General features: G+C 65.5%; 56 protein-coding genes and 1 tRNA gene (2 of these 57 running past the window's edge). 31 read left to right on the top strand and 26 right to left on the bottom strand.

The annotated features are described in order from the left end of the window. The 5 genes from RN629_RS02515 to RN629_RS02495 form a co-directional block, all read right to left on the bottom strand. A protein-coding gene (locus tag RN629_RS02515; protein WP_407033726.1) for a patatin-like protein crosses the window boundary here: on the bottom strand, nucleotides 1-572 show its start. The gene continues 1,711 nt to the left of window position 1, outside the view; the window shows 572 of its 2,283 coding nt (coding positions 1-572); its start codon is at nucleotides 570-572; its stop codon lies beyond the left edge, outside the window. Further along, nucleotides 572-1,267, bottom strand: a complete 696-nt coding sequence (locus RN629_RS02510; RefSeq protein ID WP_407033683.1) for an endonuclease/exonuclease/phosphatase family protein — start codon at nucleotides 1,265-1,267, stop codon at nucleotides 572-574. The genes RN629_RS02515 and RN629_RS02510 overlap by 1 nt, the downstream gene beginning before the upstream one ends. Nucleotides 1,268-1,322: 55 nt before the next feature. After that, nucleotides 1,323-1,398 (bottom strand) — tRNA-Thr (locus tag RN629_RS02505). Between the two features lie 18 nt (nucleotides 1,399-1,416). Beyond that, nucleotides 1,417-2,277, bottom strand: coding sequence for a hypothetical protein (locus RN629_RS02500; RefSeq protein ID WP_407033682.1), 861 nt, complete (start codon nucleotides 2,275-2,277; stop codon nucleotides 1,417-1,419). Further along, nucleotides 2,261-3,598 carry a replication-associated recombination protein A gene (locus RN629_RS02495; RefSeq protein WP_407033681.1) on the bottom strand — a complete coding sequence of 446 codons (1,338 nt, stop codon included), beginning with the start codon at nucleotides 3,596-3,598 and terminating at the stop codon, nucleotides 2,261-2,263. Before RN629_RS02495 ends, RN629_RS02500 begins: the two co-directional genes overlap by 17 nt. A gap of 117 nt (nucleotides 3,599-3,715) precedes the next feature. Between RN629_RS02495 and RN629_RS02490 the strand changes: the two genes are divergently transcribed. Next, nucleotides 3,716-4,345, top strand: a complete 630-nt coding sequence (locus RN629_RS02490) for a PadR family transcriptional regulator (protein WP_407033680.1) — start codon at nucleotides 3,716-3,718, stop codon at nucleotides 4,343-4,345. Beyond that, nucleotides 4,342-4,656, top strand: a complete 315-nt coding sequence (locus RN629_RS02485) for a DUF2218 domain-containing protein (RefSeq protein ID WP_407033679.1) — start codon at nucleotides 4,342-4,344, stop codon at nucleotides 4,654-4,656. Before RN629_RS02490 ends, RN629_RS02485 begins: the two co-directional genes overlap by 4 nt. On the opposite strand, the gene RN629_RS02480 is transcribed toward RN629_RS02485, so the two are convergent. Continuing rightward, entirely contained in the window at nucleotides 4,636-5,781 is a 1,146-nt protein-coding gene (locus tag RN629_RS02480) for a glycosyltransferase family 4 protein (protein WP_407033678.1), read from the bottom strand. The two genes, RN629_RS02485 and RN629_RS02480, sit on opposite strands and share 21 nt — an antisense overlap. Nucleotides 5,782-5,878: 97 nt before the next feature. Between RN629_RS02480 and radA the strand changes: the two genes are divergently transcribed. From radA to mazG, 10 genes are read left to right on the top strand one after another with little or no spacing between them, the layout of a single operon-like run. Then, nucleotides 5,879-7,252, top strand: a complete 1,374-nt coding sequence (radA, locus tag RN629_RS02475; protein WP_407033677.1) for a DNA repair protein RadA — start codon at nucleotides 5,879-5,881, stop codon at nucleotides 7,250-7,252. Nucleotides 7,253-7,300: 48 nt separating this feature from the next. Next, complete coding sequence (locus RN629_RS02470; protein WP_407033676.1) at nucleotides 7,301-7,855, top strand: CvpA family protein; 555 nt, start codon at nucleotides 7,301-7,303, stop codon at nucleotides 7,853-7,855. Beyond that, entirely contained in the window at nucleotides 7,852-8,289 is a 438-nt protein-coding gene (locus tag RN629_RS02465) for an iron-sulfur cluster assembly scaffold protein (RefSeq protein ID WP_407033675.1), read from the top strand. The genes RN629_RS02470 and RN629_RS02465 overlap by 4 nt, the downstream gene beginning before the upstream one ends. Then, entirely contained in the window at nucleotides 8,289-10,037 is a 1,749-nt protein-coding gene (locus RN629_RS02460; protein WP_407033674.1) for a cation:proton antiporter domain-containing protein, read from the top strand. The genes RN629_RS02465 and RN629_RS02460 overlap by 1 nt, the downstream gene beginning before the upstream one ends. Before the next feature lie 2 nt (nucleotides 10,038-10,039). Continuing rightward, nucleotides 10,040-10,369, top strand: a complete 330-nt coding sequence (locus RN629_RS02455) for a DUF423 domain-containing protein (RefSeq protein WP_407033673.1) — start codon at nucleotides 10,040-10,042, stop codon at nucleotides 10,367-10,369. A 45-nt stretch (nucleotides 10,370-10,414) separates the two neighbouring features. Beyond that, nucleotides 10,415-11,971: a methionine--tRNA ligase gene (gene metG, locus RN629_RS02450; protein ID WP_407033672.1), complete on the top strand. Its 1,557-nt coding sequence runs from the start codon at nucleotides 10,415-10,417 to the stop codon at nucleotides 11,969-11,971. Next, nucleotides 11,971-12,747, top strand: coding sequence for a TatD family hydrolase (locus RN629_RS02445; protein ID WP_407033725.1), 777 nt, complete (start codon nucleotides 11,971-11,973; stop codon nucleotides 12,745-12,747). Before metG ends, RN629_RS02445 begins: the two co-directional genes overlap by 1 nt. Beyond that, nucleotides 12,744-13,508, top strand: coding sequence for an MBL fold metallo-hydrolase (locus tag RN629_RS02440; protein ID WP_407033671.1), 765 nt, complete (start codon nucleotides 12,744-12,746; stop codon nucleotides 13,506-13,508). The genes RN629_RS02445 and RN629_RS02440 overlap by 4 nt, the downstream gene beginning before the upstream one ends. After that, a complete protein-coding gene (locus tag RN629_RS02435) occupies nucleotides 13,505-14,077 on the top strand; it encodes a retropepsin-like aspartic protease family protein (RefSeq protein ID WP_407033670.1) in 573 nt (190 codons plus the stop codon). The genes RN629_RS02440 and RN629_RS02435 overlap by 4 nt, the downstream gene beginning before the upstream one ends. 59 nt (nucleotides 14,078-14,136) lie before the next feature. Further along, nucleotides 14,137-14,874: a nucleoside triphosphate pyrophosphohydrolase gene (gene mazG, locus RN629_RS02430; protein WP_407033669.1), complete on the top strand. Its 738-nt coding sequence runs from the start codon at nucleotides 14,137-14,139 to the stop codon at nucleotides 14,872-14,874. Here the strand turns inward: mazG and hflX are convergent. From hflX to dusB, 7 genes are all read right to left on the bottom strand, one after another. Beyond that, complete coding sequence (gene hflX, locus RN629_RS02425) at nucleotides 14,855-16,147, bottom strand: GTPase HflX (protein WP_407033668.1); 1,293 nt, start codon at nucleotides 16,145-16,147, stop codon at nucleotides 14,855-14,857. The genes mazG and hflX overlap by 20 nt on opposite strands. After that, entirely contained in the window at nucleotides 16,144-16,638 is a 495-nt protein-coding gene (hfq, locus tag RN629_RS02420) for an RNA chaperone Hfq (RefSeq protein WP_407033667.1), read from the bottom strand. Before hfq ends, hflX begins: the two co-directional genes overlap by 4 nt. A gap of 141 nt (nucleotides 16,639-16,779) precedes the next feature. Next, entirely contained in the window at nucleotides 16,780-18,156 is a 1,377-nt protein-coding gene (ntrX, locus tag RN629_RS02415) for a nitrogen assimilation response regulator NtrX (RefSeq protein ID WP_407033666.1), read from the bottom strand. A gap of 6 nt (nucleotides 18,157-18,162) precedes the next feature. Next, entirely contained in the window at nucleotides 18,163-20,409 is a 2,247-nt protein-coding gene (locus RN629_RS02410) for a sensor histidine kinase NtrY-like (protein WP_407033665.1), read from the bottom strand. Between the two features lie 53 nt (nucleotides 20,410-20,462). Beyond that, a complete protein-coding gene (gene ntrC, locus RN629_RS02405; RefSeq protein WP_407033664.1) occupies nucleotides 20,463-21,917 on the bottom strand; it encodes a nitrogen regulation protein NR(I) in 1,455 nt (484 codons plus the stop codon). Next, nucleotides 21,914-22,981, bottom strand: a complete 1,068-nt coding sequence (locus RN629_RS02400) for a two-component system sensor histidine kinase NtrB (RefSeq protein ID WP_407033663.1) — start codon at nucleotides 22,979-22,981, stop codon at nucleotides 21,914-21,916. Before RN629_RS02400 ends, ntrC begins: the two co-directional genes overlap by 4 nt. Then, nucleotides 22,965-23,966: a tRNA dihydrouridine synthase DusB gene (dusB, locus tag RN629_RS02395; RefSeq protein WP_407033662.1), complete on the bottom strand. Its 1,002-nt coding sequence runs from the start codon at nucleotides 23,964-23,966 to the stop codon at nucleotides 22,965-22,967. The genes RN629_RS02400 and dusB overlap by 17 nt, the downstream gene beginning before the upstream one ends. A 92-nt stretch (nucleotides 23,967-24,058) precedes the next feature. Between dusB and RN629_RS02390 the strand changes: the two genes are divergently transcribed. Genes RN629_RS02390 through RN629_RS02380 form a run of 3 tightly spaced genes read left to right on the top strand, consistent with a single transcriptional unit; the run spans nucleotide 24,059 to nucleotide 26,018 of the window. Then, complete coding sequence (locus RN629_RS02390; protein WP_407033661.1) at nucleotides 24,059-25,219, top strand: bifunctional 2-C-methyl-D-erythritol 4-phosphate cytidylyltransferase/2-C-methyl-D-erythritol 2,4-cyclodiphosphate synthase; 1,161 nt, start codon at nucleotides 24,059-24,061, stop codon at nucleotides 25,217-25,219. A gap of 5 nt (nucleotides 25,220-25,224) precedes the next feature. Further along, nucleotides 25,225-25,746 carry a hypothetical protein gene (locus tag RN629_RS02385; protein ID WP_407033660.1) on the top strand — a complete coding sequence of 174 codons (522 nt, stop codon included), beginning with the start codon at nucleotides 25,225-25,227 and terminating at the stop codon, nucleotides 25,744-25,746. Further along, on the top strand, nucleotides 25,746-26,018 hold the full coding sequence (locus tag RN629_RS02380) for a CinA family protein (protein ID WP_407033659.1): 273 nt from the start codon (nucleotides 25,746-25,748) through the stop codon (nucleotides 26,016-26,018). Before RN629_RS02385 ends, RN629_RS02380 begins: the two co-directional genes overlap by 1 nt. Here the strand turns inward: RN629_RS02380 and RN629_RS02375 are convergent. Together RN629_RS02375 and lipA are read right to left on the bottom strand one after the other, a co-directional pair. Beyond that, nucleotides 25,979-26,437, bottom strand: coding sequence for a type II toxin-antitoxin system RatA family toxin (locus RN629_RS02375; protein WP_407033658.1), 459 nt, complete (start codon nucleotides 26,435-26,437; stop codon nucleotides 25,979-25,981). The genes RN629_RS02380 and RN629_RS02375 overlap by 40 nt on opposite strands. Beyond that, complete coding sequence (lipA, locus tag RN629_RS02370) at nucleotides 26,437-27,360, bottom strand: lipoyl synthase (protein WP_407033724.1); 924 nt, start codon at nucleotides 27,358-27,360, stop codon at nucleotides 26,437-26,439. The genes RN629_RS02375 and lipA overlap by 1 nt, the downstream gene beginning before the upstream one ends. A gap of 173 nt (nucleotides 27,361-27,533) precedes the next feature. Here lipA and RN629_RS02365 point away from each other — a divergent pair, with 173 nt between their 5' ends. Continuing rightward, complete coding sequence (locus RN629_RS02365) at nucleotides 27,534-28,184, top strand: carbonic anhydrase (protein WP_407033657.1); 651 nt, start codon at nucleotides 27,534-27,536, stop codon at nucleotides 28,182-28,184. Nucleotides 28,185-28,274: 90 nt separating this feature from the next. On the opposite strand, the gene aspS is transcribed toward RN629_RS02365, so the two are convergent. Next, on the bottom strand, nucleotides 28,275-30,086 hold the full coding sequence (gene aspS, locus RN629_RS02360; protein ID WP_407033656.1) for an aspartate--tRNA ligase: 1,812 nt from the start codon (nucleotides 30,084-30,086) through the stop codon (nucleotides 28,275-28,277). A gap of 171 nt (nucleotides 30,087-30,257) precedes the next feature. On the opposite strand from aspS, the gene rnd reads away from it, so the two are divergent. Together rnd and RN629_RS02350 are read left to right on the top strand one after the other, a co-directional pair. Then, entirely contained in the window at nucleotides 30,258-31,436 is a 1,179-nt protein-coding gene (rnd, locus tag RN629_RS02355) for a ribonuclease D (RefSeq protein WP_407033655.1), read from the top strand. Further along, the gene (locus RN629_RS02350; RefSeq protein WP_407033654.1) at nucleotides 31,436-31,741 is read left to right on the top strand and encodes an I78 family peptidase inhibitor; all 306 of its coding nucleotides are present in this window, start codon (nucleotides 31,436-31,438) and stop codon (nucleotides 31,739-31,741) included. The genes rnd and RN629_RS02350 overlap by 1 nt, the downstream gene beginning before the upstream one ends. On the opposite strand, the gene RN629_RS02345 is transcribed toward RN629_RS02350, so the two are convergent. From RN629_RS02345 to RN629_RS02330, 4 genes are read right to left on the bottom strand one after another with little or no spacing between them, the layout of a single operon-like run. After that, complete coding sequence (locus tag RN629_RS02345) at nucleotides 31,728-33,200, bottom strand: Ppx/GppA phosphatase family protein (RefSeq protein WP_407033653.1); 1,473 nt, start codon at nucleotides 33,198-33,200, stop codon at nucleotides 31,728-31,730. The genes RN629_RS02350 and RN629_RS02345 overlap by 14 nt on opposite strands. A gap of 17 nt (nucleotides 33,201-33,217) precedes the next feature. After that, nucleotides 33,218-35,383: an RNA degradosome polyphosphate kinase gene (locus RN629_RS02340; RefSeq protein ID WP_407033652.1), complete on the bottom strand. Its 2,166-nt coding sequence runs from the start codon at nucleotides 35,381-35,383 to the stop codon at nucleotides 33,218-33,220. 15 nt (nucleotides 35,384-35,398) lie between these two features. Continuing rightward, nucleotides 35,399-36,007: a P-loop NTPase family protein gene (locus RN629_RS02335; protein WP_407033651.1), complete on the bottom strand. Its 609-nt coding sequence runs from the start codon at nucleotides 36,005-36,007 to the stop codon at nucleotides 35,399-35,401. Then, entirely contained in the window at nucleotides 36,004-37,263 is a 1,260-nt protein-coding gene (locus tag RN629_RS02330) for a heavy-metal-associated domain-containing protein (RefSeq protein WP_407033650.1), read from the bottom strand. Before RN629_RS02330 ends, RN629_RS02335 begins: the two co-directional genes overlap by 4 nt. A gap of 59 nt (nucleotides 37,264-37,322) precedes the next feature. On the opposite strand from RN629_RS02330, the gene purM reads away from it, so the two are divergent. From purM to RN629_RS02315, 3 genes are read left to right on the top strand one after another with little or no spacing between them, the layout of a single operon-like run. Then, entirely contained in the window at nucleotides 37,323-38,456 is a 1,134-nt protein-coding gene (gene purM, locus RN629_RS02325) for a phosphoribosylformylglycinamidine cyclo-ligase (protein WP_407033649.1), read from the top strand. Continuing rightward, nucleotides 38,446-39,027, top strand: coding sequence for a phosphoribosylglycinamide formyltransferase (gene purN / locus RN629_RS02320; RefSeq protein WP_407033648.1), 582 nt, complete (start codon nucleotides 38,446-38,448; stop codon nucleotides 39,025-39,027). The genes purM and purN overlap by 11 nt, the downstream gene beginning before the upstream one ends. A gap of 7 nt (nucleotides 39,028-39,034) precedes the next feature. Continuing rightward, complete coding sequence (locus RN629_RS02315; RefSeq protein WP_407033647.1) at nucleotides 39,035-39,613, top strand: hypothetical protein; 579 nt, start codon at nucleotides 39,035-39,037, stop codon at nucleotides 39,611-39,613. A gap of 110 nt (nucleotides 39,614-39,723) precedes the next feature. Here RN629_RS02315 and ndk read toward each other — a convergent pair whose 3' ends face one another. From ndk to RN629_RS02300, 3 genes are all read right to left on the bottom strand, one after another. Next, nucleotides 39,724-40,146, bottom strand: coding sequence for a nucleoside-diphosphate kinase (gene ndk, locus RN629_RS02310; RefSeq protein WP_322963798.1), 423 nt, complete (start codon nucleotides 40,144-40,146; stop codon nucleotides 39,724-39,726). Nucleotides 40,147-40,246: 100 nt separating this feature from the next. Continuing rightward, nucleotides 40,247-40,687, bottom strand: a complete 441-nt coding sequence (locus RN629_RS02305; RefSeq protein WP_407033646.1) for a DNA polymerase III subunit chi — start codon at nucleotides 40,685-40,687, stop codon at nucleotides 40,247-40,249. A 17-nt stretch (nucleotides 40,688-40,704) separates the two neighbouring features. Further along, a complete protein-coding gene (locus RN629_RS02300; RefSeq protein ID WP_407033645.1) occupies nucleotides 40,705-42,171 on the bottom strand; it encodes a leucyl aminopeptidase in 1,467 nt (488 codons plus the stop codon). A 181-nt stretch (nucleotides 42,172-42,352) separates the two neighbouring features. Between RN629_RS02300 and RN629_RS02295 the strand changes: the two genes are divergently transcribed. The 4 genes from RN629_RS02295 to rsmA are packed head-to-tail and all read left to right on the top strand — an operon-like array spanning nucleotide 42,353 to nucleotide 47,869. Then, nucleotides 42,353-44,593 carry an LPS-assembly protein LptD gene (locus tag RN629_RS02295; RefSeq protein WP_407033723.1) on the top strand — a complete coding sequence of 747 codons (2,241 nt, stop codon included), beginning with the start codon at nucleotides 42,353-42,355 and terminating at the stop codon, nucleotides 44,591-44,593. 58 nt (nucleotides 44,594-44,651) lie between these two features. Then, nucleotides 44,652-46,034: a peptidylprolyl isomerase gene (locus RN629_RS02290; protein ID WP_407033644.1), complete on the top strand. Its 1,383-nt coding sequence runs from the start codon at nucleotides 44,652-44,654 to the stop codon at nucleotides 46,032-46,034. 13 nt (nucleotides 46,035-46,047) lie between these two features. Beyond that, nucleotides 46,048-47,043, top strand: coding sequence for a 4-hydroxythreonine-4-phosphate dehydrogenase PdxA (gene pdxA / locus RN629_RS02285; protein ID WP_407033643.1), 996 nt, complete (start codon nucleotides 46,048-46,050; stop codon nucleotides 47,041-47,043). Between the two features lies 1 nt (nucleotide 47,044). Next, nucleotides 47,045-47,869 carry a 16S rRNA (adenine(1518)-N(6)/adenine(1519)-N(6))-dimethyltransferase RsmA gene (rsmA, locus tag RN629_RS02280; RefSeq protein WP_407033642.1) on the top strand — a complete coding sequence of 275 codons (825 nt, stop codon included), beginning with the start codon at nucleotides 47,045-47,047 and terminating at the stop codon, nucleotides 47,867-47,869. 32 nt (nucleotides 47,870-47,901) lie between these two features. Here rsmA and RN629_RS02275 read toward each other — a convergent pair whose 3' ends face one another. Genes RN629_RS02275 through guaB form a run of 3 tightly spaced genes read right to left on the bottom strand, consistent with a single transcriptional unit; the run spans nucleotide 47,902 to nucleotide 51,102 of the window. Continuing rightward, nucleotides 47,902-48,405 (bottom strand): tetratricopeptide repeat protein, encoded by a 504-nt coding sequence (locus RN629_RS02275; protein ID WP_407033641.1) that lies wholly within the window; start codon nucleotides 48,403-48,405, stop codon nucleotides 47,902-47,904. Nucleotides 48,406-48,438: 33 nt separating this feature from the next. Continuing rightward, a complete protein-coding gene (locus tag RN629_RS02270) occupies nucleotides 48,439-49,626 on the bottom strand; it encodes an RsmB/NOP family class I SAM-dependent RNA methyltransferase (protein ID WP_407033640.1) in 1,188 nt (395 codons plus the stop codon). Nucleotides 49,627-49,644: 18 nt separating this feature from the next. Continuing rightward, nucleotides 49,645-51,102 carry an IMP dehydrogenase gene (gene guaB / locus RN629_RS02265; protein WP_407033639.1) on the bottom strand — a complete coding sequence of 486 codons (1,458 nt, stop codon included), beginning with the start codon at nucleotides 51,100-51,102 and terminating at the stop codon, nucleotides 49,645-49,647. 127 nt (nucleotides 51,103-51,229) lie between these two features. Here guaB and RN629_RS02260 point away from each other — a divergent pair, with 127 nt between their 5' ends. The 6 genes from RN629_RS02260 to rapZ form a co-directional block, all read left to right on the top strand. After that, nucleotides 51,230-52,213, top strand: a complete 984-nt coding sequence (locus RN629_RS02260; RefSeq protein ID WP_407033638.1) for an SPFH domain-containing protein — start codon at nucleotides 51,230-51,232, stop codon at nucleotides 52,211-52,213. Beyond that, nucleotides 52,210-52,665 (top strand): NfeD family protein, encoded by a 456-nt coding sequence (locus RN629_RS02255; RefSeq protein WP_407033637.1) that lies wholly within the window; start codon nucleotides 52,210-52,212, stop codon nucleotides 52,663-52,665. Before RN629_RS02260 ends, RN629_RS02255 begins: the two co-directional genes overlap by 4 nt. 70 nt (nucleotides 52,666-52,735) lie before the next feature. Continuing rightward, a complete protein-coding gene (locus RN629_RS02250) occupies nucleotides 52,736-53,443 on the top strand; it encodes a response regulator (RefSeq protein ID WP_407033636.1) in 708 nt (235 codons plus the stop codon). Then, entirely contained in the window at nucleotides 53,412-54,977 is a 1,566-nt protein-coding gene (locus RN629_RS02245; RefSeq protein WP_407033635.1) for a sensor histidine kinase, read from the top strand. Before RN629_RS02250 ends, RN629_RS02245 begins: the two co-directional genes overlap by 32 nt. Continuing rightward, on the top strand, nucleotides 54,974-55,411 hold the full coding sequence (locus RN629_RS02240; protein WP_407033634.1) for an HPr kinase/phosphorylase: 438 nt from the start codon (nucleotides 54,974-54,976) through the stop codon (nucleotides 55,409-55,411). Before RN629_RS02245 ends, RN629_RS02240 begins: the two co-directional genes overlap by 4 nt. Next, nucleotides 55,411-56,124 carry the 5' portion of an RNase adapter RapZ gene (gene rapZ, locus RN629_RS02235; RefSeq protein WP_407033633.1) on the top strand. The gene runs 198 nt beyond the window's last position, so the window shows 714 of its 912 coding nt (coding positions 1-714); the start codon lies at nucleotides 55,411-55,413; its stop codon lies beyond the right edge, outside the window. Before RN629_RS02240 ends, rapZ begins: the two co-directional genes overlap by 1 nt.

Genomic DNA, 56,124 nt, shown 5'->3' with positions numbered 1-56,124 from the left:
GCCGCCATCCGATCGAACGCCTCGAGCAGCTTGGTCGTGAAATCATCGGCGTCGAAGGGTGGCTCAAACCATCGGGATCGGACCAGATGGCTGATCTTGCCGCGCACTTCCTCGCGCGTGTCCTCGTCCAGCGCGGCGACATTCTCCCCGCTCCGTCCCGCGGCCATCCAGGCGATCGGCAACGCCCAGACCTTGGAGAGGCGGGAGGTGGGCGCCGCATCGGGTGCGATCAGCGATTCGATATCGGCTTCGTCCAGCCACAAATCGGTCAGCGGATCGAGCGATTGGCCGGTCGACAGCGCCTGCGCCAGGAAGATGCCGTTGATCCCGCCCGCGCTGGCCCCTGCGATGATGTCCGTCAGCACCCGGACACGAACGCCGCCACGCGTCGCCATCTCATCCAGCAGGTCGTGATAGACGGCATCGACCGCCGAAGCGGGTGGCGTACCCTCATGCGAGGCGCGGCTGGCGCGGACGATGCGCCAGATCTCCTTGGTGATCCCGTGCATGTAGACGGCCAGGCTGATGCCGCCATAACAGACCAGCGCGATCCGCAACTCCTTCTCGCGCATCACCGATTTCCGATCGTTGCCCAGATGGGCAGATGGTCCGACGCCTTGCGCGACTCGGCGGTTGCATGGACACCGCACGCCCCGATTTTCAGCTCTGGCGAGACCATGATCCGGTCCAGCCGCCCCATCGGCCGTCTGGCGTGGAAGGACGGCCCGGTATCGGCGATGGTGTAATCGCCGGAAAAGTCGCGCAGGCAGCCGGCGGCGCGGGTCCATTCGTTGAGGTCGCCCATCAGCACCGTCGGATGGCGGTGGGTACAACTGGCCAGGTGCGCCAGGATGGTCGCGGCCTGCCGCCGCCGCCACAGGCCGGACAGGTCGAGATGCATCCCGACGACGCGAATGACGCCCGCCGAGGTGCGCAGATCGGCCATCACCGCGCCGCGTGGCTCCAACGAGGGGAGGTGGATCGCCTCGAAATCCAGCACATCGATCGTCTTGCGCACCAGCAGCGTGTTGCCGTGCCAACCGAGCGATCGCGCCTTCATGCCGTACACGATCGGCTTCCATTCGCTGTGCTCGTCCAGCATATGGAGCGGGATCACCCCCTCTCGCTCGCCGAACCGGCGATCGGCTTCCTGGAGCGCAACGATATCGGCGTCGACCTCGCGCAGGACATCGAGAATCCGGTCCGGGTTACGGCGTCGGTCGGCGCCGATGCCCTTGCGGATGTTGTAGCTCGCGACCTTGATCATTTCGCGACTGTAACGCCGCGCGACGCGATTGGTGCCGAAAAGCATATCGAAGGGGTGGTGCCGGTTGAGGGGCTCGAACCCCCGACCCCCTGATTACAAATCAGGTGCACTACCAACTGTGCTAAACCGGCATTCGCGCTTTCCATGCGTCAAGATACGCCGAAGGTCCAGCCCTCCGTCGCCGCAATGTGTGGCGTCATGCCGGCTGGCCGCCACAGATCCGCGCGCGTTGCCGCGTTGCGCAGCCACGCCGCCGCCAGGATCGCATCGGTGCTGTGATCGTCATAGACGGGCAGGGGGACATGACACCGGCTGCCGAGCCGGGCCAGCGCATCGTCGAGCGTCGCCGCGTCCCGGATCTTGCTACGCCCTGCGGGCCGGCCGCCGTCCCGCGCGGCGATCGCGGTGTAGATTTCCACCACGACAGCACCCTGGGACCGCACCGGGTCGAACGGCCAGATCATCATACGGCCATCGAGCCGATGCAGCAGCCGCATCCCGGCAAAGCTCGCCTTCGCCACCTGCGCCGCGCCGATGGCATCATAAATGGTCGAAGGCTTGCGCGCGCCATCACGCGAGACCTCGCACCGTCGCCAATGCAGGAAGTCGGCCTTCCGTCCGTCCACGGCACCAAGGTAGAAATGGCGCCCGCGTCGCGCCTCCAGAAAGCTGCGCGCGCCCAGATCGGGATCGTCGCATGCCTGCTCGACATAGCGCCACAGCGCCTGTGCGCTGGGGGTATCCGGCTCGCCGGGCAAATGCGCGCCGCGTTCGACAAAGGGTGCCGAGAAGCTGAAGTCGAAGCCGATCAGCAGAGCCTCTGCCGCATGGTCGAGCAGCCAGTCGAGCACGGCCTGGCGCGACCAAGCCCGTCCGGGCGGCGCGACGATCCCCGGCGCGGCGTCGCCCCGATCGCAGCGCGCCATCCGAATACCCTTATGGGCCACGCCATGTGCCCCCGACCAGTCGATCGCGACGAACCCGGTGAAGCGATCAGCCGCGACCGTCATCCCGGCCCGCCTGCAACACCTGCCGCCGTTCGTCCCACCACGCCATGCGCTCGGCGATGCGCTTTTCCAGGCCGCGTCCGGACGGATCATAGAAACGCTGCGGCGGCAGTTCGTCCGGCCAGTAATTGGCGCCCGAAAAGCCGCCATCGCTATCATGATCATATTGATAGTCCGCGCCATAGCCGATCTGCTTCATCAGCTTGGTCGGCGCGTTCAGGATATTGGCGGGTGGCATCAGCGACCCGGTCTCCTTGGCCATCCGCCAGGCCTGTTTCTGGGCCAAATAGGCGGCGTTGGATTTGGGGGCCGTCGCGCAGTAGAGACAGGCCTGCACGATCGCCAATTCGCCCTCGGGTGAGCCGAGGAACTCATAGGCATCCTTGGCGGCCAGACACTGGCTGAGCGCCTGCGGATCGGCAAGCCCGATATCCTCGATCGCGGCACGGGTCAGCCGCCGCAGGACGTAAAGCGGCTCCTCGCCCGCCGTCAGCATCCGCGCAAGATAGTAGAGGGCGGCCTGCGGGTCGGATCCGCGAATGGATTTATGCAGCGCGGAGATGAGGTTGTAATGCCCCTCGCGATCCTTGTCATAGACCGCGACGCGCCGCTGGAGAAACGAGGACAGACCGGCCGCGTCGAGGGGTTCGGGCAGTTCGACGGAGAACAACGTTTCGGCCTGATTGAGCAGGAACCGGCCGTCTCCATCGGCGCTGGCGAGCAGGGCTTCTCGCGCCGCCGGTTGCAGGGGAAGGGGACGGTCCATCTCCACCTCCGCACGCTGGAGCAATTGCTCCAGCGCCGTCTGGCCCAGCCGATGCAGGATCAGCACCTGTGCCCGGCTGAGCAACGCCGCGTTCAATTCGAAAGACGGGTTCTCGGTCGTCGCGCCGACCAAGGTGACGGTGCCATCCTCGACAAAGGGCAGGAATCCGTCCTGCTGCGCGCGGTTGAAACGATGGATCTCGTCCACGAACAACAGGGTGCGCTGCCCCAGCCGCCCATGATCGCGCGCCTCGGCAAAGACCTTCTTCAGATCGGCGACGCCCGAGAATACGGCGGACACGGCGGCGAAGCGCAGCCCGACGGCGGCGGCCAGCAATCGGGCAATCGTCGTCTTGCCCGTTCCCGGAGGCCCCCACAGGATCATCGAGGACAGCCGCCCCGCCGCGACCATGCGTCCGATTGCGCCTTCCGGACCCGTCAGATGATCCTGCCCCACGACATCGGCCAACTGCTCGGGCCGAAGGCGATCCGCCAAGGGGGCATCGATCGGCGTGGAGGGGGCGGGAGCGGGGTCCATTCCCGCAAACAGGTCGGCCATGCCCGACATGTAGGGGGTCGAGCGCCGATCGTCATCCCGACTCTTAAGATCTATCGTGAGCTATCTTGACTCCCAGGCCCTGCGATATATCTTGACCATATCGATCAGGAGATAGTGATGCGACATCATCAAAGTCATGCGCACGGGCACGGCTTTTACGCCATGCGCCGCCATTTCGCCGCGGCAGCCCACGAAGGATGGTTCCAGGGCCCGCGCGGTGGACGTCACGGGCCCTTTGGCGGCAACTGGTTTGGCGCAGGCGAGCGACCCGGCGGCGGGCGGCGGGGGCGGATGTTCGACGGCAGCGAGCTTCGTCTCGTTCTGCTGAAGCTGATCGCCGACGAACCCCGTCATGGCTATGACTTGATCCGCGCGATCGAAACACTGACTGGGGGTGCCTATGTGCCCAGCCCCGGCGTCATCTATCCGACGATCACGCTGCTCGACGAAATGGGCTTCATTGAGGAACAGCAATCGGACGGCGCGAAGAAGCGTTTCGCCGTGACCGAGACGGGCCGAAGCCATCTTGCGGACAAGGCGGAGCAGGTCGAAGCGCTCATGGCCCGGCTCCGGGCGCTCGGCGAGCATCGCGAACGCGTCGACTCCGCCCCGATCCGACGGGCGATGGGCAGTTTGCGGGTCGCGCTGGGCGAACGCCTCGGGCGGGACGATGTGTCGCAGGATGCGTTGTACCAGATTGCCGGTTGGATCGACGAACTGGCCCAGAAAGTGGAGCGTTTGAAATGAGTATGTCCAGAACTCGGGTCGCGACTCCTTCGGCCAGTCGCTATCTGCAACAGTTGGCCAAGCACTGGAGCCACAAGATGGAGGTGGCCTTCACCCCCGAGGACGCGACGATCACCTTCCCCGACGGCTCCCGGCTGGAGATGCAGGCGGACAATACGGCTTTGCACCTCCTCCTGACCGTTCCCGACGATAGCGACGCAGCCAGGATGCAGGACATCGTGGCGCGGCATATTGATCGCTACGCCTTTCGCGAGGCGCCGCTGACCTTCGACTGGCAGACGCCGGGCGGATCAGCCGTGATCGGCGCGTAACAGGCGATAGCTTTCCAGCACCGCCTCGTTCACCTTGTCCCATCGATAATCGGCGACGCGGGTCCGTCCCGCTTCGCTGAACCTGCGGCGCAGATCGGCGTCGGTGGCGATCCGCGCGATCGCCTCGGCATAGCCGGCGATATCGCGTGGCTCGACCAGATAGCCGGTCTCGCCATCGACCACCAGGTCCATCGCCCCCGTCGCGTTGGCGGCCACGACGGGGACGCCGGCGGCCATCGCCTCGGTGGTGACGTTGCCAAACGTCTCCGTGACGCTGGGGTTGAAGAAAACATCCATAGAGGCGACCGCGCGGCCCAGATCATTGCCGGTCTGATAGCCCGCGAACACCGCGCCCGGCGTCACCCGCTCGAACCAGTCTTGCGCGGGGCCCTTGCCGATCACCAACACCCGGTGCGCGACGCCACGGCGGCGCAATTCGGCCAGAACCTCGGCAAAGACATCGAGGCCCTTTTCCTTCACGAGCCGGCCGAGGAAGCCGACCGCCACCTCGTGATCGCCGATGCCCAATGACCGCCGCCATTCCAGGCTCCGGCGAGAGGGCTGGAAGCGATCATGATCGATGCCGCGCGACCAGATGTCCATCGGCGGCGTCACTCCCCAGCCACGCAACAGCGCGATCATGCTGGGACTGGGCGCGACGATGCGATCGAACTTGTTGTAGAAGCGGGTCAGCAGCTTGATGATCGCAGGCTCGACAAAGCCCAGGCCATAATAGCGCGGATAGGTCTCGAACCGGGTATGGACCGAGGCGAGCGAGGCAATGCCGTGCTCGCGCGCCCAGCGCACCGCCGCATGGCCGAGAAATTCCGGGGCGGAGACGTGCACGATATTGGGGGCGAACGCCTCCAGATCGCGCCGGACCTTGGCAGGTAGGCCACGCCCCAGCTTATAGTCGGAACGAAAGGGCAGCGGAATGGCGGGAACATCGACCAGATCGCCGACGGGTGGGAAGGCGGGGGTCGAGGAAGTCGGCGAATAGACGCGCACCGCCACGCCCCGGTCGAGCAGATGACCGACAAGCAGATTGAGCGTCTGGTTCGCGCCGTCGCGCGTGTAATTATAGTTGCCGCTGAACAGGGCAACGCGAAACTGGTCTGGGGTCATGGAAGCCGCCCCATAGCCGGGTCCGATGCCGCTGACCACCATTCGCGAACGACGAGACGATGTTCCATTTTCGTTCCTATGGCGCTAGAAGCGCGTCATGGCCAAGATCCAAAAGCGTTTCGTCTGCCAATCCTGCGGCTCGGTCTCGTCGCGCTGGCAGGGGCAATGCCCCGATTGTTCGGAATGGAACACCATCCTGGAGGAAGCGCCGTCCCAGGCCACGCCCTTCTCCGCCAAGCATAATCTTCAGGGCGGCGGACGCGCGATCCAGCTGGTCGGGCTTGATGCCGACATCGCGCTGCCCGAACGGATGCAGACGGGGATCGCCGAACTGGACCGCGCGCTGGGCGGTGGGTTCGTCGAGGGTTCGGCGACGCTGATCGGCGGCGATCCCGGCATCGGCAAGTCGACGCTGTTGCTCCAGGCGGCGGCGCGACTGGCGATGGCGGGGCGGTCGGTCGCCTATGTCTCGGGCGAAGAAGCGGCGGACCAGGTCCGGCTACGAGCCCGGCGGCTGGGGCTGGGCCAGGCGCCGGTGAGACTGGCGGCGGCGACGTCGGTCCGCGACATCCTGACGACGCTGTCGATCGGGACCCCGCCGGCGCTGCTGGTGATCGATTCGATCCAGACCATGCATTCCGACCTGATCGAGGGCGCGCCGGGCACGGTCAGCCAGGTGCGCGCATCGGGGCAGGAACTGATCCGCTTCGCCAAGGAGCGTGGCACCGCGCTGGTCTTGGTCGGCCATGTCACCAAGGACGGCTCGATCGCTGGCCCACGCGTGCTGGAGCATATGGTCGACACCGTGTTGGCGTTCGAGGGGGAGCGCAGCCACCAATATCGTATCCTGCGCGCGATCAAGAACCGCTTTGGCGGAACGGACGAGATCGGCGTGTTCGCGATGCAGACCGAAGGGCTGACCGAGGTCGGCAATCCCTCTTCGCTGTTCCTGACCAATCGCGAAGAGGGGATGACCGGCGCGACGGTGTTCCCGGCGCTGGAGGGCACGCGGCCGGTGCTGGTGGAAATCCAGGCGCTGACGGTCCGGCTGGCATCGGGGGCCACGCCCCGGCGTGCGGTCGTCGGTTGGGATACCGGGCGCTTGGCGATGATCCTGGCGGTGCTGGAGGCGCGGTGCGGGCTGAGCTTTTCGTCGGCCGAAGTCTATCTGAACATCGCTGGCGGCTACCGGGTACAGGACCCGGCCGCCGATCTGGCCGTGGCGGCCGCACTGGTCTCAGCCCTGTCCGAGCGCCCGGTGCCCGCCGAAGCGATCGTATTTGGCGAAATCGCCTTGTCGGGTGAAATCCGCACCGTGGCACATGGTCCCTTGCGGCTGAAGGAGGCGGCCAAGCTGGGGTTTGAGAAGGCGATCGTGCCACGCGCTATGGCCGGAGATGACGGTGGCATGGGCATGACCGGCTTCCGCACGCTGGCCGAGTTCGTTGACCATATGCTGGGGCGCGGGTAGCGACGGACTATCGCCGCCCATGCCGGGCGGAAAGATTGGACACAGGCGTTGACGGCCCTTGATATCCTCGTCCTGATCGCGGTCTTCGGCGCGGCGATTCAGGGTTTCCTTCGCGGTTTCGTGACCGAGGTGCTGGCGCTGTTCGCCTGGGTGGCGATCGTGGCGGCGCTCAAGCTGTTCCATATTCCGCTGGCCCAGGGTTTGATGGGCGTGGTCGGCACTGTTTCGGGCGCCGCCGTGCTGGCCTTCGCGCTGATCGTCGGCGTCACCTATTTTGGCGGCAGGATGGTTGCGCGCGCCATTGGTTCGCGGACCCGGACGTCGGTTCTGGGACCGATCGACCGGGCGCTGGGTTTTGGCTTTGGCGCGCTGAAGGGGCTGATCCTCGCGAGCCTCGTCTTCCTCGTGGTCGCGCTGATGGTCGATACCGTCGGCGGCGGACCGGCGCGCCGTCCCGAATGGATGGTCAAGAGCCGCACGTACAGGCTGCTGAACGCGACCAGCGCGGGAATCGCCGATTTCGTCGATCGCCGCCGCCGCGGCCTGCCCGTATTCGGCGCACCGACCGCGCCCGCCCTATCCCACAGCGAGACCACGCCATGACCGCGCCGCTCTACAATGCCGAGATATTGCGCCTGACCACGGCCATCCCGCACGACCAGCGTCTGGTCGAGCCGATGGCGAGCGTCGAGAAGCGGTCCCCCATTTGCGGCAGCCGGGTGGTCGTGGACGTCAATCTGGACGAAATTGGGCGGGTGGTCGAAATCGGAATGCTGGTTCGCGCCTGCGCGCTGGGCCAGGCCTCGGCGGCGCTGCTGGCGCAGCACATCATCGGGCGGACGCCGGATGAACTGGCGGACGCGCGTGACGGGTTGGCCGACTGGCTGGCGGGCGGGGAGGGGGCTGGGCCCGACTGGCCGGGCCTTGCGGTCTTCACCCCGGCCTTACCCTATAGCGCGCGTCACCCCTCGATCCGGCTCGCCTTTGAGGCGGCGGCGCAGGCCGCCGTTGAAGCACGCGCCGGGATGGCCGTCTGATGCATGGCGAAGCCTCATTGCTGCGCGACGGCGCGATCCTGTTCGGTGTCGGGCTTGCCTTCGTCCTGATCTTCCGGCGATTGGGATTGGGCGCGACGCTGGGCTATCTGATCGCGGGGGCGGTCGTCGGGCCGCATGTGCTGGGCCTCGTCGGCGATGCCGAAGCCAAGTTGGGCATCGCCGAGATCGGGATTACGTTTCTGTTGTTCATCGTCGGGCTGGAGCTGAATCCGGCCCGGCTCTGGCGGATGAAGCATGAGATTTTCGGGCTGGGATTGATCCAGGTCGTGGCCTGCGGGCTGGCGATTTCGGGCATCGTCTTCCTCGCCCATTTCTCGCTCGAAGCCGCGCTTGCGCTGGGGCTGCCGCTCGCGCTTTCCTCCACCGCGCAGGTATTGCCGATGCTTCAGTCGTCAGGCCGTCTGCGCACGCCCTTTGGCGAACGCGCCTTTTCGATCCTGTTGTTCCAGGACCTGTCGATCGTGCCGCTCATCACGATCGTTGCCGCCATGTCGCGCAACCCGGCGGATCATGCCGGACCGCCGGGTTGGATCATGGCGCTGGAGACGGTGGGCGCGATCGTCGGGCTGATCCTGGCGGGGCGATTCCTGCTCCGTCCGCTGTTCCGCCTGATCGGCAATATGGGCGAACGTGAGATGTTCGTCTTTGCCGGGCTGTTCACTGTCGTCGCCAGTGCGGCGGTGATGGAATTGCTCGGCCTGTCGACCGCGCTCGGCGCGTTCATCGCGGGCGTGATGCTGGCCGACAGCCCCTATCGCCATGAACTGGAAGCCGATGTCGAACCCTTTCGTTCGATCCTGCTCGGCCTGTTCTTCCTGGCGGTCGGGATGATGCTCGACCTGCCAGCCATTGCCGAAAGGCCGCTTTTCGTCGCGATCATGGCGCTGGCGTTGATCGCGACCAAGACGGGCGTGGTCGCGTTGATCGGGCTGGCCTTCCGGATGAAATGGCGCGCCGCGCTCGCTTTGGGGCTGCTGATGAGCCAGGGCGGCGAATTCGGTTTCGTATTGTTCGCCCAGGCGCAGCGCGGCTATCTGATCGCGCCCGAGGCGGCGAGCCTGTTCGGGGCGATCATCACCCTGTCGATGGCGACCACGCCGTTCCTGATGCGCCTGACCCGCGGCATTCGCGAAGAGCCGGTCATTACCCGTGGCGGCGAACGGGAAGGGCCGATGACCGATGGTGCCAATGCCCTTATCGTCGGCTATGGCCGATTCGGCCAGACGGTGGCCCAGATGCTGATCGCAAGCGATGTCCCGGTCACGCTGATCGATCGTGATATCGGGATGATCGACATTGCCGCAGAGTTCGGCGCCAAAGTCTATTATGGCGACGGCACCCGGCTCGATCTGCTGAGGCAGGCCGGTGCAGCGGAGGCGGAATTGATCCTATTCTGCCTGGACGACGACCAGATCACGCTGGAGTTCCTGGAAAGCGTCCATGCGGCCTTCCCGAACGCGACAATCCTGGTTCGCGCCTATGACCGGCGCGCGCTGCTCCGCATCAAGGCCGGGCCCGCGGCCCATATCGTGCGCGAAGTCCTGGAATCGGCGATCAAGATGGCGCGGCTGGCCATGGGCAGTCTCAAGATTGACCATGCCGAAATCGATCGCGTGGAATGCATGTACCGCGCCCGCGACAAGGAAAGACTGGCCGCGCAGCTCGAGAGTGGCAATCTGCATGCCGCGCTCGACCGGGTCATTACCCAGGACGAACGAAGGGGCTGACGATGGGATTATTGGCTATGCTCGCGGCGCTTTCCGCCGCCATCGCGATCGCCGCAGGGGCGTTCGGTGCCCATCGGGCGGAAGGGGCGGCCGTCGAATGGCTGCGCACCGGCGGTCATTACCAACTGATCCATGCGGTGGCGGCGCTCGTCGCGCTCCGTTGGGAGATGCGAGGGGTCGCCTGGGCCTTCGTGATCGGCGCTGGGCTTTTCGCGGGCACGCTCTACGCCATGGCCTTTGGCGCACCGCGCTGGCTGGGTGCGATCACGCCGATCGGCGGTACGATCCTGATCATCGGCTGGTTGTGGTTCGCCTGGAAATTGCGCGGCTGAACGGCCGGGCTTCACCTGCGCGGAGTGATGTTCTAGGGGTCGGCCATGGCCGATCCTTTCTACATCACCACCGCAATCCACTATCCCAATGGCCGCCCGCATATCGGCCACGCCTATGAGATGGTCGCCGCCGACGTCATCGCGCGGTTTCAGCGCCAGGCGGGGCGCGACGTCTTGTTTCAGACCGGTACCGACGAACATGGCCTGAAAATGGCGCAGGCGGCGCGCGCGCGCGGTGTTTCGACACGCACATTCGCCGATGAAATGTCCAGCCATTTCCACGTGATGGCAAATAGTCTTGACATATCCTATGATCGGTTTATCCGGACGGTCGATGTGGATCATTATGCTGCCAGCCAGGCGATCTGGCAGGCGATGCGTGACAATGACGATCTGTATCTCGATCGCTACGAAGGCTGGTACTCGGTCCGGGACGAAGCCTTTTACGACGAGAGCGAGTTGACCGTCGCGGAAGACGGCACGAAACTGTCGCCACAGGGCACGCCCGTGGAATGGACCGCGGAGGAAACCTGGTTCTTCCGCCTGTCGAAATATCAGCAGCCGTTGCTTGACCTGTATCGCGACAATCCCGATTTCATTCGCCCGGAAAGCCGCCGCAACGAGGTGATGCGCTTTGTCGAGGGCGGCCTGTCCGACCTGTCGGTCTCGCGCACCAGCTTCGATTGGGGCGTGCCGGTGCCCGACAGTCCCGGGCATGTCATGTATGTCTGGGTCGATGCGCTGACCAACTATCTGACCGGCACCGGCTATCCCGATCCGTCGAGCGATCTGGCGCGTTTCTGGCCCGCCAATCTGCACCTGATCGGCAAGGACATCATCCGCTTCCATACCGTTTATTGGCCAGCCTTCCTGATGTCGGCCAAGCTGCCCTTGCCGCAATCGGTATTCGGCCATGGTTTCCTGCTGCATCGCGGGGAGAAGATGTCCAAGTCGCTGGGCAATGTCGTCGATCCGATGGGCCTGATCGCGGCTTTTGGCGTCGATGCCCTGCGCTATTTCTTCCTGCGTGAGGTGAGCTTCGGCCAGGACGGTTCCTATTCGGCCGAGGCGATCGTGACCCGCGTGAATGCGGAACTCGCCAACAGCTTTGGCAATCTCGCACAGCGGACCTTGTCGTTCATCGCCAAGAATCTCGACGGTGCGTTGCCGGAAGACGGGCGGACCGACCCGGCCGACGCGGCTCTGATCGAGGAAGTGGTGGTGGCCTGTGCCGGGCTGAAGGCCGGCTTCGAAGACCTGCTGCTCAGCCAGGGGATCGAGGCTTGGATGCGCGGTGTCTATGCCTGCAACCAGTATATTGACATTCAGGCACCCTGGTCGTTGCGCAAGACCGATGCGGAACGAATGCATGCCGTGCTGGGAACACTGGTTCGTGCGATCCGGATGCTCGCCATCGCCATCCTGCCGGTGATTCCGCGCGGTGCGGCGCAAGTGCTGGATACGCTGGGGGCCGAGGAGCGCGATCACCAGGCGATCGACGACGATGGCTGGTACGCCCGTCGGCGAGCGGATGGTGCGCCACTGGCGCCCCCCGTCCCGGCCTTTCCCCGCCTGGAAATGCCTGTCGAGGATCAGGAATGATGCTCGCCGACAGCCATTGCCACCTGAACTATAAGGGGCTTGCCGAGGATCAGCCCGCCATTCTGGCGCGGGCACGGGAGCGTGGCGTGACCGCCATGCTCAACATCTCGACCCGTGAGAATGAGTGGGATGCCGTCATCGCCACGGCCGAGCGGGAAGCGGATGTCTGGGCGACGATCGGTATTCATCCGAATGAGGCGGACGCCCATCCGCATATTGACACCGCCAAGCTGGTCGAGCGTGCGGCGCATCCCCGCGTGGTCGGTATCGGCGAAAGTGGGCTCGACTATTATTACGGGCTCAGCGACCGTGATCGCCAGCAAACCAGCTTTCGAGCGCATATCGCCGCATGCCGGGAGACCCGGCTGCCCTTGGTCGTGCATACCCGCGATGCCGAGGCGGATACCGCGGCGATCCTGGCCGAGGAGATGGGGAAGGGGGCCTATCCCGGTGTGATCCACTGCTTCACCGCCAGTGAAGACTTTGCCGACAAGGCATTGGAATTAGGGTTTTATATATCCATTTCGGGTATCGTCACGTTCAAGAACGCGCAGGATCTGCAGGCCACGGCGCGGCGCTTGCCGCTTGACCGTCTGCTGGTCGAAACCGACGCGCCGTTCCTGGCACCGGTGCCCCACCGCGGAAAACGGGGGGAGCCGTCCTTCGTCGCCGATACCGCGAGATTCCTGGCCGAACTGCGCGGTGAGACGGTCGAGCAATTGACCAATGCGACGGCCGAGAACTTCCATCGCCTTTTCGCGAAGACGCGCGCGTGAAGATCCATATCCTCGGTTGCGGCACGTCATCGGGTGTGCCGCGGATCGGGGCGGACTGGGGCGCATGCGATCCGAAAGAGCCGCGCAATCGCCGACGGCGCACGGCGGCCTTGGTCGAACATGGCGCGACCCGCATTCTGATCGATACCGGGCCCGACATGTGCGAACAGTTGCTATCGGCGGATGTCGGCACGGTTGATGCGGTCATCTGGACCCACGACCATGCCGATCACTGTCACGGCATCGACGACCTACGACAAATCTATCACGCGCTGGGCCGGCCGGTGACGGGCTACGCCCGGGCGGCGACGATGGAAGCGCTTGAGAAACGCTTCGGCTATGTGTTCCAGGGGAAGATCGGCTATCCACCCACCGCGACCATCGCGCCGCTCGAAGATGGCCTGGTCATCGGCGACATCCGCGTTCGCGTCGTCGACCAGCCCCATGGTCATATCCAATCCGCCGGATTGCGCTTCGAGTGCGATGGGCGCAGCATCGGCTATGCCACGGATTTTCATGCCATGACGCCAGACATGGAGGCGCTCTACAGCGACCTCGATCTCTGGGTGGTCGACGCGCTTCGGCGCAAACCGCATCCCGCGCATGCCGACCTGCCGAGTGTCCTGGGTTGGATCAGCCAGCTCAGGCCGCGACGAAGCGTCCTGATCCATATGGATCAGTCCATGGACTATCGGACGTTGCGTCGCGAACTGCCGGGGGACGTGGAACCCGCCTATGATGGCATGGACATTACGGTGTGACGACCGATCAGGCGATGGATGTCGTCTATTACGGGCTGGTCCTGTTGCTGCCGCTCAGCGCACTTGCCGCGCGGCGCATTCCGATGAAGCAGACCTTGATAATCGCATCGATCTGGGTTGCGATTTTCGCCGGTGGATATCTTTTCGTGGCGCAGCGCGACCGGTTAATGCGCTTGATGCCCGGTTCGACATCGACGGTCGGCACCGCGCGGATCATGATCGGGGCGGACGGCCATTACCGGGCGTCCGTACGGCTCAATGGCGTGGAGCGCCCGATGTTGATCGACAGCGGTGCGGCGACGACCGCGCTGTCGATCGCAACGGCACGCGCCGCCAGAATTCCGATCAATGACAATGGCTTTCCGCGCCTGATCGAAACCGCCAACGGCACCGTGACGGCGCAGCCTGTGACGATCGAGAGGATGGCGATTGGCGATATCGTCCTGCATGATGTCGACGCGGTCGTGTCACCATCCTTCGGCGAACAGGATGTAATCGGGATGAACGTTCTCAACCGGATGAACACATGGCGCGTCGAGGGTGGAACGCTCATTCTAGACACGCGATGACGTTCCAATGCAGCAATATTTTACATAATATATATTATCGATCTTGAGGATATCGAAGGATGGGCCGTCTTTTGACCATCATGCAACGCCTGCGCGATCCGCAGCATGGCTGTGAATGGGATGTTGCGCAGACCTTTGACAGCATTGCGCCCTATACGATCGAGGAAGCATATGAAGTCGCCGACGCCATCGCGCGCCGCGACATGGCGGAGATCAAGGACGAACTGGGCGATCTTTTGCTCCAGGTGGTCTTCCACGCCCAGATCGCCGAGGACATCGGCGCCTTTGACTTCAAGGATGTCGTGACGTCGATCAGTGACAAGATGGAACGCCGCCACCCGCATATCTTTGGCGATGCCGGTCATAGCGGCCATCACCTATGGGAGCAGATCAAAGCGGACGAGCGGCGAGCGAAGGCGGCCAACGGCGCGCTGGATGGTGTCGCACTGGGCCTGCCCGCGCTGTTGCGTGCGGAAAAGCTCCAGAAGCGCGCGGCGCGGACGGGCTTCGACTGGCCGGACGAGGAAGGTCCACGCGCCAAGATCGACGAGGAACTGCGAGAAATTGAGGACGCCGGTCCGGATACCCTGGCCGAGGAATTTGGCGATCTTCTATTCGCCGTGGTCAATTGGGCGCGCCACCGGGGCATCGATCCCGAGGCGGCATTGCGCACCGCCAATGGGAAGTTCGAACGCCGCTTCGCCGCCATGGAGGCCGAGGCGGGCGAAGCATTCGCCGCACTCGACCTCGATAGCAAGGAGGCCCTATGGCAGCGGGTCAAGCACCGCGACGGATGAAACGGTCGTGGTCATTCGGCGACAAGCGGACCTCGTAGACGGCCTCATTGTCTTCGATCGACTGATCCAGCACCTCGCCATGGGCATGGAGCCAGGCGGCTCCTGCCCCATCGGCAGGATCCAGCGCGATCCGGTAACGCCGATGGCCCGAGGTCAGGGCGGCGGCGACCTGCTCGACCAGATCGTCAATCCCCTCACCCGTCATCGCCGACAGCGCGACGATGTTGGGTCGTCGTTCCGCCTCAATCAGCACATCTTCGCGCAAATCGCCTTCGACCAGATCGATCTTGTTCCACGCCTCGAAGCGCGGTGTCTCCGGGGCGACCCCGATCTCGGTCAGTACCGCTTCGACGTCCGCGCGCTGCGCCTCGCTGTCGGGATGCGCGATGTCGCGGACATGGATCAACAAGTCGGCCGACACCACCTCTTCCAGCGTAGCCTTGAAAGCCGCGACCAGTTGGGTTGGCAGGTCGGAGACGAATCCCACTGTGTCCGACAGGATCGCCTTGTCGATCCCCGGGAGCTGGATTTGCCGCAAGGTCGGGTCCAGCGTGGCGAAGAGAAGATCTTTCGCCATGACATCAGCACCCGTCAAGCGATTGAAAAGCGTTGATTTCCCGGCATTGGTATAGCCCACCAGGGCGATGACCGGCCAGGGCGCGCGCTGGCGCCGATCGCGGTGAAGTCCCCGCGTGCGACTGACCTGATCCAACTCCCGCCGCAACCGCGCCATGCGATCCCGGATCATCCGGCGGTCGGCTTCGATCTGAGTCTCGCCGGGACCACCCAGGAACCCGAAGCCACCACGCTGGCGTTCGAGATGGGTCCAGCTTCGGACCAATCGGCCCGCCTGATAATCGAGATGGGCGAGTTCGACCTGCAATCGCCCTTCGGCGGTAGCGGCGCGTTCGCCGAAAATCTCAAGGATCAGTCCGGTCCGGTCGATCACCTTGGCTTCCAGCGCGGTTTCGAGGTTGCGCTGCTGTACCGGGGTCAGCGCGCCGTCGAACACGACGAGTTGCGCGTCTTCCATCCGCACCTGCTGCGCAACCTGCTCGACCTGTCCACTGCCGATCAGCGTGGCCGGCTTGGGCGCGCGGACGCGCAACGCCATCCGCTCCACCACATCCAGGCCGATCGCCATGGCAAGGCCGGCGGTTTCCTCGAGCCGGGCCTCGGCGTCACGCGCCGCGTCACCCTGGTCGGGCAAGACCACGAGGGTTCGCGCACCCCGCGCGAACTCCCCGCGATCACGATCGAATCCGTTGCTCAATCCTCGGTCGATCCTGCCTGCTCCTCGGCCAGGTTCAGCGGCCGGGCGGGCTGAATGGTCGAAACGGCGTGTTTATAGACGAGCTGCGCCATGCCTTCGCGCTGGAGCAGCATGCAGAACAGGTCGAAGCCCGCAATCTGTCCCTGCAGCATCACGCCGTTGATCAGGAACATCGTCACGGGATCTTCCGATTTGCGCACCGCATTCAGGAAGATTTCCTGGAGCAGCAGCGGCTGCTTCTTCTGATGCTCGTTCATGCCTTCGACGATTGCTGCCACGTCGAGCGGGCCGGACGGCATGATGGTGGAGATGGCGTGCTTGTAGATCAGCTGGGACTGGCCGTCACGGCGCAGCAGCACGGAGAAATTGTCGAACCAGGTAACAATACCCTGAAGTTTGACGCCCTTGACGAGGAACATCGTCACCGGGGCCTTGGAACGGCGCAGGGCGTTGAGGAACAGATCCTGCAGCGAACCCGATTTATCGGCCATGGTCTAGACCTTGTTCTTGGCGGATCAGTGCCCGCGGGATGCGCCGTTTTCCGGCGTCGGAACCGCACCCGTGCGCCGGGTGCCGCGATTATCTATGGTCTCGATCGGCATTCGTCCAGAGGCGACCGCCGCTCGCTTCCATCATTCCTCCCGCGTTTCGCTGATCCCGAGCAGCTTGAGCTTCCGGTGGAGCGCGGAACGCTCCATGCCGATGAAGCTGGCGGTGCGCGAGATATTGCCGGAAAAGCGACGGATCTGAACCCGCAGATATTCGCGCTCGAAGCTTTCGCGCGCTTCCCGCAAGGGGGCGCCCATGATCGCGGTCGCGCCGCCGGCCCCCATGTCCGCCCCCTCGCCCAGCACCTCGGCGGGCAGCAGGTCCAGGTCGATCCGGCCGATCCGGTCGCCGGGGGCCAGGATGATCGTCCGCTCGACGACGTTGCGCAACTGGCGGACATTGCCCGGCCAGTCATAGGATTGCATCGCGACCATCGCATCCGGGGCGATCTCCGGCGTTCGCACACGCCGCTCGGCCGCGTAATGCGCCATGAAATGCTCGACGAGCGGAGGGATATCCTCGCGCCGGTCGGCCAGTGACGGGATGGTCACCGGCACGACGTTGAGCCGGTAATACAGGTCCTCGCGGAACCGGCCCTCCGCAATCTCCTGCGTCAGGTCGCGCGCAGTTGCGGAGACGACGCGGACATCGACCTTCACGACGCGGGTGCCACCGACGCGGGTGAAACTCTGGTCGGTCAGGACCCGCAGGATACGGGCCTGCGTCGCGATCGGCATATCGGCAATCTCGTCGAGGAACAGCGTGCCGCCATGCGCCTGTTCGAGCAGCCCGGTGCGGACGAGGTCCCCCCCCTCCTCTACCCCGAACAACTCCTCCTCGACCCGTTCGGGCGTCATGCGCGCCGCGCTGACCACCACGAAGGGGGCATCGGTGCGGTTGCTCCAGCCATGGAGCAGGCGCGCCGCGACCTCCTTGCCGACCCCGGCCGCGCCCATGATGAGAACCCGGCTTCCGGTCGCGGCCACGCGTTTCAAGGTGGCGCGAATGCCGTTGATCGCGCTGGAGGAGCCGGTCAGATCGGTTTCCCGTCCGGCACTGGCGCGAAGCGACGCATTCTCGCGCCGCAGCCGTTCGGTCTCGGTCGCGCGCGCCACCATGAGCAGCAACCGCTCGGCCTCGAAGGGCTTTTCGATAAAGTCCGCCGCCCCCTTGCGGATCGCGGCCACCGCCGTGTCGAGATTGCCATGGCCCGAAATCACCAGGACGGGGATTGAGGGATCGCGCCGCTTGATCTCGTCGAGCAATTCCAGCCCGTCGAGCTTCGATCCCTGGAGCCACACGTCGAGCAGCACGAGGGACGGCCGACGGACCGCCACCGCTTCCAGCGCGGAATCGCTGTCAGCGGCGACGCGGGCCTCATAGCCCTCATCCTCCAGCACGCCCGCGACCAGTTCGCGGATATCGAGTTCGTCGTCCACGACGAGGATGTCCAAAGCCATGATCTTTTAAGTCCGGGTACGAGTCAAAGCGGTCAATTGGCCCTCCCCGGCCAGTTCGGGTTCTGCCCCGCCCTGGTCGAGTGCGGCCAAGGCCCCCGCATCGAACATCATCGACACGATGGTGCCCTGTGGAAGATTGTCGGAAAAGCCGATGGTTCCGGCGTGCTCCTCAATGATCTTGGTGACGATGGCCAGCCCCAGGCCGGTGCCGCGCGCGCGCGTCGTCATATAGGGCTCGACGATCCGATCCCGTTCGGGCGGCAGGCCGACGCCATTGTCGTCGACCGTGATCGATACCATGTGCCCCTGCTGCCCGACACGCATCGTGATCTCGCCGCCCTTCAACCCTTCGGGGCGGGATTCAATGGCCTCTACGGCGTTCTTGACGATGTTGGTCAGCGCCTGGCTCATCTGTCGCCGGTCGCATACCATCATCGGCGCGGGATCGCCCTGCTCGATCGTAAAGCGGATATCGGGATGGCCGACCTCGTGCAGGAACATCACCTGCGCGCAGATGTCGGCAATCGCCTCTTCACGGAACACCGGCTTGGGCATACGCGCGAAGGAGGAAAACTCGTCCACCATGCGCCGCAGGTCCCCGACCTGACGCACGATCGTCTCGGTCAGACGGCCAAAGGTCTCATCCGCCGGTTCCACCACCTTGCCATAGCGGCGCTGGAGGCGCTCGGCGGCCAGCTGGATCGGCGTAAGCGGGTTCTTGATCTCATGCGCGATGCGCCGCGCAACGTCGGACCAGGCCGCGCGACGCTGATCGAGAAGTTGCTGCGTGATGTCGTCGAAGGTCAGGATCGGACCATCCGCCGTCTGTGCGATCCGCACGGCCAGCGTCCGCATGTCGCCGTGAAGCGGCAGTTGCACCGTGGCCTCGCGCCGTCCCTGGTCGAGCAGGGAGTCGAGTTCGGGGGCGACATCGGCGAGCGGACGCCCGATCAGCCGTCCCTGTTCGGTACCCAACAGCAACTCGGCCGAGTTGTTCGCGATCCGCACCGTGCGGTCTGCACCGACCGCGAGAACGCCTGCCGACACGCCCGCCATCACCGCCTCGATCAGCGCGCGGCGATTGTTCAACTGGGCATTGGCGGTCACGAGTTCGGTATTCTGCCGTTCCAACTGGCCGGTCATCTGGTTGAAGGCGTTGGCGAGCGTGCCAAGCTCGTCGCGCGTGCGCGGATCGGGAACGCGCACCGTCAGATCACCCCCGGCGATCCGCCGCGCCGCATCGACCAGTTCACCGACCGGTCGCACCAGGCGATCGGCCACCGCCAGCGCGATCCACACCGCGATGCCGACGATCAGCAGGGCGACCGAGAGCAGCGCAAGGTTGAATTTCAACTGGAGCGAGCGCGCCCGCCCCTGCAATGCGCGATAGCCGTCGACCACATCCTCCGCGGCAAAATGCTGCTGGCTGAGGAAGGCGGCATTCACACTGGTGCCGACATAGAGCATGATACCGTTGCCTTGCGGCAAGGGGGTGACGACCCAGACACGCTGCTCGTTGATCCCGACCTCGGGCCGGTTGGACGCGGTCGCCTGGCCGATCATCTCGGGCGTCACCAGCGCGCGAAACGTCTTGTCCGAAGGCTGGTTGAAGAAATCATAGAATTTGAATCCGCCCTTCTTGTCATGGGAAAAAAGAACGGCCTCCTCCAGGTCGCGGACGATCGTCTGCTGCACCAGATAGTCGTGGAAATCCCGCCGGTTTTCGCGCAGCACCGGCAGGTTGCGGCCCAGATCCTGCGACATGGCCCGGCCGCCCAGCACCCAGCGATTGATGATCTGCTGCTGCGACTCGCGGACGATGGTCATCGCATCGCCAAAGGCCTTGCGCGCGCGATCGGAAATCCAGAACTCGGCCGACGACTGGAACATCATCGACGCCGTCACGACGGTCAGCAGGATGGGCACGCTGGCCGTGAGCGAGAAGATCGCAACCAGATGAACATGCAGGCGGCCACCGCCGCCGACCACGGACTCGGCCGCGCGGCGCATCGCGACCCGGCGCCCCAACAGCATCAGCAGCAGAATGCCCGGCACCAGATTGAGCGCTAGCAACCCGGCGATCACCGGAGGGGCGATCAACCCCTTCGCGTCATGCTGTCCCGCGATGAACCAATAGGTGCCAGCCGCAATCGCGATCGCGGCGACGACCACCGCGACCTCGACCGCCACCGTCACCGCGAACCGGGATCGCAGTGGTCTGATCGCAGTGGCAGGCTGATCGATCGCCAACATCGTTGCAATCGTACAACGTGGAGCGTGTCCCGCAAGCCACAATTCGTGAAAAGCTAATGGACCGATTCCGGGCCGCCCTGGTCGCCGGGAACCGCGATCCGAAGGTCGTCCAGCCTTTTCCGCAGGGTGTTGCGGTTGATGCCCATGGCCCGCGCCGTTCGCAATTGGTTGCCGCCATGCCGGGCCAGCATCGCCTCGATCAGCGGACGCTCGACCTCGCCGATGATCCGGTCGTACAGGGTGCCATCGTCCAGCGCGGTCGGCCGCTCGATCGCCAGTCGCGCCAGGTAACCGCGTATGGCCGAGGCCAGATCGCCGTCGGTCGCGGCCCCACGTTCGCCGGCGCTGGTTGCGGGCGCTTCGCCTATCATCGCCCGAACCGCCTCGGCGTCGATCACCTCGTCGCGTGCGAGCACCGCCAGGCGACGCATGAGGTTTTCCAATTCGCGGACATTGCCCGGCCAGTGATGCCCGATCAGCACGTCCAGCGCCTGGGTGTCGATCTTGCGCCTGGGCAGGCCCTGCGCAGCGGCATTCTCCAGAAAGTGACGCGCCAGCAGCGGAATATCCTGCCGCCGTTCGCGGAGCGCGGGCAACGCGATGGGAACGACGTTCAAGCGGTAGAACAGATCTTCGCGAAACTGCCCCTGGGCCACCTGCTGGCCGAGATCGCGATTGGTCGCCGCGACGATTCGAACATCGGTGCGGATCGTCCGCGCGCCCCCAACGGTGGTGAATTCGCCCGATTGCAGGACGCGCAGCAGCCGGGTCTGCGCCTCCATCGGCATATCGCCGATCTCGTCCAGGAACAGCGTCCCTCCCGCCGCCTGCTCGAAGCGTCCGGCGTTGCGCTGCGCCGCGCCGGTAAAGGCACCGCGTTCATGGCCGAACAGTTCCGCTTCGATCAGTTCGCGCGGGATCGCCGCCATGTTGATCGCGACGAACGGCGCGTGCTGGCGACGACCCAGATCATGGATCGCCCGGGCGACCAGTTCCTTGCCCGTGCCCGACTCGCCAGAGATCAGGACGGTCAGGTCGGTCGCGACGACCCGCGCGATGACCCGATAGACGCCCTGCATCGCGGGCGACCGACCGATCAGCGGCAGCGAGCGATCATCCTCGCCCAGAATGTCGTCGACCAGAACGCCACCCCGCGCCAGTGCGCCCGCGACAGCCTGTGTCAGGGCATCCAGATCGAACGGCTTGGGCAGATATTCATACGCACCGACCTCGGCCGCGCGAACGGCCGTGGTCAGCGTGTTCTGGGCCGACAGAATGATGATGGGCAGCGCCGGGAACCGCGCCGCGACGCCGCGGATATGATCGATGCCGTCACCATCGGGCAGGATGACATCGGTGACCAGAATGTCGGGAGCACCTGCTGCCAGAACACGATCGAGCCGCGCGAGTGTCTCGACCGCCGTCACCTCATGCCCGGCGCGCCGCAAGGCCTGTCCCACCACCGTGCGGATCGCGGCATCGTCATCGACGACCAGAACATGGCTCATGCACGGGCCCTTGGCAGCAGGAGGCGCAGCACGGTCATTTCGGGATAGCCCTCCCTGGAATATTGGATGATGCCGCTCATGTCGCGGACCAGCTTGTCGACCAGCGCGAGGCCAAGTCCCTGCCCTTCTCTTCGCCCGGACACGAACGGGTCGAACAGATGGTCGACGATGTCGGATGGCGCGCCCGGACCGTTGTCGATCACGCAGATCTCGATCGGCAGCGGCAAGCGCTCGGCCTGCCCTTCTATGCTGACCGACATGCCATGCCGATAGGCGGTGGTCAGCAGGATACGCGGATTGCGCTCCTGCTGAACAGCGAGGCGCGCATTCTTCAGCAGGTTGATGATGATCTGGAGCAGCGCGTCCCGATTGATGCGTGCGGGAGGAAGCGACGGGTCGAACCGCTCTTCGATCGTGATCCCGCGCGCGAAGCCGGCCAGCGCCACGCCGCGCGCATGGGTCAGCAGCGGGTAGATATTCTCCGCCGCGAGCGGCAAGGGACGCGTGTCGCTGAAATCCTGCATCCGGTCGATCAGCGCAGCGATCCGATCCACCTCGGTCGTGATAAGCGTGGTCAGTTCGCCGCCGTTGAGCAATTGCGCCGCTCCGCGAATGCCTGACAAGGGGTTCTTGATCTCATGCGCCAGCATCGCCGCGGCGCCGATCGCCACGCGCGCGCCGGCACTGCGCTCCGGTCCATGGGCCAGGCGCCGCGAGGGCCCCGCGCTGTGCAACGTGATCGCCCGCCAGCCGGCATGATCGGGAATTTCCGCCTCGACAAAATCGACCCGGATCTTTGGACCATGCGGCGTGGTAATGACCGTATCATAGACGGCAAAGCCATGACCGTCGCGGCGATGCGGCGCGTCTGGCAGCGGCAGGATCGCCGCGAGCGGCTGCCCGAGCATCAGCCGTTCGGACAGGTTCAGCAGTTGCTCCGCCAGGCCATTGGCATGGGCGATCCGGCTGTCCGGATCGACGACGATGACCGCGACCGGCAAGGCGGCGAACAGGGCGGCGAAACCGGGTCGGCCGTGCCGCTGGGGTTCAGGCGGCGGCGGCAAGCTCGATCTGCGGCATGTAGAAATCGTGGAGCATGGTCTTGACCCGGCTCGCGCTCGGCTCCTGGTTCACCTTGTTGCGGAACTCGGCCGATCCGTGCAGCCCGCGCGTGTACCAGCCAATATGCTTGCGCGCCATGTTAACGCCGGTTTCGGTGCCATAATGGTCGAGCATATCATCATAATGTTCGGAAACAGCGCGATATTGTTCATCGAGCAAGGGATCGTCGCGACGCTCGCCGGTCGCGAACCACTGCATCACCTGTCCGAGCAGCCAGGGACGGCCATAGGCACCGCGCCCGATCATCACGCCGTCCGCGCCCGACTGGTCGAGCGCTGCTTCGGCATCGTCGATCGAACAGATGTCGCCATTGGCGATCACGGGAATGCCCACCGCATCCTTGACGGTGCGGATGAAGGCCCAATCCGCATGACCCTTGTACATCTGGTTGCGGGTGCGGCCATGCACGGTGAGCATCTTCACGCCGATGTCCTCGGCAATCCGGGCCAGTTCCGGCGCATTCAGGCTGTCATGGCACCAGCCCATCCGCATCTTCAGCGTCACCGGCACATCGACCGCCTGAACGGTCGCGCGGATGATCTCCGATGCCAGCTTCAGGTCCCGCATCAGCGCCGAGCCCGCATCGCCGTTGACGACCTTGCGCACCGGACAGCCCATGTTGATGTCGATGATGGCGGCGCCGCGATCGGCGTTCAGCTTCGCCGCCTCCCCCATTTCATAGGGGGTACAGCCGACCAGTTGCATCGACACCGGCTCTTCCAGCGGATGCCAGGCGGCCTTCTGGATCGATTGCCGGGTCTCGCGGATCGCGGCCTGGCTGGCGATCATCTCGGTCACGTTGAGGCCCGAGCCATAGCGACGCACCAGCGTACGGAATGGCATGTCGGTGACGCCGGTCATCGGCGCCAGAACAACGGGGCTGTCGATCGTGACCGGACCGACCTGAATGGGGGCGAGACGACGCATAAAACTGCCTGAAAATTAAGCAGCTCCTCTATGCCAGACGGACATGAAAGGCAAGATTGGCGCGGCAGGGCAAAGCCGCTAGGGCTGGAGCCATGAGCCAGAGCAGAAAGATCGCCGCCCTGATCGTCGCGGCGGGTGGCGGCACGCGGATGGGCAGCGGGTTGCCCAAGCAGTTTCGCGATCTGGGCGGACGCCCGATGCTGGCCTGGAGCCACGCCGCCCTGACCGGGCATCCTGCGATTGGAACCGTCCTGACGATGGTGGCGCAAGAGGATCTCGCCCATGCCCGCTCGCTGTTGCCCGAAGGGCGTTTTGCCGCTGGCGGTGTCAGCCGTCGCGAATCGGTGGCGCTCGGCCTTCGCCAATTGGCGCTGGAAGGGGTGCAGCAGGTCCTGATCCATGATGCGGCGCGCCCGTTTCTCTCGGCCGGGGTGATCGACCGGGTGTTGGCCGGCCTGGCATCGGCGGACGGTGCGATGCCGGTCCTGCCCGTGGCCGACACGCTTGCCCGCGACCAGGCCGGTTCGCTGGGTGAGATCGTCCCGCGCGATGCCATGGTGCGCGTGCAAACGCCGCAGGGCTTTCATCTGCAAGCGGTCATCGCCGCCCATGCCGCCTGGCCTGCCGAGGTCGAGGCTACCGACGATGCGCAGATGGTCCGACGGCTTGGCGGGCGCGTCGCTTTGGTGCAGGGCGATGCGATGCTCGACAAGATCACCTATCCCGACGACATGGCCGTGGCGGATGCTCGCCTGACCTGGGAAAGCCGGACCGCCATGGGTTTCGACGTCCATCGGCTTGAGGATGGTGAGGAATTGTGGCTCGGCGGGGTCCTGGTGCCGTACCATCAGGGTCTGTCGGGCCATAGCGACGCCGATGTCGCGCTCCATGCGCTGACCGACGCGCTGCTGGGTACCATCGCCGCGGGCGATATCGGTACGCATTTCCCGCCCAGCGATCCACAATGGCGGGGCGCGGAATCGGGCCAGTTCCTGCAACACGCCGCCAGGCTGATCGCCGAAAAGGGTGGCCGGATCGATTTCGTCGACCTGACGATTATCTGCGAAGCGCCGAGGATCGGTCCGCACCGGGCCGCCATGGTCGAGCGTATCGCCGAACTGCTGATAATCGATCGAGACCGGGTCAGCCTGAAGGCCACGACGACCGAGCGGCTTGGTTTCACCGGACGCGGCGAGGGTATCGCGGCGCAGGCGGTGGCGACGATCCGGCTGCCGGGAGCGATCACGGGATGATGCGGATGGGGATGATCCTCGCGTTCGTCGCGATGACGGTGCCGGACGTAGCGATGGCGGAGCAACGGGCATGCATCGCCGCGCCCGAGGCCGAGGCCATGACCCTGGTCGCGATGCCCGATATCCTGCGGGAAACCGGCCGGGTCTGCGCCGCGCGACTGCCCGCCAACAGCCTGATCCGGGGCAATGGCGCGTTGATCGCGAAATATGAAAGCGCGGCGGAAATGGCTTGGCCCGCGGCGCGCGCGGCGATCGTGAAACTGTCCGATCCCGCGATCGATACGCTGCTCCAGTCCGACTATGCCCGCCCTCTGCTGACCTCGCTGCTCGTCCCCTTCATCGTCGGGCGGATCGGGCTTGAGGATTGCGGGGTGATCGACCGGCTGGTGACGCAGCTCGCCCCGCTTCCCCCACGGAACATGGCGTCGGTCGTGGTGACCGCGTTGCAATATCTCAAAAGCGAAAGGGCGCGGGGCCGGCAGGTGGCCGTCCCCGACCTTCCGCTTTGCCCGAACGGAACTCGCTGATGGACACTCTTCTGCCCGAGGAACTGATCGCGCTGGCCGATCGCGTCGTGCGCGAAAATCGTGCGCTGGGGCGCCGCGTGGCCCTGGCCGAAAGCTGTACCGGCGGGCTGGTTTCGGCCGCCCTGACCGAAATTCCCGTCGTCTTCGCCCAGGCCGTTCGCGATGGCGATCCTGAGGACATGAAAGCCGAACGCCATGAATTTGGCGATATCGGCCGGGGGGGTATCCGGCTTCAGGCCGCGCTGTTGGCGCTCGGGTTGCTGTTGCCGTAAAGTCTGGCAGCACGCTCCTCGAACGCGCCGATCATGCGGCGGAGCGCGGTGCCGAACACCTGCCCCGCCAGCATTTCGAACATCCGGTTCTTGAAGGCGAAGTCGACCGTGAAGTCGACCGCGCATCCCTGCTCCTCCGGCCGGAACCGCCAGCTATTGCGCAGATATTTGAGCGGCCCGTCGAGATATTCGACGTCGATCGACTCCGGCCGCTGCTTGGTCACCCGGCTGGTGAAGGTCTCACGCAGCCCCTTGAAGCCGACGATCATGTCCGCGACCGTCTCTCCCTCCGTATCCGATCGAACGCGCATCGCGGATACCCAGGGCAGGAACTCCGGGTAGCGCGCGACATCGGCGACCAGATCGAACATCTGCTGCGGCGTATAGGGCAGATGCCGGGTCTCGGAATGCTTGGGCATCAGCGGGCGCTGGCCAGCTTCGCCTCGCGCGCGGCCCGCAACCGTTCGAAATCGTCACCGGCATGATAGCTGGACCGCGTCAGCGGCGAGCTGGCAACGAGCAGGAAGCCCTTGGCGCGCGCAATCGCGGCATAGGCATCGAACGCCTTGGGCGTGACGAACTCGGCGACCTTGGCATGGCGCGGCGTCGGCTGGAGATACTGGCCCATGGTCAGGAAATCGATGTCGGCCGAGCGCATGTCGTCCATTACCTGATGGACCTCCAGCCGCTCTTCGCCCAGGCCGAGCATCACGCCGGATTTGGTGAAGATCGAGGGATCATGCCGCTTCACGCTTTCCAGCAGGCGCAGAGACGCATAATAACGCGCGCCCGGACGGATAGTCGGATAGAGACGCGGGACGGTTTCCAGATTGTGATTATAGACATCCGGGCGCGCCTCGACGATCGACTCGATCGCGGCCTGCGCCTTGTTGCGAAAATCCGGCGTCAGGATTTCGATCGTTGTCTGCGGGGTCGTCCGGCGCAGCGCCTGGATCACCTTCACGAACTGCGATGCGCCGCCATCGGGCAGGTCGTCCCGATCGACGGAGGTCACGACGATATGGTGCAAGCCCATCTGCGCGGCGGCGTCGGCGACGTTCTGCGGCTCCATCGCGTCGACTTTCCGCGGCATCCCGGTCTTCACGTTGCAAAAGGCACAGGCGCGCGTGCAGGTGTCGCCCAGGATCATCACGGTCGCGTGCTTCTTCGACCAGCATTCTCCGATGTTCGGACAAGCGGCCTCTTCGCAGACGGTCGTCAGGCTCTTGGCGCGCATCAGTTCGCGGGTCGCGGCAAATCCGGCGCTGGTGGGAGCCTTGACGCGGATCCAGTCGGGCTTGCGTGCGCGGGCGGGCGCGGCCAACGGTGTCAACTCGTTCATGCTCGCGAAATAGCGCTGCACCTCGTCCGACACAATGCCCGATCATCCGGCCAAAACGCCCTCGCCGCAGTCCGTCGCCATGGCATCCGGGACATGTTTTGATATGGAACCGAAACGGCGGGGTCGGGTTCGCCTGCTATACCGACCGTCTCCTCAACTGGATAAAAAGAGCAATGACCGACTTTAACGATCTTGTGGATGGCTATCAGCGCTTTCGGACCTCCGACTGGCGCCGCCAGCGCGACCGCTGGGCCGAGTTGAAGGACGGCCAGAGCCCGAAGGTGATGGTGATCGCCTGTTCGGACAGCCGGGTCGATCCGGCGCAGATCTTCGACACGCTGCCCGGCGAGATTTTCGTGGTGCGCAACGTCGCCAATCTGGTCCCTCCGTTCGAGACCGGCGGTGGTCATCACGGTGTCTCCGCCGCGCTGGAATTCGCGGTGACGCAGCTGGAAGTGACCGATGTCGTCGTGATGGGTCATGGTGCATGCGGCGGCTGCAAGGCGGCCCTGACCCAGGGCTTTGCCGATGCCGCGCCAGGCGAAGGCGGCTTCATTTCCGACTGGGTCCATCTGCTCGACGCAGCGCGTGAAAAGGTGATCGCCGAGCATGGCGATGGTCCGGAAGCGGTCCACGAAATGGAGTTGGAGGCGGTTCGCACCTCGATCGCCAACCTCCGTTCCTTCCCCTTCGTGACCAAGCGCGAGGATGCGGGGACGCTGGCATTGCGCGGCGCCTATTTCGCGATTGCGGACGGCATCCTGCACCTGATGGATGAGAACGGTGCGTTCAAGCCCGCTGTTCCTGCACTCGCCGAAGCCTGAGCGCCAAGCGGGTCGATCAGACCCATCCATCGAAAAAAAGGGCGGGCGCCGACGCGGCACCCGCCCTTTCTCATGCCCGCTGAACCGGGATCAATGGGTCGCGGCGACGGCCGGTTCACCATCCTTTTTCGGCTCGGCCGTCGTGCGCAGGTGGAGTTCGCGCATCTGCTTCACATCGGGCAGGCTCGGCGCGCCCATCAACAGGTCTTCGGCACGCTGGTTCATCGGGAACAGCGAGATTTCACGCAGATTCTGCGCGCCACAGATCAACATGACGATCCGGTCGACGCCAGCGGCCATGCCGCCGTGCGGCGGAGCGCCATATTGGAAGGCGCGGTAGAGTCCGCCGAAGCGCTCCTCCACGTCCGTCTGCGACAACCCGACGAGTTCGAACGCCTTGACCATCAGTTCGGGGTTCTGGTTGCGGATCGAGCCCGACGCGATCTCATAGCCATTGCAGACGAGATCATATTGATAGGCCTTGATCGCCAGCGGATCGCCAGATTCCAGCGCGTCCATGCCCCCCTGAGGCATCGAGAAGGGGTTGTGCGCAAACTCGACCTTTTTCTCGTCCTCGTCCCATTCGTAGAAGGGGAAATCGACGATCCAGCACAGGCGGAATGCACCTCCCTCGATCAGCCCCAATTGTTCGGCGACACGGGTGCGCGCGAGCCCGGCGAGCTTAGCGGCCTGCTCGACCTTGCCCGCCGCGAAGAACAGGCCGTCATCCGGGCCGAGGCCGAGAGCGGCGTACAGCGCCTCCATGCCCTCGGTGCCGTGGTTCTTGGCGATCGGGCCACCATACTCGCCGCCCTTGCGGGTGACATAGCCCAGACCCGCATGCCCCTCGGCGCGGGCCCACTCGTTCATCTCGTCGAAGAATTTGCGGCTCTTGTCCGCCGTCTTCGGCGCGGGAATGGCGCGTACCACGCCCCCCGAGCCGACGATCTTCTCGAACAGGCCGAAGCCCGAGGTGGTGAAATGCTCCGAGACATCGGTGATGAGGAGCGGGTTGCGCAGATCGGGCTTGTCGTTGCCGTATTTCAGCATCGATTCCGAATAGGGAATGCGCGGGAACTGGCCGATCGGGGTGACGGTCCGGCCATCGGCGAACTTTTCGAAGATGCCGCCGATCACCGGCTCCATCGCCCCCCACACTTCTTCCTGGGTGACAAAGCTCATCTCGAGGTCGAGCTGGTAGAATTCGCCCGGCAGACGGTCCGCGCGCGGGTCTTCGTCACGGAAGCAGGGCGCGATCTGGAAATAACGGTCGAACCCGGCGACCATCAGCAACTGCTTATATTGCTGCGGGGCCTGGGGCAGCGCGTAGAACTTACCCGGATGGATGCGGCTCGGCACCAGGAAGTCGCGCGCGCCCTCGGGCGACGACGCGGTCAGGATCGGCGTCGAATATTCGGTGAAGCCCGCCGTCTCCATGCGGCGACGCATGTCGGAGATCACCTGGGTCCGGCGCACGATGTTCGCGTGCAGCGTTTCACGGCGCAGATCGAGGAAGCGATAGCGCAGACGGATATCTTCCGGATATTCCTGCTCGCCCGCCACCGGCATCGGCAGTTCTTCGGCCGCCGAGAGAATGGTCGCCCCGCGTGCGAACACCTCGATCTCGCCGGTCGCGAGGTTGGCGTTGACCGTGCCCGCCGAGCGCGCCTTCACCACACCGTCGATCGTCACCACCGACTCGACCCGCACGCTCTCCAGAATGGCCAGCGCGGGCGTATCGCTGTCGGCGACGATCTGGGTAATGCCATAATGATCGCGCAGATCGACGAACAGCACGCCGCCATGATCGCGCTTGCGATGGACCCAGCCGGACAGGCGGACCGTCTGGCCCACGGCTTCGGCCGTCAGCGCGGCGCAGTGATGAGTACGATAGGCGTGCATGGCGGGCATTCTCTGAACGTCTGGGGAAAGTGTCGCCGCTTCCCCGTCCACCCCGGCTTTGTCAATCCCCCTGTGCCTGGCAGGGCTGCGACGACGGGCGATTGCGCCGCGGATCGGGACCGATGCGTCTTCCTCTTTGTCAAGCCGCGCATGGGCCGCTATGAGCGTTCAATGCACGTCCATTCGTTGATTACCGACAGCGCCACGCTCGCCAATCTCTGTGCCCGGCTCTCCGAAGCCCCCTTCATCACGGTCGATACCGAGTTCATGCGAGAAAGCACCTACTGGCCCGAGCTTTGCCTCATCCAGATCGCCGACACGCAGGAAGCGGCCGCGATCGATCCCAAGGCGCCGGGCCTGGACATGACGCCGCTGCTCGACCTGCTGGTCAACAATGACGCGGTGCTGAAGGTCTTTCATGCCGGCGGGCAGGATATCGAGATCATCTATAATCTGACTGGCAAGACTCCCCATCCGCTGTTCGATACCCAGATCGCGGCGATGGCGCTGGGTCAGGGCGAACAGATCGGCTATTCCAATCTGGTCGACAGCTGGCTCGGCATCCAGGTCGACAAGGGCGCGCGCTTCACCGACTGGTCGCGGCGTCCGCTCGACCAGCGCCAAGTCGATTATGCGATCGGCGACGTAACCCATTTATCCGCCATCTTTCCGCAAATGCTGGAACGTTTGCGAAAGACGGGGCGCGGGGCGTGGCTGGACCAGGAAATGGAGCGGCTGGCCGATCCGGCGCATTATGCTAACGACCCCGATTGCGCCTGGAAGCGCGTCCGCGTCTCGGGCCGCAAGCCCGATATGCTCGGCCGCCTGAAGGCGCTCGCGCGTTGGCGCGAACTGGAGGCGCAGGCCAAGGACCTTCCGCGTGGCCGGATCGTCAAGGACGAGACGCTGGCCGACCTCGCCGGACATCCGCCGCGCAAGCAGGCCGATCTTGCCAAGGTGCGCGGGCTGTCGGCGACCTGGGCGAGCAATGACATCGGTGGGCGGTTGATGGAGACGCTCGAGGCGGCGACGCCGCTCGACGCCGACGAACTGCCCGCGCGCGACGATCGCAAGCCCGGCCTGGGCCGCGAGGGATCGTTGGTCGCCGATCTGCTCAAGCTGCTGCTCAAGATCCGCGCGCGCGATATCGATGTCGCGCCGCGCCTGCTCGCCCGGTCGGACGATCTCGAAATGCTGGCGGCGGGTGTCCGCTCCGGGCTGTCGGTGCTGGAAGGTTGGCGGTTCGAGCAATTCGGCCGGGATGCGCTGGATCTGGTGGAAGGCCGTCTGGGCTTTGTCGTTAAGGCCGGGAGGCTGAAGATGGTGAGGACAGAAGACGAGGTGGCCTGATGCGCGTTGGCCTGCTGATTCCGATGATGGCGCTCGCCGCCTGTACCACGGCCGGGCCGAAGCCGGTTGATGTGGCGGAGCAACCGGTCCCGGAACTCCGCGATCAATGCCGGCTGGACCAGGTGGCCGATCTGGTCGGCAAGACCTGGGCAGAGTCGATGCGCGCCGCCGTTCTGAAGCGGGCGGCGGCCGGCACGCTGCGCGTCAATGCGCCCGGCATGGCGGTAACAATGGACTATCGCAGCGACCGCCTGAACATCGCAACCGATACGAAAGGTCGGATCGTCCGCGTTACGTGCGGATAAGCCGCTGGGGCACCCGTCCCAATGCGCTTGCCAGGGCGCTGTGCCGACGCTCCACCGCTTCGCCGTAAAAGCCGCGATCGGCGTCGTTCATCTCCAGGCCGAGCGTGGTGCCGTCCAGCGTCACCCCGGTCCGCTCGAGCGGTCCGGCCAGGCCCCCGCTCAGGCGCTGGCCCAGACGGATCGAAAGGCCCCAGTTCGTCGCCAGCTTGAGCTGCGCGGGACTTGCCAGTTCCGCGAGCGGCGCGGGTATGTCGAGCCCGCCGCCGAGGCTGGTATGCAGCGCCTGCGCCAACATCGCACGGCCCTCGGCATCGATCCCCACCCAATTGCCGTGCAGGGCGATCTCCACTCCCCGTTCGGCGCGGAACTCGGGATTGGCATGCCAGCCCACATCGGCCAGCAGGCAGGCGGCATGGCGCAACCGTGCATCCGCCACCGATTCGCCCGCGAAGAGCGGCGCGATCCAGCTTTCCAGCAAGTCGCCATGCTCGGGAAAGCGTCCCAACAGGCGGCCTTCTTCGCGCGCGGCGACGATCAGCGGGTCGAGCGCCCGCGTCTTCGCGTCGAGGCCACCATAGAGTAGCCCCTCGCGCAGGCCATATGCAGACACGACGGTCGTACTGCTGCCCAGATGCCTGAGCAGCACCCCCAGAAGGGCGGTCGCATCGCCAAGCGTGGCGGCGCGACTGCTCGACAGGCCCTTCACTTCGCGCAATCGCTGTTTGCTGAGGTGCGGAATAGTTCGCGACAGGCGCAGGATATCGACCGGCGTCAACTCATATTGATGAATGATCGGCAGCGGATAGCCCGACAGGGTCATGTCCAGCCTGGCCAGCGCGCGCCACGATCCACCGACCAGATAGAAGGGAAGCCCACGGCCCCGCCCTTCCCAGCCCGCCTCTTCGATCAGCCGGCCGATATGCCGCTCGAATGACTTGCTTCCCTTCTCGCGGAGCGCCGGGATGCGCAGCACGCCCAGCGGAAAGGAAACGCGTTCCTCGACCCCGCCGTCCCGCACGCGGACCAGTTCCAGGCTGCCGCCGCCAAGGTCGCCGACGATCCCATCCGCGTCGGGAATGGCGGACAGGACGCCCTCGCCCGCCGCCGTGGCTTCCTGTTCGCCTGACAGGATTTCGACCTCTAGTCCCAACGACTCGGCACAATCGATCAGTTCCTGACCATTGGCGGCATCGCGCACGGCCGCCGTGGCCACGGTCCGCAGCGCCGTGACGCCCATCTCATGCGCCAGGCTGGCAAAGCGGGCCAGCGCGACCCGCGCCTTCGTCAGCGCGGTGGGATCGATCGCGCCCGTCGCGGCCAGACCGCGCCCCAGTCCGGCCATCACCTTCTCATTGAACAGGATCGCGGGCAGACGCGCCGGTCCCTGATAAACGACCAGGCGAACCGAATTGGAACCGATATCGATGATCGCCGTCCGCGGCGCGCGGGGTACTGCCATCGTTCAGCGCCCCCGCATCAACGCTGCCGCCGAAGCGACAGGGTCGGCACGGCCTTGCTGGTGTCGAGCGCGGCACCGCGCCCCGAAAGCGAGGGGTTCGTCATGAAATACCGATGCAGGTTGAACGGCCGATCGCCCGGCTGGTCGCGGACATAGGCGCCATCGGGCTCCAATTCCCAGCTCTGTTCATTGTCGAGCAGATTGGCGACCATCACCTGATCCAGGATTTGGTCGTGGACGGTGGGGTTGAGGATCGGCAGCATATATTCGACCCGACGGTCGAAATTGCGTTGCATCCAGTCCGCCGAGGAAATGAACAGCTTGGCCGAGTCGTGCGGCAGCGCCTTGCCGTCGCCGAACGCCCAGATGCGGCTGTGCTCGAGGAAGCGGCCGACGACCGACTTGACGCGGATATTCTCCGACATGCCGGGCACGCCGGGCCGCAGGCAGCAGATGCCGCGCACGATCAGGTCGATCTCGACGCCCGCGCCGCTCGCCTCGTACAGCTTCTCGATCACCTGCGGATCGACCAGCGAATTCATCTTCGCCCACATGCTGCCCGGACGCCCGGCCCTGGCATGGGCGATCTCCGCATCGATCAGCGCCATCAGGTTGCGGCGCAGATCGCGGGGCGCCAGGCTGATCCGGTTCATCGCCACCGGCTCGACATAGCCGGTGATATAGTTGAACATCTGCGCCGCATCACGGCCCAGCGCGGGATCGGCGGTAAAGAAGCTCAGATCGGTATAGATGCGCGCGGTGATCGGGTGATAATTGCCCGTACCGAAGTGGCAGTAGGTGCGGAAATCGCCGCCCTCGCGCCGCACCACCATCGAGACCTTGGCATGGGTCTTCCAGTCGATGAAGCCATAGACGACCTGCACGCCCGCGCGCTCCAGGGCCGATGCCCAGAGAAGATTCTGTTCTTCGTCGAAGCGTGCCTTCAACTCCACGATGGCGGTGACCGACTTGCCCGCCTCCGCCGCGGCGATGAGCGCGTTGATGACGGCGGACTGCTTGCCCGCCCGGTACAGCGTCTGCTTGATCGCCACGACATCGGGGTCCGCCGCCGCCTGCTTCAGAAAGGCGATCACCACCTCAAAGGTTTCATAGGGGTGATGGACGACGATATCCTTGGCCTTGATCGCCGCGAAGCAATCGCCGGCAAATTCCCGGATCCGCTCGGGAAAACGTGGCGTATAGGGCGGGAATTTCAGGTCTGGCCGGTTCTCGTCCACCAGCATGTCGAGGTCGCCGATCCCCAGCAGGTTGCCGCTTTCCGTGATGATCGCCTCCGCGCCGCCCAGTTCGCCGCGCAGTACGTCCGCCAACTCGTCCGGCATCCCCGTTTCGAGTTCGAGCCGGATCACCCGGCCGCGCCGCCGGCGCTTGATGGCGTTGGCGAAATAGCGGACCAGATCCTCCGCTTCCTCCTCGATCTCGATATCGCTGTCACGCAGCACGCGGAAGGTTGCCGCACCGTTGACGACATAGCCGGGGAAGAGCAGGCCCGAGAAACGCCGCAGGATCGTCTCGATCGAGACATAGCGCGCGCCCTCACCCGGCAGGCGGACGAAGCGCGGCATCGTCGCGGGGATCATGACCAGCTCGCGGATCGGCGCCTTGTCCGATATCCGCGTCAGGTCGAAGATCATGGACAGCCCCTTGTTCGGAATGAACGGAAAGGGGTGCGCCGGGTCCAGCGCCTGGGGCGTCAGGATCGGGAAGATCTGGTCACGGACATGGTTTTCCAGCCAGAGCGATGCCTCGTCATCGATCGCGTCGCGACGCAGCACGAAAATGCCCGCCTCGTCGAGCAGGTTTCGCAGATCGCCCCAGACCTCCTGCTGGCTGGCCATCAGGCGATCCGCCTCGGCGACGATGCCGCTCAGTTGCTGCCCCGGCGTCAGGCCGTCCGCCGAACGCTGCTCGACATCCTGGGCCTGCTGGCCCTTCAAGCCTGCGACCCGGACCATGAAGAACTCATCCAGGTTCGAGCTTGAGATCGACAGGAAGCGCAGCCGCTCCAGCAGCGGATGGGCGGTGTTGCACGCCTCCTCCAGCACCCGGCGGTTGAAGGCCAGCCAGGACAGCTCGCGATTGAAATAGCGTCCATTGGGTTCGGGCACGAACTGATCGTGATCCGGTTCGGACAATTGCGCGATATGGGCTGGACGGGTCATCGGCTCTCGCTGGGCTCAGGAATCGGCGATCAGGCCGCCTTGGAGGAGGGTGGATCGTGCAAGGGCAATCGACAAGCGCGCACGCCGTTCCATCGCCCCCTGATCGAGCATATCCACTGCGCGGATGACAGCAAGGTGACTGCGCTCGATCCGTGCGGTCAGCCATTCGATCAAATCCGGCCGCGCATCCAGTCCCCGGCGTTGAAACAATTGCTCGAACAGCGCGGCGACCAGTTCGTCGTCAGGCGGGCCGATCTCCGCCAGACTGCTATTGGCCAGCCGCGAGCGGAGGTCGGGCAGCTTGACCGACCAGCGTGGCGGCGATGCGTCGGCGACGATGACGAGCGGACGGCGCTCTGCCTGCGCGGCGTTCCACGCATGGAAAATCTGCACTTCCGGCACGCGTTCGGCATCGTCGATGATCGTGCCGCCGCTGCGTGCCGCGAAGATGCGCGCCAACAGCGACCGCCCCGATTTGCGCGGGCCGGTCAGGATAGCGGCCATGGTCGGCCAACTCTCCCATTGTTCGAGGATACGCGCCGCCATCTGGTTCGAGGCGGTCAGCAAGAAAGCATCCGATCGTGGGTCCGCTGGCCATTGCAGCGGAAGCGCCATCTGGTTCATCCGTTCGTCACATTATCCGATGGAGGCGTGGCCGCGGGCGTCTGGGGGCCCCGTCGCACGCGCAAGGTGGTGCCCGAGCCGGACACCTGGAACCCGCGCTGTTCGAGCGCACGGCGAAGCTTGTCGGGATCGCCGTCGAAGGTCACGGTCATCAACGAAACGCCGCCCAGCGCCAGGCTGGTGGTCGCGGCGCGGACGACGCCCGGTATGCCGCGCACCAGGCTTTCGGCATTCGCCACGGCGCTGGCGGTCGGCGCATCATATTGCAGCGTCACCGCAATTCCCGCGCGGGTCGAGGCGATCGCGGCATCCAGACCGGTAATCGGTTCCTCGCCAGGCGAATCGTCGGGTGCGACGACGACCGGCGGTGGGGCTGGTGGCTTCAGCGTCCCGTCTATGCTGAGCAATCCGCTCGACAGGGCACGCTGATAAAGCGAGTCCAGCCGGCTCACGCCCGTGTCGAGCAGTTGCGGAATGCCATCGGGCGATCCCACGCGCAGCGTCACCGATCCGATGAACTGGTTGTCCGGGCCGTGCCGCGCCTCGAACACGCCGATCACCGGCCCACCGGGCCATTGGCGATACAGGTGCACGACCGGGATCAGGATGTCGGACGCGCCATATTGGTCCAGCAGCAACCGCCACCAGCCGCGCGAGCGCCGCCCGATCTGCCCGGCATTCATCAGGAGCGGATCGGCGCCGGTGCCGGAAGGGCGCACATAATCGATCGTGCTGTTGCCGGTGCGGAACCGGGCCCAGGCCTGTTGCCAGGGGGTCCTGCTCTCGAACATCTGCGACGCACCGCCCGAGGTCTGAAGCGGCATGACGAGCATCGGCGGCGAGCGATCGGCATAGGCGGACACGCCCAGCACCGAGGCGGCGCGAACCCGGTCGAACAACACGCCGAGCCGCGCAACATACCGGGTCGGCCCGACCTGTTCATTCTCGACCACGATGCCCGACACCAGCGAGTCGAGCAGCCCGTCCGAAGCGCCTGTCCCGCTGCGCCCTAGCCGCTGGGCCAGCATCGCCCAACCCTTTCGCTGGGCCAGTCGCCAGCCGCCGAGCCGCGCCTCCTCGGCCGTTTTTCCCGAGACATCCACCGCAACGCCCGACACTTCATAGGAACTGCCATCGTCGATCGGCATGACACCACGAGCCTGCCCCTCGATCTGGGCCAGGACCGCGCCACCGCCGATTCCCAGCCCGGTCAGGGCGGCGATACCGAGCAGCAGATGGGGCAAACGCAAACGCATCGCGGCCTTTTGGCGAAGCAGGCGTGGAAATCCAAGCGCGATATAGCTAACGGGCGAACATGACCGACAACAGCACGCCGTCCAACAGCTCGTCGCCCTCCCCCTCGGGCGCTTCCTACACCTATGCCGATGCGGGCGTTTCGATCGCCGCAGGCAATGCGCTGGTCCGCGCGATTGGCCCGCTGGCCAAGGCCACCCGTCGTCCCGGCGCCGATGCCGATCTGGGCGGCTTTGGCGGATTCTTCGACCTGAAGGCGGCCGGGTTCGTCGATCCGTTGCTGGTCGCGGCCAATGACGGCGTCGGCACCAAGCTGAAGCTGGCGATCGAGCATGATCGCCATGACGGCGTGGGGATCGATCTGGTCGCGATGTGCGCCAACGATCTCGTCGTACAGGGCGCGGAGCCCCTGTTCTTCCTGGATTATTATGCGACGGCAAAGCTGGAGGGCGACGTTCCGGAGCGGGTGATCGCCTCGATTGCCGAAGGATGCCGTATCGCGGGTTGCGCGCTGATCGGCGGCGAAACGGCGGAGATGCCCGGCATGTATGCCGCGGGCGACTATGACCTTGCGGGCTTCTGTGTCGGCGCGGTCGAACGCTCGCAGGTGCTGACCGGCGCGACGATCGGCGCGGGCGATATCATTCTCGGCCTCGCCTCCTCGGGCGTTCATTCCAACGGCTTCTCGCTCGTCCGTCGCCTTGCCGCCGACAAGGGGTGGAAGCTCGATCGGCCCGCGCTGTTCGACCAGGACCAGTTGCTGATCGATGCACTGATGGCGCCGACCCGCATCTATGTTCGCGCACTCCTTCCCCTGATTCGCGCCGGATCGATCAAGGGTCTCGCCCACATCACGGGTGGGGGTCTGCTCGAAAATATTCCGCGTGTCCTGCCGGTCGGAGCCCATGCGGTGGTCGACGCCGATGGCTGGGAACAACCGCGCCTGATGGCCTTCCTGCAGGCCCAGGGTGGCATCGAGCCGGAGGAGATGGCGCGCACGTTCAACTGCGGCGTCGGCATGGCGGTCATCGTCGACGCCGATCAGGCCCAGGCGGTCACCGACGCGCTGACCGAGGCGGGCGAAACCGTCGTGACCATCGGTCGGATCGCGGCCGGCGAACGCGGCTGCACCGTCCATGGCTCGGCGGGAAGCTGGAGCGCACGGGCAGACTGGACGGCGACCCATGCCGCCTGAGACTGGCCAGGTCCCGGTGGGCATCCTGATCTCCGGGCGCGGGTCGAACATGCAGGCGCTGGTCGCCGCCTCCCGGCAGGAGGGCGCGCCCTATCGCGTCGCCCTGGTCGCCTCCGACAAGCCCGAGGCTGCCGGTCTCGCCTGGGCTGCCGCGCACGGCATCCCGACCTTCGCGGTGTCGCCCAAGGGGATCGGCAAGGCCGCCTATGAGGCCGAGATCGACCAGGCGATGCGCGAGGCCGGCGTCGCGGTGATCGCGCTGGCAGGCTATATGCGCCTCTTGTCTCCGGACTTCGTCGCCAGCTGGAGCGGACGGATCATCAACATCCATCCATCGCTGCTACCGCTCTACAAGGGGCTCGACACCCATGCCCGCGCGATCGCCGCGGGCGAGGCGCAAGCCGGCTGCTCTGTGCATGTCGTGACCGAGCAACTGGATGACGGCGAGGTGCTGGGCCAGGCCCGCGTCGCGATCCTGCCCGGCGACGACGCCGATGCGCTGGCTGCGCGCGTGTTGGTGGAGGAACATCGGCTTTATCCGCAGGTGCTGGCTGAATTCGTGACGCGATGAGCGACCAGTGAGCGATCCCTCTCCCCGTCCACGGCGTCGGTTGCTGACGCTGGCCGAATTCGTCGCGCTGGCCGGGCTGATCGTCGCGGGGTTGACGCTATACCTGAACTGGTCGCAGCGCAGGAACGATGCCGCCGACAAGGCGGTTGCGATCAGCGTCCAGCGACAGGAGCGCGGACGCCTCGACCTGCTGGCTACGGTCGAACGGCATGGCGACAGGATCGCGCTGCGCGATCCGCGTCATGATCTTCAGGATGTCAGCATCATCTTTCCCAAGGCCTCGGGCATCGACCGGCAGACGCCACTTGCCGAGCCGGTGATCGAGGCGGGACCGATCGCCGGACCGATCCTGTCGCTGACCGACAAGGGCGCGGACGATCGCGAGGGGCGGCTGCCGGTGCTTATCACGGCCCGCTATTGGGATGGGGACACGGCGCGTTCGGCGACCGGCCTCTATGAGATCATCTGGCGGACCGAGGGGCGGCTGCTACGCGGTCGGATACTCAAGCTGGAGGGGCTGCGCTTGCGCGATCGCGTGGGAACAGCGGCGAAACTCGATGCCGCCTGGGCCAGCGCCCGCCCCTGACGACGCGGCCGGATAATAGTTCATGTGGTCACGACCAGACGGTCGGGCGCCCGTGACGGGCGAAACCATGGGCGCATGGCCAGGCTTCGTCCGTCACGGCCGCGACGCCCTTAGCCGACGATTTCTTCCGGCTTGAAGAAATAGGCGATCTCGATCGCGGCATTCTCGTCCGAATCCGATCCGTGAACGGTGTTGGCCTCGATCGACTCGGCCAGTTCCTTGCGGATCGTGCCCGGCTCGGCATTGGCGGGGTTGGTCGCGCCCATGATGTCACGGTTGCGCTGCATGGCGTTCTCGCCTTCCAGCACCTGCACGACGACCGGGCCCGAGATCATGAACTCGACCAGATCGTTGAAGAAGGGGCGCTCCTTGTGGACCGCGTAGAAGCCCTCGGCCTGCTCGCGGGTCATCTGGATGCGCTTCGAGGCGACGACGCGCAGGCCGGCGTCCTCCAGCATCTTGGTGACCGCGCCGGTCAGGTTGCGGCGGGTCGCGTCGGGCTTGATGATCGAAAAGGTACGGTTCGCGGCCATGATGGTCACGCAGCTCCTGAAATGATGTTGGCTGGAAGTGGCGTCGCCCTAGTCGCGGTGGAGCGCCAATGCAACGCCTTATGCGCCGCGCGGCTGGCTGTCAGGCGGCCTGTTCCCAGCGTCCCTGTCCGTTCTGCTTCCAGTAACGTCGCTCGACACCCTCGCGATCGGCCAGCGACCGCCAGGCGGCACGCGCCTCCGCGATCCGTTCCCCGTCGAAAAAGTGGAAGACCCGGTCGAAGTCCAGCGCCTCGTCCCGCCACTGGCCGTCCGCCAGCGCGACATGGCGGGCACCATTCGCCGCCCGAATTTCGCCCGCGATCAGGATCGGTTGCGCGGGGTCATCGCCCTCGCCCGCCTGTGCGTGGGGAAGGAAGCCGTCGGGCGGGATCATCCAGAGCGAACGATCCAGGCTGGCACGCTGGTCGGCGTCGCTGCTGACGACCAGCAACCGACCGCCGCCCGTCATCACCCGGTCGGCGATCACGGGAAGCAGCCGGTCGAGCGGCGCCAAGGTCAGATGATAAAAGTCGACCTGCATCGCGCCGCCCTGTTCGATCAGGCCTCGAACCGATCGGCGACGAACTGGTCGAGCAGCCGCACGCCATAGCCCGTCGCGCCCTTGTCATGGTTCACACCCGGCTTGTCCGACCAGACCATGCCCGCAATGTCGAGATGCGCCCAGGCGACGCCCTCGTGGATGAAGCGCTTGAGGAACTGTGCCGCCGTGATCGAGCCGCCGCCGCGCGGGCCGACATTCTTCATGTCGGCGATCTGGCTGTCGATCAGCTTGTCATATGAATCGGCCAGCGGGAAGCGCCACAGCTTCTCTTCGGTGGTCTTGCCCGCCGCCAGCAGCGCGTCGGCCAGCGAATCGTCGTTGGAGAACAGGCCGCCATGCTCGTTGCCCAGGCTGATGATCATCGCACCGGTCAGGGTGGCGAGGTCGACGATGGTCGTGGGCGAATGCGTCTTCTGCACCCAGGTCAGGGCATCGCACAGGACCAGACGACCCTCGGCATCGGTGTTGATGACCTCGATCGTCTGCCCCGACATCGAGGTGACGACGTCACCCGGACGCTGCGCATTGCCGTCGGGCATATTCTCGACCAGCCCCATGACGCCGACGACATTCGCCTTGGCCTTGCGCGTGGCGATCGCCTTCATGGCACCCGCGACGGCCCCGGCGCCACCCATGTCCCACTTCATGTCTTCCATGCCCGCGGCAGGCTTGATCGAGATGCCACCGGTATCGAAGGTCACGCCCTTGCCGACCAGCGCCAGCGTTTCGGCATCGGCCGCGCCGCCATTCCATTTCAGAACCAGCAGCCGCCCATCGCGCACCGACCCCTGGCTCACGCCCAGCAGCGCCCCCATGCCGAGATCGCGCATCTGGGTTTCATCCAGCACGGAAACTTCGAGGCCCAGTCCCTCGACATCCTTCAGCACGCGCTCGACGAAGCTTTCGGGATAGAGCTTGTTGGGCGGTTCGGAGACGAGCGTGCGCGTGAGTTCCAGGCCACCATTGACCGCATGGATGCGGGCGAAGGCCTCTTCGGCCCCGGCGGGTGCATTGACGAGGGTGATGCGGGTCAGCATCGGCTTCGCTGTTTCGGGCAGCTTGGTGCGATACACATCATGCCGCCATCCGCGCTGGACCGCCGCGCCGGCAAAGGCGCTGATCGCCTCGACCGACGGGGCGTTGCCGGACGGCGCGAGCATGACCGTCGCCGACGCCGCGTTGGTGAGCAGCGCGGCGGTCAGCGCGCCGCCCGCCTTGCGCCAATCGCTGGCCGCGCCGGCACCGACGCCGAGAAGGATCGTGCGGCGAACCGTGCCATCGACGGGCACGAACAGTTCCACGATCGCACCGGCCTCGCCCTTGAATCGCGCCGCGTCGGTCGCGGCCTTGGCTAGCGCGACCATGGCCTCTCCACCGACGTCTTCCACACGGACCGCATCCTTGGCCAGCGGAACGACAAGGACATCACCGGCATCGGCAGTGGAGGAAAAGGCGATCTGCATGGGAAACCCCTGATGAACAAATAACTGATAGCACCATCTAGGCCTTGGCGGCCGCGTGGCAAGCGCGCGATTGCAGCGAACGGCGCGTGATGCGATAGGCAGGTGGTGCACGGCATCGCCCTGCCGGGGGAGGCTTCGTTATCATGTCGGCAAGGACGGACCTGGGATTATCGTGTTGCGAATGACGCTACTGACCGGCAGCGCCCTGCCTTTCGCCGTTGGCCTGGGCGTTGCCCTGGCTGCGCCAGCCATGGCGCAGGACCTTCAGGATCGCACCGGACCGCTCCCCTCCGCCGTGGAAGCGGCCCCCACCGAAGCGGACCAGGTGCGGTTCAGCGCGGACCAGCTGGAGTATGACATCAATGCCGATGTCGTGACCGCCAATGGCGAGGTTCGCATGATCCGCCAGGGCGAGCGCCTGCGCGCCGACAAGGTGACGTGGAACCGCAAGACGGGGAAGGTCTTGGCCACCGGCAATATCGCGATCACCAATCCCGAAGGCGATATCGCTTATGGCGACCAGATCGAGTTGACCGACTCGTTGAAGGACGGGGTGGTCGACAACATGCTGGTGGTGCTGGAGCAGGGCGGCCGGATGGCGGCGGTGCGCGGCGTCCGGCAGCAGGACGGCACGGTCAATCTGGACCGCGCCGCCTATACGCCCTGCGCGGTGGAGACCTCCCGCGGCTGTCCCAAGGAACCCTCCTGGAAGATTACCGCCGTCCGCGTCACGTACCGCCCCGATCGCGAACGGGTCTATTTCAATGGCGCGCGTCTCAACCTGTTCGGCCTGCCGACCATTCCGCTGCCGCGCATGTCCGCGCCGGTCGGTTCGGGGGGCGACAGTGGTTTCCTGACGCCCGACATCCGGCTCGACCGGGTGAACGGTGTAGAGATCGCCGTCCCTTATTATTGGCGCATCGCCCCCAACAGGGGCGTGACCGTCACGCCCCACGTCTTCACCGCGGTGCTTCCGATGATGGAGGCGCAGTATGAGGCGTTGAACACGCTCGGGGCATTTCGGGTCACCGGCTATGCGACCGCCAGCCGGCGCAGCGATGACCTCAACACGCTGAATCCGACCGATACGACCCAGGCATTTCGCGGCTATCTGGACGGCGTGGGCCGGTATCAGTTCTCGCCCGAATGGAGCCTGTCGGGTTCGCTGCGGATGACCACAGACCGCACCTTCCTGCGACGCTACGACATTTCGCGCGACGACCGGCTGCGCACCACCGCCAGCCTGGAGCGGATCGACGCCGACAGCTATTTCGCGCTCAACGGCTGGTATGTGCAGACCTTGCGGGTCAATGATCCGCAGGGGCAGCAACCGATCGCGCTACCCGAACTCGACTATCGCCGGCGCTTCAACGACGGGCTCCTGGGCGGCCGGTTCGAGATGCAGCTGAACACGCTGGCGATCAGCCGCACGGCGGGGCAGGACACGCAGCGCGCCTTTGCCAGCATGCGCTGGGACCTGCGCCGCCTGACCAATTGGGGGCAGGAAGTCACCTTCACCGCTTATGGCCGCGGCGACGTCTACAACGCGCACAATATCGCCTCGAGCCCATCGATCTATCAAGGGCTGGAGGGGTTCCAGGGCCGCGCGATCGGGGCGGTCGCGGTCGACGTGAAATGGCCGTTCGTCGGGGAGTTGTGGGGCGGCAGCCAGCGCTTCACCCCGCGCGTCCAGATCGTTGCCAGCCCGCGGATCCGCAACCTCGCAATCCCCAACGAGGATGCGCGATCGGTCGATCTGGAGGATTCCAACCTTTTCGCGCTCAACCGCTTTCCCGGCTATGATCGGTTCGAGGATTCGACCCGGATCACCTATGGCGCGCAATGGGCGCTGACGCTGCCGGGTTTCACCTTCGACACGCTGGTCGGGCAGAGCTTTCGGCTGAACGACCGGCCGACCATCCTCTATCCGGGCACCGGCCTGTCCGATCGCTGGTCGGATATCGTCGGGCGGACGGAAATCCGGTTCCGCGATCTCGTGTCGCTCACCCACCGCTTCCGCCTCGACAAGGACAGCCTGGCGGTGCGGCGGAACGAGATCGACGCCACGGTCGGATCGCGCGCGACCTATTTCCAGGCGGGCTATCTGCGGCTCAAGCGCAATATCTTCACCTCGATCGAGGATTTGCAGGATCGCGAGGAACTGCGGCTCGCGGGGCGTGTCCAGTTCGCGCGCTTCTGGTCCGCCTTCGGATCCACCGTGGTCGACCTGACCGACAGGTCGGAGGATGCGCTGTCGCTGTCCGACGGATTCGATCCGATCCGGCACCGGCTGGGCGTGCAATACGAGGATGACTGCCTGCGGCTGGGCTTCACCTGGCGGCGCGATTATGTGAACACCGGCGACGCCCGCGCGGGCAACAGCTTCCTGTTGACGCTGGCATTCACCAATCTCGGCCGCTAAGCCCCTATTCAGCATGGCCGACCCATATCGCGAAGGTTACGCGCCCCATGCAGGCGCGATGAGGATCACAGACACGGTGAAGAACGACATTCGTACCAAAGGCCGTTTTCTTCGTGGAGCGGGTGTGACGATGCTGGCCGCCATGGCGGCGGGCGCACTGGCGCAGACCGTGCCGGACCAGGCGGTGCCCGACACGGGTGGCCTGAACATCCCGTCCAACCTGCAGCTGTTCGGCAAGCTGGACCCCAATGTCCGCAAGCCGACCGCGATCGTGAACGACACGGTGCTGACCGGCACCGACCTGGATCAGCGCATGGCGCTGGCCATGGCGCTCAACAACGTCACCAAGCTGTCGCCCGAGGATCGGGACCGGCTGCGGATGCAGATCCTGCGCCAGCTGATCGACGAGACGTTGCAGATCCAGGAGGCGAAGACCGCCGACATCGTCGTCACCCCGGCCGAGATCAACCAGGCCTATGCCCGCTTCTCGCAGCAGTTCGGCAAGAACCCCGCGAGCATGACGACCTATCTGCGCTCGGTCGGATCGTCCGAAAAGTCGATGCGCCGCCAGATCGAGGGCGAACTGGCCTGGAGTCGTTATCTGCGCAAGCGGGTGGAGCCCTTCGTCAATGTCGGCGACGAGGAGGTGAAGGCCATTCAGGCCCGCCTCGAGGCCGCCAAGGGCACCGAGGAATTCAACCTCAAGGAAATCTTCCTGTCGGCCAATGAGGCGACCTCGCAGCAGGTGTTCGCCAATGCCCGCCAGATCATCGGCGAAATCCAGAAGGGGCAGCAGCCCTTCGAATATTTCGCGCGCAGCTTCTCCGAAGCCTCGACCCGCGCGGTCAATGGCGACCTGGGCTGGGTCCGCGCGGCGCAGCTGCCGCCCGAACTCGCTTCTGCGGCGCAATCGATGCAGGTCGGTCAGGTCGCCGGTCCGATCCAGGTTCCGGGCGGCTTCTCGATCCTGTATCTCACGGACAAGCGGCAGGTGCTGACCGCCGATCCGCGCGACTCGCGCCTGTCGCTCAAGCAGCTGACGGTGAAATTCCCGGCGGGCACGACACAGGCCCAGGCCAGTGCCCGGGCCGCCGATTTCGCCAAGGCGACCCAGGCGATCCGCGGCTGCGGCGACGTGCAGCGTGTCGCGACGACGTTGAATGCCGAAGTGGTCGACAATGATCAGGTGACGATCCGTCAGCTCCCGGCGCCGCTCCAGGAAATCCTGCTGAAGATGCAGATCGGCCAGGCGACGCCGCCCTTTGGTTCGCCCGAGCAGGGTGTCCGTTCGCTTGTGCTGTGCGACCGCGAGGAACCGCATTCGGGCAATCTGCCGACGACCGACCAGATCCAGAATCAGGTCGAGCAGCAACGCGTGAACCTGCGTGCGAACCAGAAGATGCGTGACCTTCGCCGCGACGCGGTGATCGAATATCGTTGAGGGAGACGCACGCATGATCCGGCCTCTGGCGATTTCGATGGGTGATCCGGCGGGTATCGGGCCGGAGATTATCGCCAAGGCCTGGGCCGCGCGGCATTCCGCCAAGCTGCCCCCCTTTCTGGCGGTCGGGGACTCCCGCGCCATCGCCAGGGTGTGGGACGGTCCCACCGTCCGGGTATCCGACATGGCCACCGCGGTCAGCGCCTTTGACGAGGCGCTGCCGATCCTGTCGGTCGACGATGCAGGCGAGGTGACGCCGGGCGCACCCGATGTGGAGGGCGCGCGCTGTGCGCTTCATGCCTTGGAACTCGCCGTTGGGCTGGTCCGGTCGGAAGCTGCCTCGGCGCTTGTGACCGGGCCGGTCAGCAAGGCGCAACTGTATAGCATCGGCTTCAATCATCCCGGCCAGACCGAGTTCGTCGCGGAGCGTTGCGGCGTCGCCGGGGCCAATGCGGTCATGATGCTGGCCGGTCCGTCGCTGCGGGTCGTTCCGATCACCACCCATGTTCCGCTTGCCGAGGTATCCGGCCTCCTGTCGGTCGACCTGATCGTCGCCAAGGGGCGCGCGACTGCGCGGGGGCTGTCCCGCAATTTCGGGATCGCCACCCCTCGCCTCGCCTTTGCGGGGCTCAACCCCCATGCGGGCGAAAGCGGCACGATCGGGCGCGAGGAAATCGATCTCCTCGAACCGGCGATCGCCCAGCTCCGCGCCGAAGGGATCGACGCCACCGGGCCATTCGCGGCCGACACGCTGTTCCACGCGCGGGCTCGGGCCGGGTACGATGTGGTGCTGTGCTGCTATCACGATCAAGCGTTGGTCCCGATCAAGACGCTCCATTTCGACGAGGGCGTCAACATCACGCTGGGTCTGCCGATCGTGCGGACCTCGCCCGACCATGGCACCGCCTTTGGCATTGCGGGGCAGGACCGGGCACATCCGGGCGCGATGATCGCCGCCATCGCCATGGCGGGTGAAGCAACTCAGCGGCGCGCGCAACCGGCCAACTGACATGAATCCCGTTACGCCGTTGCAACCGCTGCGCGAAGTGATCGCGCGCCATGGCCTGTCCGCATCCAAGTCGCTCGGCCAGAACTTCCTGTTCGACGGGCAGTTGCTGGCCCGCATCGCCGCCATTCCGGGCGACCTGACCGACCAGCAGGTACTGGAGATCGGTCCTGGGCCAGGCGGCCTCACCCGTGCGCTGCTGATGGCGGGCGCCCGGGTGACCGCGATCGAGCGTGACCGGCGCTGCATCCCGGCACTCGCCGAATTATCCGAGGCCTTTCCCGATCGGCTGACGGTGATCGAGGGCGATGCGCTGCGCGTCAATGCGGCGTCGCTGTTCGAGGAGCCGCCGCATATCGTCTCCAACCTGCCCTATAATGTCGGCACGCCATTGCTGGTCGGCTGGCTATCCGGGACATGGCTGCCCTGGTGGAAATCCTGCACGCTGATGTTCCAGAAGGAAGTCGCCGAGCGGATCGTCGCTGCGCCCGACAATTCGGCCTATGGCCGGCTGGCGGTGCTGACCCAGTGGCGCAGCGATGCGCGGATCGCGATGCCGGTCCATCGCTCCGCCTTCACGCCCCCGCCCAAGGTGATGTCGGCGGTCGTCCACATCACGCCGAACGATGCCCCGGACGGCGTGACCTTCCGCACGCTGGAGCGCCTAACCGCGACCGCCTTCGGTCAGCGGCGCAAGATGCTGCGACAGAGTTTGAAGCCCGTGCCGAATGCCGTCGAAGCGCTGGAGTCGATCGGCATCGATCCGGCCCGGCGCGCCGAAACGCTGTCTGTCGCCGAATTCGTCGCGCTCGCACGCGCGCTGGGATGAGGAGGCCCGGCGTTGCCGCCAGGCTCCATCGATCAGTTCTTGGCGGGAACGACCTTGGTTTCCGCCTGAGCCGTGGTGACGGGGGGCGGCCCCTTGGCGATGACCGCGGCCAGCGCTGACGCATCGGCGCAGTCCTGCTTGCACAACGTCTTGATCTTGGTGAGATTGTCCTTGGCCCGCGTCACTGCGCCCTTTTGGACCAGAGCTTCGCCCTGCCCGCGTAGCGCGCGCAAATCGTTGGGATCGAGCAACAGCGCCTCGCGATAGAGCCGGATCGCCTTGCCCGGCAGGCCGCGCGCGTCGGCCACCTCGGCGAGCAGGATGAATGCCGCCCGGTTGCGCGGATCGACCGCCACCGCCGTTTCCAGCACATCCGTTGCCTCGTCGAGATTGCCCGAAGCCTTTAACCCACGCCCCTGTTCCAGCAACTGCATCGAACGAGCGTCGATCTGCGCATCGGGGCGTTGCCCACTGAGCGAGGTGGACACCGAAACCACCGCCAGCGCGGCCGCGACGGCCAGGGACGACAAACGCATGAAGAACTCCGAACTGGGCACAAGGCGGTTACGCTAGCATGGTGCCCGAAGGCAGGCGACAAAAAAGCCGTCCGTCCCATGGCTGGCGGGGTCGAGGCGGCGGCCATGGCCATGCGCCGCGCCGATTGCGCCCGGAAGCACCTCGACCGACCAGCGCGGATGACGATCGCGAAAGGCCGCGACCTGTTCCGTGCCTTCCACGTCGAGCAGCGAACAGACGATATAGATCATCCTCCCACCCGGCTTGACCAGCGCCGCGCCGATATCCAGCACTTGCGCCTGCATCGCCTGTAGCCGCGCCAACCGGTCGGGGCTCAGGCGCCACCGCGCTTCGGGATTGCGCCGCCAGGTGCCGGTGCCCGAGCAGGGCGCGTCGATCAGGACGCCATCGGCCTTGCCAGCCCAATCGGCCAGCATCTCGACCTCTCGACCGGGATTGAGCAGCCGACTCTCGATGATCGTCGCCCCAGCCCTCTCTGCTCGAGGGAGCAGGCGCTGAAGACGCGCGCGATCGACGTCGCAGGCGAGCAGTGCGCCGCGATTGTCCATCGCCGCCGCAAGCTGGAGCGTCTTGCCCCCTGCGCCCGCGCACAGATCCACCAGCCATTCGTCTGGGGCGGCCGCCAGCGCGGCGCCGACCAGCTGGCTGCCTTCATCCTGCACCTCGACAAGACCGGCGCGATAGATGTCGGACTGCTCGACCGGCGTGCCGTTGGGCAGGCGCAGTCCAAGCGGCGCGAGCGGCGTCGGGTTCGCCTCGGGCCATTGCGCCAGCACGGCCTCCCGCGTCGTCGCCAGACTATTGACCCTGACGTCGAGCGGCGCGCGCGAAATCAACGCGGCCTGCTGCGCCTCGGTGAGCCCGGACCGGGTGAGCGCCTCGACCAACCAACTGGGCGCAACACCGCCCTCGGCCCGCGGTTCGTCCGCCAGGATCGGTACGGGGCCATGCGCGGACCCGTCAAAGCTCTCCGCCAGCACCGGATCGAGGTCCGCCAGCGCGAGCATCGCGGCACGGCCACTGGGCGGCATGGGGCCAGCCTGGCGGATAGCGGCATAGACCAGCTCGCGCACCGCCCGCCGGTCTTTCGATCCGGCATAGCGGCGCGTCGAGAAATAGCGGGCGATCAGCGTGTCGGCCGCCGCCCCACCCGCCGCAGCGGATGCGACGACCGCGTCGAGCAACTCGATCGCCGCCTGGGTTCGTGCGGCGGGGGTCATGACGAAGCGCCTTTAAGCTTAGCGGGTTGGATAATTGGGTGCCTCACGCGTGATCGTCACGTCGTGGACATGGCTTTCCTTCAGCCCTGCGCCGGTGATCTGCACGAACTTCGCCCGCTCGCGCAGATCCTTGAGCGTCGCCGATCCGGTATAGCCCATCGCCGCCTTGATGCCGCCGACAAGCTGATGAATCACATCCCGCGCCGGGCCCTTGTACGCGACCTGCCCCTCGATGCCCTCGGGAACCAGCTTCATCTGGTCCTTGATATCGCCCTGAAAATAGCGGTCCGCCGAGCCACGTCCCATGGCACCAACCGAGCCCATGCCGCGATAGGATTTATAGGCTCGTCCCTGATACAGGAACGTCTCACCCGGCGCTTCCTCTGTGCCCGCGAGCAGCGAACCCACCATGCACGCGCCGGCTCCGGCCGACAGCGCCTTGGCGAGATCGCCCGAGGTGCGCAGGCCGCCATCGGCAATGACCGGCACGCCGCTCTTCCAGCCTTCCTCGGCGCAGTCCATGACGGCGGTCAACTGCGGCACGCCCACGCCCGCGACGATACGGGTGGTGCAGATCGATCCCGGTCCGATGCCGACCTTGATCGCGTCGGCCCCCGCGTCGATCAATGCACGGGTCGCCGCCGCCGTGGCGACATTGCCCGCGATCACCTGAACCGTCTCGGAGAGCTTCTTGGCCGCTTCCACGGCGCGCGCCACGTCGCGATTATGACCGTGCGCGGTATCGATGATGACGCAATCGACCTCCGCCTCGACCAGCGCGCGGGTCCGATCGAACCCCTTTTCCCCGACGGTCGAAGCGGCGGCAACACGCAGCCGCCCCGATGCGTCCTTGGTCGCCGACGGATAGGTCACCGCCTTCTCGATATCCTTGACGGTGATCAGGCCGACGCAGCGATAGCTGTCGTCCACCACCAGCAGCTTCTCGATCCGGCGCTGGTGCAGCAGGCGACGGGCCTCGTCCTGCCCGACACCGACCCGCACCGTGGCGAGATCCTCATGCGTCATCAGCTCGGAAACCGGCTGTTGCGGGTTCTCGGCGAAGCGGACGTCGCGGTTGGTCAGGATACCGACCAGCCGGCCGTCAAACTCGACGACGGGAATGCCGCTGATGCGGTGACGCGCCATCAATGCCTGCGCCTCGGCGAGAGTCGCGGTCGGCGAAATCGTGATGGGGTTGACCACCATGCCACTCTCGAACCGCTTGACCTGCCGCACGGCGGCGACCTGCTGCTCGACGGTGAGGTTGCGATGGAGCACGCCCATGCCGCCCAGCTGCGCCATGACGATCGCCATGTCCGCCTCGGTCACCGTATCCATGGCCGCCGACAGGACGGGGATGTTGAGCGCGATCGAGCGGGTCAGTTGCGTGCGCGTGTCCGCGCTGCTCGGCAGAACGTCGGACTCCTGCGGCACGAGGAGCACGTCGTCAAAGGTGAGGCCGAGGCGGATATCCATGGGGCTGCCAAATCCTGCGAAGGGAACAAGTGGCAGGCCATGTAACCAAAGCGAACCGTTCCCGCTAGGCCCTTGCTGCACCGCCATGCTAGAAGCGCGTCGGATCGATCACTGGGGGAGTTTGTCGATGGGCCTGATCATCGCCGCGCTGACGGTGCTGCTCGTGCTGTTATATCTGATGATGTCGATCAAGATCGTCCGTCAGGGCTATCAATACACGATCGAGCATTTCGGCCGCTATACCGGCACCGCCGCGCCCGGTTTCAATTTCTACCCCGCCTTTTTCTACCGTGTCGGGCGACGCGTGAACATGATGGAGCAAGTGATCGACATTCCGGGACAGGAGATCATCACCAAGGACAATGCGATGATCTCGACCGATGGCGTCGTGTTCTTTCAGGTCCTCGATGCACCTAAGGCCGCCTATGAGGTCTCGGACCTCTATGTCGCGCTGCTGAACCTGGTGACGACCAATCTCCGCACGGTCATGGGGTCGATGGACCTCGATGAAACCTTGTCGAAGCGCGACGAAATCAATGCCCGCCTGCTCAACGTCGTCGACCACGCCACAACCCCCTGGGGCGTGAAGATCACCCGCGTCGAGATCAAGGATATCCGTCCGCCAGTGGATATCGTCAATGCCATGGCCCGCCAGATGAAGGCCGAACGCGAGAAGCGCGCCAATATTCTGGAGGCCGAAGGCTCGCGGGCGTCGGAGATCCTGCGCGCCGAGGGGCAGAAGCAGGCCCGCATCCTGGAGGCGGAAGGGCGGCGCGAATCGGCGTTTCGCGACTCGGAGGCCCGCGAGCGCGCCGCCGAAGCGGAAGCCAAGGCGACCCAGGTGGTGTCGGAGGCGATCGCAGCGGGCGGGACACAGGCGATCAACTATTTCGTCGCACAGAAATATGTCGAGGCCGTCGGCAAGTTCGCGACCAGCCCCAATGCCAAGACGATCCTCTTCCCGGTCGAAGCCACACAATTGATCGGCACGCTGGGCGGCATAGGGGAACTGGCCAAGGACGCGCTGCAATCGGCGAAGGGCGCCGCTCCCACGAGCCAAACCCCTCCCGCTCGCAACAGGCCGGGGCCGTTCGACTCCACCGTGTCGTGACGATTGGCGGTCTCGATCCCGCCGCGCTGTGGCTTGCGGCGGGGCTGGTCTTCGGCATTGCCGAATTGCTCGTGCCCGGCGTCTTCCTGATCTTTCTGGCGATCGCAGCCGGTGTGACGGCGCTGACCATATGGACACTGCCCGATCTCCCGATCGGACTGCAACTCGCCGAATTCGCGCTATGGAGCGTCGCCTGCGTGACGATCGGGCGGCGATGGTATCGCCAATATCCCAAAGATAATGGTGCGCCGACGCTCAACGAACCCGCTTTACGGCTGCGGGGCCAGATCGTCACGGTGACGATGCCCATCATAGGCGGCGCGGGACGCGCCAGGCTGGGCGACGGCGAATGGCCGGTTCGCGGACCAGATGCGGAGATCGGAACGCGGCTGCGCATCGCCCATGTCGATGGCGGCGTGCTGCTGGTCGAGGCGATCGACCCGACGGCCTGACGGCGGGAATGGTACGCGGCGATGTGCGAAGATGGTTGAGCCGTGCTGCGCTTTGGCCTAACCGAAGCGCATGACCGCTTCGATCGCACTGGTCGATGACGACCGGAACATCCTGACCTCCGTCTCGATCGCGTTGCAGGCGGAAGGTTTCCTCACGCGGATCTATGCGGATGGTGAGGCCGCGCTCAAGGCGCTGATCGACAATCCGCCCGACCTGGCGATCTTCGACATCAAGATGCCGCGCATGGATGGGCTGGAACTGCTTCGCCGCCTTCGCGAGAAGAGCCAGATCCCGGTGATTTTCCTCACCAGCAAGGACGACGAGCTGGACGAAGCGCTAGGGCTGGCGATGGGCGCGGACGATTACATCGCCAAGCCCTTTTCGCAGCGGCTGCTGATCGCCCGCATCCGGGCCATCCTGCGCCGGTCGGAACATGCCGGGCAAATGCAAGGGGCGTCGAGCCCGGACGCGCAGGGGCCGCTGACGCGCGGCCCACTCGCCATGGACCCGGCGCGCCATAAGGTGACCTGGAAGGACCAGGCGGTAACCCTCACAGTCACCGAATTCCTGATTCTGGAGACACTGGCCCAACGCCCGGGCATCGTCCGGACGCGCAACCAGTTGATGGATGCCGCCTATCAGGACGATATCTATGTCGATGACCGGACGATCGACAGCCATATCAAGCGGTTGCGGCGCAAGTTCCGACAGGTAGATCCCGAATTCGACGCCATCGAGACGCTCTATGGCGCTGGCTACCGATTCTCCGAGGAGTGAAGCTCCCGACCTCGCGCTGCGCTGGTCGGGCCAGATTTCGCTGACCCAGCGAATTCTGGCGCTCAATATCTTTACCCCGCTCCTGCTGGCGGGCGGCTTCTTTTACCTCGATTCCTATCGAACGCGACTGCTCGACAATCGGGTGATGCAGGCGCTGCGCGAGGTCCGCCTGATGGGCGAAGCACTGGGCGCGGCGCGCCCGGATGCGCGGGATGCACTGGTGATTCGCCTCGCCCGCGACACGGGCGGGCGCGTCCGGCTCTATGGTCAGAATGGCCAGGTCCGCGCGGACAGCCGCGAGATGGGCGTGCGGAACTTCGTGCTGCGCGATCCGGATAAGCAGGATTGGGGACAGGCCATCGCCCGTTTCCTCGACGCGGGCATCGACACCGTTGTCGGTGCGGCCCGGCCGCCGCTTTATCGCGAACGGCGCGGCGCGACCGAGTGGCCCGATGTCATGGCCGCCCGGCAAGGAAAGGTGTCCGCCTCGGTCTGGCGTGCGCCCGATCGCACCCCGGTCATTACCGCCGCAGCGCCCTTGCCCGGCGGCGGCGCGATCATGTCGACCGAGAATGCGCGCGTCATCACCGAGACGGTGCGTATCGAGCGCTTCCGCCTCAGCGTGCTTCTCGCGATGGTGGCAATGATCTCGGTGCTGCTCTCGCTCTTCCTAGCGCGGACGATCGTAAGGCCGTTGCGACGACTGGCGCGCGCGGCAGTGCGGGTGCGGCTGGGACGCGCGCGCGAGGTCGTCGTCCCCCGGCTCCCCGATCGGCGGGACGAACTGGGGATGCTGGCGCGCGCGCTGTCCGATATGAGTCTTGCGCTCCGGGCGCGCATCGATGCGACCGAGGCCTTTGCCGCCGACGTCACCCATGAACTGAAAAATCCGCTCGCTTCGCTGCGCTCCGCCGTCGAGACGCTGGAAACGATCCGCGACCCCGGCCTTCAGACCCAACTCCTGGCGGTGGTGCGGGACGATGTCCGGCGGCTCGACCGGCTAATCACCGACATCTCCGACGCCTCGCGCCTCGACGCGCAACTCAGCCGTGCCAAATTCGATCCGGTCGACCTGGGAGCGCTGATCCAGGGTCTTATCGACCAACGTCAGGCCCGCGGGGTGGAACGCGGCATCCGCCTGCGTTTCGACGCGACCGACCCGGAGCCCGCCATCATCTCAGGCGAGGGGGCGCGGCTGGAACGGGTATTTGAAAATCTGATCGCCAACGCCCTCTCCTTTTCACCCGATCAAGCGACCGTCGCGATCAGCCTGGCCCGCGACGAAGAGGACTGGGTCGTGCGCGTCGAGGATGAAGGCCCCGGCGTTCCCGCGGAGGCGCGTGAGGCGATTTTCCGCCGCTTTCATTCGGTCCGCCCAGTCAGCGAGGATTTCGGTCGGCATTCGGGCCTGGGTCTGGCCATCGCGCGGACCATCGTGGAGGCGCATCAAGGCCGCATCCATGTCGAATCGCGTGAGGACCGCATAAGCGGCGCGCGGTTCGTCGTTCGCCTGCCGCGCGCGGTCATGGCATGACCGACGGTCCATTGCCCGTCCCGGCGTTGATCCATGCCACCTGTGTTGCGATCGGCGACACAGGCGTGCTGTTGCGCGGGGCCTCCGGATCCGGAAAATCGGATCTCGCGCTGCGTCTGATCGACCGGGGCGCGGAACTGGTCAGCGACGATTATTGTCATGTGTCCGCGATCGAAGGACGCCTGTACGTCACCCCGCCGGATAGGATTGCCGGACGTATAGAGGTTCGCGGCGTCGGCATCCTGGCCCTTCCCTATCGGCCGTTTGCCATCGCCGGTCTGGTCGTGGATCTGGGCGAGGAGCCTCGCCTCCCCGACCCGGCCGAAACGGTCATCGCCGGGATGACCGTGCCGCTGGTGTCGATCACCCCCTTCCCCGCCTCCGCCCCGATCAAGATCGAACGTCTGGTCGCATGCCTCAAGGACAATGCCTGATGGATCGCAAACGCATTCTGCTGGTCACCGGCATGTCCGGCGCCGGCACTTCGACCGTTCTCAAGACCTTGGAGGATCTGGGGTGGGAGGTGGTCGACAACCTGCCGTTGATCCTGCTCGACAGCCTGCTGGACGCGCCACCGCCCGCAGGCATGGAAGGCCGCAACCGGCCCCTGGCCATCAGCCTGGGCGTTCGCACCCGCGACTTCGATCCGCACCGGGTCGTGGAGCGCGTGGAGCGGTTGAAGGATAGCCCCCGCCTCGCCATCGAATCGCTCTTCCTCAATTGCGGGGGGACCGAGTTGAAGCGACGCTATGCCGAAACCCGGCACCGTCATCCGCTGGCGCTCGATCGTGCGGCGGACGACGGCATCGCGTATGAACGCGCGCTGTTGGGGCCGTTGCGCGATATGGCGGATCGCTTGCTCGATACCACCAACATGACCAGCAACGATCTGGGCCAGTGGATTCGCGCCAATTACGCGGTCGAAGGGCTCAGCGAGCCGGTGCTGACGGTCACGTCGTTCGGTTTTTCCAAGGGGCTGCCGCGAAACGCCGACCTGGTGTTTGACATGCGCTTCCTGCGCAATCCGCACTGGTCCGCGGACTTAAGGCCCGGCACGGGACTCGACAAGCCGGTGATCGACTATATCCGCCACGATCCCGCCTATGAGACCACGATGGAGCAGCTTGAAGCGCTGCTCACGACGCTG

This window comes from Facivitalis istanbulensis (assembly GCF_040560405.1).
Taxonomy (GTDB): Bacteria; Pseudomonadota; Alphaproteobacteria; order Sphingomonadales; family Sphingomonadaceae; genus Sphingomonas; species Sphingomonas istanbulensis.
Note: the sequence above shows the minus strand (reverse complement) of the source record. Positions and strands in the feature narration are given on the sequence as shown.

Bases quoted from the DNA above. Each gene is read 5' to 3' on its own strand.
- RN629_RS02300 (WP_407033645.1), bottom strand. From the start codon at position 42,171: ATGCAGATCGCCTTTTCCTCCACTGCCGATGCCGGTGATGTCCTTGTC.
- metG (WP_407033672.1), top strand. From the start codon at position 10,415: ATGGCCGATCCTTTCTACATCACCACCGCAATCCACTATCCCAATGGC.
- rnd (WP_407033655.1), top strand. From the start codon at position 30,258: ATGCACGTCCATTCGTTGATTACCGACAGCGCCACGCTCGCCAATCTC.
- RN629_RS02480 (WP_407033678.1), bottom strand. From the start codon at position 5,781: ATGACCCCAGACCAGTTTCGCGTTGCCCTGTTCAGCGGCAACTATAAT.
- RN629_RS02390 (WP_407033661.1), top strand. From the start codon at position 24,059: ATGAGCCAGAGCAGAAAGATCGCCGCCCTGATCGTCGCGGCGGGTGGC.
- guaB (WP_407033639.1), bottom strand. From the start codon at position 51,102: ATGGATATCCGCCTCGGCCTCACCTTTGACGACGTGCTCCTCGTGCCG.
- RN629_RS02240 (WP_407033634.1), top strand. From the start codon at position 54,974: ATGACCGACGGTCCATTGCCCGTCCCGGCGTTGATCCATGCCACCTGT.
- RN629_RS02510 (WP_407033683.1), bottom strand. From the start codon at position 1,267: ATGATCAAGGTCGCGAGCTACAACATCCGCAAGGGCATCGGCGCCGAC.
- RN629_RS02335 (WP_407033651.1), bottom strand. From the start codon at position 36,007: ATGAACCAGATGGCGCTTCCGCTGCAATGGCCAGCGGACCCACGATCG.
- mazG (WP_407033669.1), top strand. From the start codon at position 14,137: ATGGGCCGTCTTTTGACCATCATGCAACGCCTGCGCGATCCGCAGCAT.
- ndk (WP_322963798.1), bottom strand. From the start codon at position 40,146: ATGGCCGCGAACCGTACCTTTTCGATCATCAAGCCCGACGCGACCCGC.
- RN629_RS02485 (WP_407033679.1), top strand. From the start codon at position 4,342: ATGAGTATGTCCAGAACTCGGGTCGCGACTCCTTCGGCCAGTCGCTAT.
- hfq (WP_407033667.1), bottom strand. From the start codon at position 16,638: ATGGCCGATAAATCGGGTTCGCTGCAGGATCTGTTCCTCAACGCCCTG.
- RN629_RS02350 (WP_407033654.1), top strand. From the start codon at position 31,436: ATGCGCGTTGGCCTGCTGATTCCGATGATGGCGCTCGCCGCCTGTACC.
- RN629_RS02245 (WP_407033635.1), top strand. From the start codon at position 53,412: ATGGCGCTGGCTACCGATTCTCCGAGGAGTGAAGCTCCCGACCTCGCG.
- RN629_RS02270 (WP_407033640.1), bottom strand. From the start codon at position 49,626: ATGACCCCCGCCGCACGAACCCAGGCGGCGATCGAGTTGCTCGACGCG.
- RN629_RS02375 (WP_407033658.1), bottom strand. From the start codon at position 26,437: ATGCCCAAGCATTCCGAGACCCGGCATCTGCCCTATACGCCGCAGCAG.
- RN629_RS02385 (WP_407033660.1), top strand. From the start codon at position 25,225: ATGGGGATGATCCTCGCGTTCGTCGCGATGACGGTGCCGGACGTAGCG.
- RN629_RS02410 (WP_407033665.1), bottom strand. From the start codon at position 20,409: ATGTTGGCGATCGATCAGCCTGCCACTGCGATCAGACCACTGCGATCC.
- RN629_RS02490 (WP_407033680.1), top strand. From the start codon at position 3,716: ATGCGACATCATCAAAGTCATGCGCACGGGCACGGCTTTTACGCCATG.
- RN629_RS02465 (WP_407033675.1), top strand. From the start codon at position 7,852: ATGACCGCGCCGCTCTACAATGCCGAGATATTGCGCCTGACCACGGCC.
- purM (WP_407033649.1), top strand. From the start codon at position 37,323: ATGACCGACAACAGCACGCCGTCCAACAGCTCGTCGCCCTCCCCCTCG.
- RN629_RS02295 (WP_407033723.1), top strand. From the start codon at position 42,353: ATGACGCTACTGACCGGCAGCGCCCTGCCTTTCGCCGTTGGCCTGGGC.
- dusB (WP_407033662.1), bottom strand. From the start codon at position 23,966: ATGCGTCGTCTCGCCCCCATTCAGGTCGGTCCGGTCACGATCGACAGC.
- RN629_RS02290 (WP_407033644.1), top strand. From the start codon at position 44,652: ATGAGGATCACAGACACGGTGAAGAACGACATTCGTACCAAAGGCCGT.
- RN629_RS02380 (WP_407033659.1), top strand. From the start codon at position 25,746: ATGGACACTCTTCTGCCCGAGGAACTGATCGCGCTGGCCGATCGCGTC.
- purN (WP_407033648.1), top strand. From the start codon at position 38,446: ATGCCGCCTGAGACTGGCCAGGTCCCGGTGGGCATCCTGATCTCCGGG.
- RN629_RS02445 (WP_407033725.1), top strand. From the start codon at position 11,971: ATGCTCGCCGACAGCCATTGCCACCTGAACTATAAGGGGCTTGCCGAG.
- pdxA (WP_407033643.1), top strand. From the start codon at position 46,048: ATGATCCGGCCTCTGGCGATTTCGATGGGTGATCCGGCGGGTATCGGG.
- RN629_RS02260 (WP_407033638.1), top strand. From the start codon at position 51,230: ATGGGCCTGATCATCGCCGCGCTGACGGTGCTGCTCGTGCTGTTATAT.
- RN629_RS02305 (WP_407033646.1), bottom strand. From the start codon at position 40,687: ATGCAGGTCGACTTTTATCATCTGACCTTGGCGCCGCTCGACCGGCTG.
- RN629_RS02460 (WP_407033674.1), top strand. From the start codon at position 8,289: ATGCATGGCGAAGCCTCATTGCTGCGCGACGGCGCGATCCTGTTCGGT.
- RN629_RS02500 (WP_407033682.1), bottom strand. From the start codon at position 2,277: ATGACGGTCGCGGCTGATCGCTTCACCGGGTTCGTCGCGATCGACTGG.
- ntrC (WP_407033664.1), bottom strand. From the start codon at position 21,917: ATGAGCCATGTTCTGGTCGTCGATGACGATGCCGCGATCCGCACGGTG.
- RN629_RS02250 (WP_407033636.1), top strand. From the start codon at position 52,736: ATGACCGCTTCGATCGCACTGGTCGATGACGACCGGAACATCCTGACC.
- aspS (WP_407033656.1), bottom strand. From the start codon at position 30,086: ATGCACGCCTATCGTACTCATCACTGCGCCGCGCTGACGGCCGAAGCC.
- rsmA (WP_407033642.1), top strand. From the start codon at position 47,045: ATGAATCCCGTTACGCCGTTGCAACCGCTGCGCGAAGTGATCGCGCGC.
- RN629_RS02455 (WP_407033673.1), top strand. From the start codon at position 10,040: ATGGGATTATTGGCTATGCTCGCGGCGCTTTCCGCCGCCATCGCGATC.
- radA (WP_407033677.1), top strand. From the start codon at position 5,879: ATGGCCAAGATCCAAAAGCGTTTCGTCTGCCAATCCTGCGGCTCGGTC.
- RN629_RS02345 (WP_407033653.1), bottom strand. From the start codon at position 33,200: ATGGCAGTACCCCGCGCGCCGCGGACGGCGATCATCGATATCGGTTCC.
- RN629_RS02275 (WP_407033641.1), bottom strand. From the start codon at position 48,405: ATGCGTTTGTCGTCCCTGGCCGTCGCGGCCGCGCTGGCGGTGGTTTCG.
- RN629_RS02365 (WP_407033657.1), top strand. From the start codon at position 27,534: ATGACCGACTTTAACGATCTTGTGGATGGCTATCAGCGCTTTCGGACC.
- RN629_RS02330 (WP_407033650.1), bottom strand. From the start codon at position 37,263: ATGCGTTTGCGTTTGCCCCATCTGCTGCTCGGTATCGCCGCCCTGACC.
- RN629_RS02340 (WP_407033652.1), bottom strand. From the start codon at position 35,383: ATGACCCGTCCAGCCCATATCGCGCAATTGTCCGAACCGGATCACGAT.
- RN629_RS02495 (WP_407033681.1), bottom strand. From the start codon at position 3,598: ATGGCCGACCTGTTTGCGGGAATGGACCCCGCTCCCGCCCCCTCCACG.
- lipA (WP_407033724.1), bottom strand. From the start codon at position 27,360: ATGAACGAGTTGACACCGTTGGCCGCGCCCGCCCGCGCACGCAAGCCC.
- ntrX (WP_407033666.1), bottom strand. From the start codon at position 18,156: ATGGCTTTGGACATCCTCGTCGTGGACGACGAACTCGATATCCGCGAA.